This is a genomic window from Aeromicrobium sp. (assembly GCF_037719875.1).
Taxonomy (GTDB): domain Bacteria; phylum Actinomycetota; class Actinomycetes; order Propionibacteriales; family Nocardioidaceae; genus Aeromicrobium.
This window is the reverse complement of the sequence record NZ_JBBJMJ010000021.1, coordinates 1-45861: the sequence shown is the minus strand read 5'-3', so window position 1 is coordinate 45861 and position 45861 is coordinate 1. Positions and strand designations below refer to the sequence as shown.

At 66.3% G+C, this 45861-nt stretch carries 49 protein-coding genes, 1 pseudogene and 1 riboswitch; of the genes and pseudogenes, 17 read left to right on the top strand and 33 right to left on the bottom strand.

Annotation, left to right across the window (positions count from 1 at the left end):
- A pseudogene (locus WKF39_RS15210) lies at positions 1–113 on the bottom strand (sulfate adenylyltransferase small subunit); the annotation flags it as partial.
- Between the two features lie 54 nt (positions 114–167).
- The gene (locus WKF39_RS15205; protein ID WP_340389921.1) at positions 168–965 is read right to left on the bottom strand and encodes a phosphoadenylyl-sulfate reductase; all 798 of its coding nucleotides are present in this window, start codon (positions 963–965) and stop codon (positions 168–170) included.
- 218 nt (positions 966–1183) lie between these two features.
- Between WKF39_RS15205 and WKF39_RS15200 the strand changes: the two genes are divergently transcribed.
- Positions 1184–1330, top strand: a complete 147-nt coding sequence (locus WKF39_RS15200; protein ID WP_340389919.1) for a GPGG-motif small membrane protein — start codon at positions 1184–1186, stop codon at positions 1328–1330.
- Positions 1331–1409: 79 nt separating this feature from the next.
- Positions 1410–2033, top strand: coding sequence for an L-threonylcarbamoyladenylate synthase (locus tag WKF39_RS15195; RefSeq protein WP_340389917.1), 624 nt, complete (start codon positions 1410–1412; stop codon positions 2031–2033).
- Positions 2034–2061: 28 nt separating this feature from the next.
- Here WKF39_RS15195 and WKF39_RS15190 read toward each other — a convergent pair whose 3' ends face one another.
- The 11 genes from WKF39_RS15190 to WKF39_RS15140 all read right to left on the bottom strand — a co-directional run bounded on the left by WKF39_RS15190 (position 2062) and on the right by WKF39_RS15140 (position 11652).
- Complete coding sequence (locus WKF39_RS15190) at positions 2062–3228, bottom strand: MFS transporter (RefSeq protein ID WP_340389915.1); 1167 nt, start codon at positions 3226–3228, stop codon at positions 2062–2064.
- A complete protein-coding gene (locus WKF39_RS15185) occupies positions 3225–3767 on the bottom strand; it encodes a GNAT family N-acetyltransferase (RefSeq protein WP_340389913.1) in 543 nt (180 codons plus the stop codon). Before WKF39_RS15185 ends, WKF39_RS15190 begins: the two co-directional genes overlap by 4 nt.
- Before the next feature lie 43 nt (positions 3768–3810).
- Positions 3811–4746, bottom strand: a complete 936-nt coding sequence (locus WKF39_RS15180) for a DNA-3-methyladenine glycosylase 2 family protein (RefSeq protein WP_340389911.1) — start codon at positions 4744–4746, stop codon at positions 3811–3813.
- Between the two features lie 226 nt (positions 4747–4972).
- Positions 4973–6664, bottom strand: a complete 1692-nt coding sequence (gene thiC, locus WKF39_RS15175) for a phosphomethylpyrimidine synthase ThiC (RefSeq protein ID WP_340389909.1) — start codon at positions 6662–6664, stop codon at positions 4973–4975.
- An 8-nt stretch (positions 6665–6672) separates the two neighbouring features.
- On the bottom strand, positions 6673–7464 hold the full coding sequence (thiD, locus tag WKF39_RS15170; protein WP_340389907.1) for a bifunctional hydroxymethylpyrimidine kinase/phosphomethylpyrimidine kinase: 792 nt from the start codon (positions 7462–7464) through the stop codon (positions 6673–6675).
- Positions 7461–7970, bottom strand: coding sequence for a thiamine phosphate synthase (locus WKF39_RS15165; protein WP_340389905.1), 510 nt, complete (start codon positions 7968–7970; stop codon positions 7461–7463). Before WKF39_RS15165 ends, thiD begins: the two co-directional genes overlap by 4 nt.
- Positions 7924–9123, bottom strand: a complete 1200-nt coding sequence (gene thiO, locus WKF39_RS15160) for a glycine oxidase ThiO (protein ID WP_340389903.1) — start codon at positions 9121–9123, stop codon at positions 7924–7926. The genes WKF39_RS15165 and thiO overlap by 47 nt, the downstream gene beginning before the upstream one ends.
- Positions 9120–9731 carry a thiamine phosphate synthase gene (gene thiE / locus WKF39_RS15155; RefSeq protein WP_340389901.1) on the bottom strand — a complete coding sequence of 204 codons (612 nt, stop codon included), beginning with the start codon at positions 9729–9731 and terminating at the stop codon, positions 9120–9122. The genes thiO and thiE overlap by 4 nt, the downstream gene beginning before the upstream one ends.
- Positions 9726–9835, bottom strand: a riboswitch (TPP riboswitch). It overlaps the preceding gene by 6 nt.
- 282 nt (positions 9836–10117) lie before the next feature.
- Complete coding sequence (locus WKF39_RS15150; protein ID WP_340389900.1) at positions 10118–10726, bottom strand: class I SAM-dependent methyltransferase; 609 nt, start codon at positions 10724–10726, stop codon at positions 10118–10120.
- A gap of 92 nt (positions 10727–10818) precedes the next feature.
- Positions 10819–11205, bottom strand: coding sequence for a VOC family protein (locus WKF39_RS15145; RefSeq protein WP_340389898.1), 387 nt, complete (start codon positions 11203–11205; stop codon positions 10819–10821).
- Between the two features lie 105 nt (positions 11206–11310).
- A complete protein-coding gene (locus tag WKF39_RS15140) occupies positions 11311–11652 on the bottom strand; it encodes a TraR/DksA C4-type zinc finger protein (protein ID WP_340389896.1) in 342 nt (113 codons plus the stop codon).
- Between the two features lie 104 nt (positions 11653–11756).
- On the opposite strand from WKF39_RS15140, the gene WKF39_RS15135 reads away from it, so the two are divergent.
- On the top strand, positions 11757–12413 hold the full coding sequence (locus WKF39_RS15135; RefSeq protein WP_340389894.1) for a TetR/AcrR family transcriptional regulator: 657 nt from the start codon (positions 11757–11759) through the stop codon (positions 12411–12413).
- Positions 12414–12418: 5 nt separating this feature from the next.
- Positions 12419–12817, top strand: coding sequence for a RidA family protein (locus WKF39_RS15130; protein ID WP_340389892.1), 399 nt, complete (start codon positions 12419–12421; stop codon positions 12815–12817).
- Between the two features lie 401 nt (positions 12818–13218).
- Here the strand turns inward: WKF39_RS15130 and WKF39_RS15125 are convergent, their stop codons facing one another.
- Entirely contained in the window at positions 13219–13545 is a 327-nt protein-coding gene (locus WKF39_RS15125; protein WP_340389925.1) for a peptidase inhibitor family I36 protein, read from the bottom strand.
- A 558-nt stretch (positions 13546–14103) separates the two neighbouring features.
- Positions 14104–14307, bottom strand: a complete 204-nt coding sequence (locus WKF39_RS15120) for a hypothetical protein (RefSeq protein ID WP_340389890.1) — start codon at positions 14305–14307, stop codon at positions 14104–14106.
- A gap of 208 nt (positions 14308–14515) precedes the next feature.
- Between WKF39_RS15120 and WKF39_RS15115 the strand changes: the two genes are divergently transcribed.
- Positions 14516–15016: a sigma-70 family RNA polymerase sigma factor gene (locus tag WKF39_RS15115; protein ID WP_340389888.1), complete on the top strand. Its 501-nt coding sequence runs from the start codon at positions 14516–14518 to the stop codon at positions 15014–15016.
- A gap of 32 nt (positions 15017–15048) precedes the next feature.
- On the opposite strand, the gene WKF39_RS15110 is transcribed toward WKF39_RS15115, so the two are convergent.
- Positions 15049–16008 carry a hypothetical protein gene (locus tag WKF39_RS15110; protein WP_340389886.1) on the bottom strand — a complete coding sequence of 320 codons (960 nt, stop codon included), beginning with the start codon at positions 16006–16008 and terminating at the stop codon, positions 15049–15051.
- A gap of 489 nt (positions 16009–16497) precedes the next feature.
- Here WKF39_RS15110 and WKF39_RS15105 point away from each other — a divergent pair, with 489 nt between their 5' ends.
- From WKF39_RS15105 to WKF39_RS15095, 3 genes are all read left to right on the top strand, one after another.
- Positions 16498–17343 carry a lipase gene (locus WKF39_RS15105; RefSeq protein ID WP_340389884.1) on the top strand — a complete coding sequence of 282 codons (846 nt, stop codon included), beginning with the start codon at positions 16498–16500 and terminating at the stop codon, positions 17341–17343.
- A 273-nt stretch (positions 17344–17616) separates the two neighbouring features.
- Entirely contained in the window at positions 17617–18270 is a 654-nt protein-coding gene (locus WKF39_RS15100) for a hypothetical protein (protein WP_340389882.1), read from the top strand.
- A 10-nt stretch (positions 18271–18280) separates the two neighbouring features.
- Entirely contained in the window at positions 18281–18922 is a 642-nt protein-coding gene (locus WKF39_RS15095) for a hypothetical protein (protein ID WP_340389880.1), read from the top strand.
- Between the two features lie 115 nt (positions 18923–19037).
- Here WKF39_RS15095 and WKF39_RS15090 read toward each other — a convergent pair whose 3' ends face one another.
- Positions 19038–19661 carry a TetR/AcrR family transcriptional regulator gene (locus WKF39_RS15090; protein ID WP_340389878.1) on the bottom strand — a complete coding sequence of 208 codons (624 nt, stop codon included), beginning with the start codon at positions 19659–19661 and terminating at the stop codon, positions 19038–19040.
- 44 nt (positions 19662–19705) lie between these two features.
- Here WKF39_RS15090 and WKF39_RS15085 point away from each other — a divergent pair, with 44 nt between their 5' ends.
- Positions 19706–20926, top strand: coding sequence for an oxygenase MpaB family protein (locus WKF39_RS15085; RefSeq protein ID WP_340389876.1), 1221 nt, complete (start codon positions 19706–19708; stop codon positions 20924–20926).
- Between the two features lie 20 nt (positions 20927–20946).
- Here the strand turns inward: WKF39_RS15085 and WKF39_RS15080 are convergent, their stop codons facing one another.
- Positions 20947–21831, bottom strand: a complete 885-nt coding sequence (locus tag WKF39_RS15080; protein ID WP_340389874.1) for an alpha/beta hydrolase — start codon at positions 21829–21831, stop codon at positions 20947–20949.
- 56 nt (positions 21832–21887) lie between these two features.
- Between WKF39_RS15080 and WKF39_RS15075 the strand changes: the two genes are divergently transcribed.
- From WKF39_RS15075 to WKF39_RS15055, 5 genes are all read left to right on the top strand, one after another.
- A complete protein-coding gene (locus WKF39_RS15075) occupies positions 21888–22547 on the top strand; it encodes an MBL fold metallo-hydrolase (protein ID WP_340389872.1) in 660 nt (219 codons plus the stop codon).
- Positions 22548–22561: 14 nt separating this feature from the next.
- Positions 22562–24097: a UDP-N-acetylglucosamine 1-carboxyvinyltransferase gene (locus WKF39_RS15070; RefSeq protein ID WP_340389870.1), complete on the top strand. Its 1536-nt coding sequence runs from the start codon at positions 22562–22564 to the stop codon at positions 24095–24097.
- A 109-nt stretch (positions 24098–24206) separates the two neighbouring features.
- The gene (locus WKF39_RS15065) at positions 24207–24986 is read left to right on the top strand and encodes a glycerophosphodiester phosphodiesterase (protein ID WP_340389868.1); all 780 of its coding nucleotides are present in this window, start codon (positions 24207–24209) and stop codon (positions 24984–24986) included.
- Positions 24983–26347, top strand: coding sequence for an MFS transporter (locus WKF39_RS15060; RefSeq protein WP_340389866.1), 1365 nt, complete (start codon positions 24983–24985; stop codon positions 26345–26347). The genes WKF39_RS15065 and WKF39_RS15060 overlap by 4 nt, the downstream gene beginning before the upstream one ends.
- Positions 26348–26436: 89 nt before the next feature.
- Complete coding sequence (locus tag WKF39_RS15055) at positions 26437–26829, top strand: RNA polymerase-binding protein RbpA (RefSeq protein WP_340389864.1); 393 nt, start codon at positions 26437–26439, stop codon at positions 26827–26829.
- Positions 26830–26906: 77 nt separating this feature from the next.
- On the opposite strand, the gene WKF39_RS15050 is transcribed toward WKF39_RS15055, so the two are convergent.
- Genes WKF39_RS15050 through WKF39_RS15040 form a run of 3 tightly spaced genes read right to left on the bottom strand, consistent with a single transcriptional unit; the run spans position 26907 to position 30216 of the window.
- A complete protein-coding gene (locus tag WKF39_RS15050) occupies positions 26907–27641 on the bottom strand; it encodes a polyprenol monophosphomannose synthase (RefSeq protein ID WP_340389862.1) in 735 nt (244 codons plus the stop codon).
- 5 nt (positions 27642–27646) lie between these two features.
- Positions 27647–29140, bottom strand: coding sequence for an apolipoprotein N-acyltransferase (lnt, locus tag WKF39_RS15045; protein ID WP_340389860.1), 1494 nt, complete (start codon positions 29138–29140; stop codon positions 27647–27649).
- Positions 29137–30216: a Xaa-Pro peptidase family protein gene (locus tag WKF39_RS15040; protein WP_340389858.1), complete on the bottom strand. Its 1080-nt coding sequence runs from the start codon at positions 30214–30216 to the stop codon at positions 29137–29139. Before WKF39_RS15040 ends, lnt begins: the two co-directional genes overlap by 4 nt.
- Positions 30217–30343: 127 nt before the next feature.
- On the opposite strand from WKF39_RS15040, the gene WKF39_RS15035 reads away from it, so the two are divergent.
- The 3 genes from WKF39_RS15035 to WKF39_RS15025 all read left to right on the top strand — a co-directional run bounded on the left by WKF39_RS15035 (position 30344) and on the right by WKF39_RS15025 (position 33325).
- Positions 30344–31885 carry a M20/M25/M40 family metallo-hydrolase gene (locus WKF39_RS15035; protein WP_340389856.1) on the top strand — a complete coding sequence of 514 codons (1542 nt, stop codon included), beginning with the start codon at positions 30344–30346 and terminating at the stop codon, positions 31883–31885.
- Positions 31886–32002: 117 nt separating this feature from the next.
- Positions 32003–32413: a PLD nuclease N-terminal domain-containing protein gene (locus WKF39_RS15030; RefSeq protein WP_340389854.1), complete on the top strand. Its 411-nt coding sequence runs from the start codon at positions 32003–32005 to the stop codon at positions 32411–32413.
- Positions 32414–32422: 9 nt separating this feature from the next.
- Positions 32423–33325: a 5'-3' exonuclease gene (locus tag WKF39_RS15025; RefSeq protein ID WP_340389852.1), complete on the top strand. Its 903-nt coding sequence runs from the start codon at positions 32423–32425 to the stop codon at positions 33323–33325.
- Positions 33326–33328: 3 nt separating this feature from the next.
- Here the strand turns inward: WKF39_RS15025 and WKF39_RS15020 are convergent, their stop codons facing one another.
- The 12 genes from WKF39_RS15020 to WKF39_RS14965 all read right to left on the bottom strand — a co-directional run bounded on the left by WKF39_RS15020 (position 33329) and on the right by WKF39_RS14965 (position 45655).
- A complete protein-coding gene (locus tag WKF39_RS15020; protein WP_340389850.1) occupies positions 33329–36055 on the bottom strand; it encodes a DEAD/DEAH box helicase in 2727 nt (908 codons plus the stop codon).
- Between the two features lie 10 nt (positions 36056–36065).
- Positions 36066–36971 (bottom strand): diacylglycerol kinase, encoded by a 906-nt coding sequence (locus tag WKF39_RS15015; RefSeq protein ID WP_340389848.1) that lies wholly within the window; start codon positions 36969–36971, stop codon positions 36066–36068.
- A gap of 39 nt (positions 36972–37010) precedes the next feature.
- Complete coding sequence (gene tatC / locus WKF39_RS15010) at positions 37011–37829, bottom strand: twin-arginine translocase subunit TatC (RefSeq protein ID WP_340389846.1); 819 nt, start codon at positions 37827–37829, stop codon at positions 37011–37013.
- 3 nt (positions 37830–37832) lie between these two features.
- On the bottom strand, positions 37833–38072 hold the full coding sequence (tatA, locus tag WKF39_RS15005; protein WP_340389844.1) for a twin-arginine translocase TatA/TatE family subunit: 240 nt from the start codon (positions 38070–38072) through the stop codon (positions 37833–37835).
- A 21-nt stretch (positions 38073–38093) separates the two neighbouring features.
- The gene (locus WKF39_RS15000; RefSeq protein WP_340389842.1) at positions 38094–39050 is read right to left on the bottom strand and encodes a WYL domain-containing protein; all 957 of its coding nucleotides are present in this window, start codon (positions 39048–39050) and stop codon (positions 38094–38096) included.
- Positions 39047–40018 carry a WYL domain-containing protein gene (locus WKF39_RS14995; RefSeq protein ID WP_340389840.1) on the bottom strand — a complete coding sequence of 324 codons (972 nt, stop codon included), beginning with the start codon at positions 40016–40018 and terminating at the stop codon, positions 39047–39049. The genes WKF39_RS15000 and WKF39_RS14995 overlap by 4 nt, the downstream gene beginning before the upstream one ends.
- A gap of 12 nt (positions 40019–40030) precedes the next feature.
- Positions 40031–40975, bottom strand: a complete 945-nt coding sequence (locus WKF39_RS14990) for an FKBP-type peptidyl-prolyl cis-trans isomerase (RefSeq protein ID WP_340389838.1) — start codon at positions 40973–40975, stop codon at positions 40031–40033.
- Between the two features lie 43 nt (positions 40976–41018).
- Positions 41019–42380, bottom strand: coding sequence for a Pup--protein ligase (gene pafA / locus WKF39_RS14985; protein WP_340389836.1), 1362 nt, complete (start codon positions 42378–42380; stop codon positions 41019–41021).
- A 200-nt stretch (positions 42381–42580) separates the two neighbouring features.
- On the bottom strand, positions 42581–43276 hold the full coding sequence (gene prcA / locus WKF39_RS14980; protein ID WP_340389834.1) for a proteasome subunit alpha: 696 nt from the start codon (positions 43274–43276) through the stop codon (positions 42581–42583).
- Positions 43277–43289: 13 nt separating this feature from the next.
- Positions 43290–44105 (bottom strand): proteasome subunit beta, encoded by an 816-nt coding sequence (gene prcB / locus WKF39_RS14975; protein ID WP_340389923.1) that lies wholly within the window; start codon positions 44103–44105, stop codon positions 43290–43292.
- A complete protein-coding gene (locus tag WKF39_RS14970; RefSeq protein ID WP_340389832.1) occupies positions 44105–44299 on the bottom strand; it encodes a ubiquitin-like protein Pup in 195 nt (64 codons plus the stop codon). Before WKF39_RS14970 ends, prcB begins: the two co-directional genes overlap by 1 nt.
- A 9-nt stretch (positions 44300–44308) precedes the next feature.
- Complete coding sequence (locus WKF39_RS14965) at positions 44309–45655, bottom strand: HNH endonuclease (RefSeq protein ID WP_340389830.1); 1347 nt, start codon at positions 45653–45655, stop codon at positions 44309–44311.
- Between the last annotated feature and the right edge of the window lie 206 nt (positions 45656–45861).

Here is a 45861-nt window from a genome sequence, read left to right as displayed (position 1 = left end):
GAGAACATCAGCACCGGCTTCTCGAACTCCGCCACGACCTCGCGGATGATGTGGATCGCCTCGGACTCCAGCCATTCGAGCTGGGTGAGGCGGCGTTCGTCAGTCAGGGTCATGTGTGCCTTGTCGGTGCTGTTGTGCGGACTCATGACGACAGCTCATGAGGAGGATCAAGCGTGCAGGCCGCACTCGGTCTTGTCGAGGCCAGCCCACCGCCCGGCGCGGGGGTCCTCGCCGGGTGCGACGCGTCGGGTGCAGGTCGCGCACCCGATGGATGGGTAACCGTCGTTGACGAGCGGATTGACGATGACGTCGTTGTCGCCGGCGTAGGCGAGCAGATCGTCGAAGGTCCAGGCCGCCAGCGGATTGATCTTGACCAGCCCGTTCTTGTCGTCCCACGTGACGAATGGCGTGTTGGCGCGGGTGGGCCCCTCATCGCGGCGTACACCCGTGATCCAGACCTCGTAGCCCTGGAGGGTCTCGTGCAACGGCTCGACCTTGCGCATCGCGCAGCAGAGGGCGGGATCGCGCTCGTAGAGCTTCTCGCCGAACTCGGCGTCCTGTTCGGCGACGCTGCGTCGGGGCTTGACATCGACGATCGAGAGCTGCATCGAGGCCTCGACGGCGTCGCGCGTACCGATCGTCTCGGCGAAGTGGTAGCCGGTCTCGAGGAAGAGTGTGTCGACCCACGGCAGGTGCTGTGCGACGACATGGGGGAGGACCGCGTCGGCCATCGAGCACGCGACCGCCGTCCGATAGCCGAACTCCTCGGCGACCCACGCGAGGACCTCGGCGGTGTCGGAGTCCGCGAACCGCCGTTCGGCGGCCTCGGCGATGGCGCGAAGCTCCTCATTGGTACGCCTCGGGGCGAGAAGCGACTCACGCGACGCGAGGTGCGCAGTGCGCTCGTCGTCGTGGGCGATCTGTTGCTGGCGCCGTTCGGCAAGGGTGAGCACGGATCCGGTCACGCTCCTCACCTCTCTCGCACCTCGTCGACCACCGGGTCGTTCGGCCTCCAGAATAGGTCGGCGCCGCTCACGGTCCCAGCATGTGGAGAACTGTCCGTATTGCGGAATGCAAACAGGTGACGCACGTCACACCCGGTAAATCGAGGCCGATTGAAGCCAGCACAAGGGGGTAATCCGGTTGTGGTGGCCACAGTCACCATCGAAGAGAGGGAAAAACAATGGGCTTCATCCTGTTGATCATTGCGATAGCGATCGCGATCTATGGCGTCCTGCGCATCGTGCGCGGAGACCTTTTGATCGGCATCATCTTGCTGATCGTCGCCGCCCTAGTCGGTCCGGGTGGATACAGCATCTTCCAAAAGTGACTTGAGACGAGGGGCCGCGCACACGCTGCGCGGCCCTTTGTCATGTCCGAGCGGCTCCTGAGGTCGTACTCTCCTCTTTATGGCCCGATTCATCGAGATCCACCCGGACAACCCCCAGCAACGCTCGGTCGATCGGGCGGCAGCGGTCATCCAGGACGGTGGGCTCATCGCCTATCCGACCGACTCCGGCTTCGCCCTCGGGGCGCAGCTCGGCAACAAGGACGCGCTCGACCGGATCCGTACGATCCGGCAGCTTAATGACAAGCACCACTTCACGCTGGTCTGCAAGGACTTCGCCCAGCTCGGGCAGTTCGTGCATGTCGACAACACGATCTTCCGTGCGGTGAAGTCCGCCACGCCCGGGCCCTACACCTTCATCCTGCCGGCGACCCGCGAGGTGCCCCGCAGGCTGCTGCACGACAAGAAGAAGACCGTCGGCGTGCGCATCCCGGACAGCAAGATCGTCACGGCGCTGCTGACTGCTCTCGGCGAGCCCCTGCTCTCGACGACCCTGATCCTGCCCGGCAGCTCCGAGGCCATGACGACAGCGTGGGAGATCGCCGAGGAGCTCGATGGGCAGGTCGATGCGGTTATCGAGTCCGGCGCCGACGTCCTCGCGGAGCCGACCACGGTGGTCGACTTCTCAAACGGTCACGCCGAGGTCGTGCGGGTCGGTGCAGGAGACCCGTCACCGTTCCAGTAGGCCTCTCGATCTTCGGTGTGTGTCGGTCTCAGGCGTTGACCCCGGCTTGCCTCTGGGAGACGAGCACCAACGGCACCGTCAGCGCGATGATGGATACTCCGAGGAGCATCAGACCTTCGGCCGACAACGTCCGCAGCGCCAGGGTGCTGAGCAGGGGAGCGGCGAAGCCGATGTAGGTCAGGCTGTAGAACACCGCGTTGAGGGTGCCGAGGTCCTCAGGGTGGGCGAGACCTTCGATTGTCGTCAGACCTCCTACGAGGATCAGGCCGTAAGCCGCGCCGAGCAGGACCGCCGCTGGGAGGACCAGCCATGCCGTCCCCGATGCCGCCAGCAGCAGCCCGACGAGGAGACCGGCGGCGGCGGCCAGGAGACCAGTGACGACGGTGAGCCGTGGATCGCCGAGTCGGCGGCCTAGGGGCTGGACTGCCACGCCGGTCCACAGCGTGAGTCCGGTCAGGGCGCCGATGACCGCAATTGGCGCCACGCCGATCTCAACGAAACTCGGCACGGTCGCAAAGCTCGTGGCGGCGGCACCGAACACCCAAGGGGCCGTGAGCGTGATCCCGAGCAGGAACCGACGGGATCGCATCGCCTGCCACACCTTGGACCGCCGGCGTCCCTCATCGGTGCTCCGCGGGGCGGACGGCTCCGGAGCGTTCCACGCGATCGCGATGACGACGCCCATGAGCAGGAGGTGGGGGAGGTAGGGCAGGACTGTCGGGCCGGGGAGCCACTGCGCGAAGATGCCCGCGACGAGGGGGCCCGAGCCGAAGCCCGCAGACAGAGCAAGTGTCGCCCGACGAGCGCCGGTGCCCGCCGGGCGATCGGCAGAGAGCTCCTTGACCCATGCCGTGCCGGGAGCGAACGCCGCACCGGAGGCGATGCCAGCGGCAAGGCGGCCGAGAAGCAGCACCGTCAGGTTGTCACCGCCAACGATCAGCACGGCCGTGGCGACGACCGACGCGACGAGCACGGGTCGCATGACCTTGCGACGGCCGATGCGGTCGGAGATCGGCGCGACGATCAGGAGAGCCGGGATGAGCCCCAGCGCGTAGGCACCGAACAGTGCAGTGACGGCTTCGCTCGATGCGCCGTCCTCCTCGCGGTAGACCAGCAGCATCGCGGCGAACTGGTTGGCACCCCAGCCGACGGCGAACAGTGCTGCGGCAACTCGCAGCCAGGGTGGAATGCTCAAGCGGGTCGTCCGCTGAGCTCGAGTCCGAAGAGCGCCTTGGCACCGTCGACCTCCGGCACGAGCACCTGCCATCCCCGACCGCGGTAGAGGCGGGCTGCCGCACCATTGTCGGGGGTGGTGGCGAGCAGAGCGCGGTCCTGCGGAAGGCCGGTCACGAGATGATCGTGCAGCAGCCCCGCGATGCCTTGTCCCCGATGAGTGGGGTCCACGACGATGTCGACCAGCTCGAAGTGATTGCCGACCCACGTCTCGACGATGTCGGGCGGGGCCGCCGAGGAGAGCCAGTCGCTCCAGAACTGCCCGTGCTTGCCGGTGAACCCATAGCCATAGCCAGACACCTGGCCCGCGGTCGTCGACACGACCATGCGAAAGCCAGATCGGCGTGCGTGGCGGGAGAGCGTGGAGCTGACGAAGTTTTCGGCGTCATGGCGGCTCTCGGCGAGGGCCTCGTCGCCATAGGCGGCGAGATAGACCTTGGCGAGAGCCGTGCGCAGGCCGGCGTCGAGCTGTTTAGGAGTCAGGGCGTTCACGGTCGTCATGACAGGTCCAACCCGGCCCGGTGGTGCATTCATTCCGTGCAGTTCAGATACGGCGGTGGTCGACGCGCGGCATGCGCGGGCCGCGCCTCTGGCGAATCGCATGCGGACTGAGCTGGATCAGGCGTATGACCCGGAACCGGTGTGGGCGCCACGGCTCCAGCACCTCCGCCAGCTCGTCATCGCCCAAGGGTCGACCCACGAGAGCGTCTCCCACGTCCTTGCCGACGTGATAGTCCCCGAACGGCACGGCATCGGCGTCGCCGAGCGCACGCGAACCGACCTCGGCGGCAGTCCACGCCCCGACTCCGGGGATGCTCACGAGCCCGCGATAGATGGCCGCATGATCGGTGTCATGCGTCGTGAGCAGGCGCTCGAGCTGGGCCCCGACTCGCGCACAGGCCTGCGCTGTCCTGGCTCGCTGCGGGTCGACGCCGGCCAGGTGCCAGTCCCATGACGGGATGGCAGCCCACTCCTCGGCGGTCGGGAAGACCCTCATGCCCTCGGGCGCCGGCCCGGGGGCTGCCTCGCCGAAGCGCTGGTGGAGTCGGCGCCATGCCGCGAACGCGTCGAGTCCTACGACCTTCTGCTCGATCACCGCAGCGACCAAGGCTTCGAGGACCCTTCCGGTGCGGGGGACGCGGAGGCCGGGGTGTCTGCGAAATGAGTCGGCGAGGATCGGGTGGCCGGGCTCGAATCCGGTGATGTCGTCGTCCGCCCCGACGAGTCCTGACAACCCTTCGAGCAGCTCGGCAGCACCCGGTCCCCAGGCCTCGGAGCGGATGACAGTCGGCTCGACCTGGCGCACGACATAGGTGACCGGTCCGCTCGACATACGGCTGGTGCGCCAGAGGTGGGCACCGTCGCGCCGGGTGGTGGGATCGCCCGGGCCCCGGCGGAGGAGAGCCAGCGTCAACCTAAGATTGACAGGGTGTGCGAGGTGCAGCTCACGGGTCAGCGAGACCTGCGGCGCGGCGCCCATACGGCAATTGTGCACCGCGCCGCTGACAACCTCAGATGAGTCGGCGCGGCCCCAAGGATGAAGGTGATGTCGCGGCCAGCCGGCCCGGCATCTAAGACGTCCTCGCACCAGCGAGGTCGAGGGGCTCGGAACCGTCGACTGCAGGACTGCTGTTTGAACACCCGGTAGCAAACGCCTGTGTGAACTGGCGCCTGTGCTGCTCCCACACGCGCCAGTTCACACATGCTCACGGGGTACGGGCCCGGGCAGATGCTTCGACGTACACCGAGTTTCCCAGCTCCACGAACTGGGCGGACTTCTCTGCCATCCCGGAGGCGACGTAGTCACGGACATCCTGACTGATCCGCATCGAGCAGAACTTGGGTCCGCACATGGAGCAGAAGTGCGCGGTCTTGCTGGCTTCCGCCGGCAGGGTCTCGTCGTGGAACGACTCCGCGGTGTGCGGGTCCAGGGACAGGGCGAACTGGTCGTGCCAACGGAACTCAAAGCGCGCCTTCGACAGCGTGTCGTCCCAGTCACGGGCGCCGGGGTGGCCCTTGGCGATGTCGGCGGAGTGGGCAGCGAGCTTGTAGGTGATCACTCCGGTCTTGACGTCGTCACGGTTCGGCAACCCGAGGTGCTCCTTGGGGGTGACGTAGCAGAGCATCGCCGTGCCGTGCATCGCGATGGCCGCAGCCCCGATCGCCGAGGTGATGTGGTCGTAGCCGGGAGCGATGTCGGTGGCCAGCGGGCCCAGGGTGTAGAACGGCGCTCCGTGGCACCAGTCCTGCTGAAGCACGACGTTCTCCTCGACGAGGTTGAGCGGCACGTGACCGGGGCCCTCGACCATCACCTGCACATCGTGCTCCCAGGCCCTCGCGGTGAGCTCGGCCAAGGTGCGCAGCTCAGAGAGCTGCGCTTCATCGTTGGCGTCTGCTGTGCAACCGGGCCGCAGGCCGTCCCCAAGTGAGAACGACACGTCGTACCGGGCGAAGATCTCGCACAGCTCATCGAAGTGCGTGTACAGGAAGTTCTCCTCATGATGGGCCAGGCACCAGCCGGCCATGATCGCGCCGCCGCGCGAGACGATGCCGGTGATCCGCTTGGCGGTGAGCGGCACGTAGCGCAGCAGCACACCGGCGTGCACGGTCATGTAGTCAACGCCTTGTTCACACTGCTCGATGACGGTGTCGCGGTAGATCTCCCACGTCATCCGTGACGCGTCCCCGTCGACCTTCTCCAAGGCCTGATAGATCGGGACGGTGCCGATCGGGACCGGCGAGTTGCGCACGATCCACTCGCGGGTGGTGTGGATGTCGTCGCCGGTCGACAGGTCCATCACGGTGTCGGCGCCCCAGGTCACCGCCCAGCTCATCTTGTCGACCTCCTCAGCGATAGAGCTCGTCACGGCGGAGTTGCCGATGTTGGCGTTGACCTTCACGAGGAACTGCTTGCCGATGATCATGGGCTCGGCCTCGGGGTGATTGACGTTGGCCGGGATGATGGCGCGTCCGGCGGCGACCTCGGTGCGGACCACCTCGACGTCCATGCCTTCGCGGATCGCGACGTACTCCATCTCGGGAGTGACGACCCCCTGACGGGCGTAGTGCATCTGGGTCACGATGCGGCCCGGCAGCGAGCGGCGGGGACGGGCACGTTGCCCGCGCCACTGCTCGCGTGCCTCGCCGCGGCGCACCGCCGACTTGCCGTTGTCGAGCAGCTGAGCCTCGCGGCCGTCGTACTCGGTGGTGTCGTCGCGCTCTTCTACCCACGCAGCGCGCAGCGGCGGCAGGCCGACCTCGGGCTCGCTGCCGGGGCCTGCGGTGGCGTAACGATCGAAGGTTTCGCCGTTGGTGAGCGCGACGCGGGTGAACGGAACGCAGACGTCGTCGCGTGAGCCGGTTCGGTGGACGGTGCTGTGTGAGGGGTGGATGTGCATCAGTTCTCCTAGTGGGGGTGGTTGAAAACATGGGCGACCGGGCCACGACCGCGGCCGAGCTCCCAGGACGCTGAGATGGTGAGCGCTGCAGCCACGAAGGCCTGGGCGAGCCGGACTGCGGACTGCAGGTCGAGGCCGTGGGCCAGGTGGACAGCGAGGGCTGCGCTGAAGGTGCAGCCGGTGCCGTGGTCATTTCCGCTTGGCACGGTTGGGTGCTCGAGGACCGTGAGGCGCCCGATGGTGTCGATCACCACATCGCGGCATACCTGTGCGCTGGGGTCGCCCCCGGTGAGCACGACGGCAGGGGCGATCTCGTGCAGTGCTCGGGCAATCTCAATCGCTGGTCGCTGGGGATCAAGGCCGGTAAGTCGCGCGGCCTCGTCGAGGTTGGGAGTCACCACGGTGCATTTGGGCAGCAACACATCGCGGTAGGCCGCGACGAGCGCGTCGTCGCCCAGGGTGGCGCCGCTGGTCGCCACCAGCACGGGGTCGATCACGAGGGGGACAGACCCAGCCACCAAGTCGGCTACGACATAGGCCGTCTGTGCCGACCCGAGCATGCCTGCCTTGGCTGCTGCCACCGGGAGGTCTTCCAGGACGGCGACCATTTGGGCCTGCACATCCGTGGCAGCCAGCGGAACGATCGAGTCAACACCGGTCGTGCTCTGCGCCGTGACCGCCGTGACCGCACAACACCCGTGCGCGCCCAACGCCGCGAACGTGGTGAGGTCGGCAGCCAAGCCGGCCGAGCCTCCCGAGTCGGTGCCCGCGATGCTCAGCACCACGGCTGGGCTGGTCATGCTGAACCCTCCAGCAACAGCTCGACCACGGCGGCCGGGTCCGAGGCCCGCATCACGGTGACCATCACGGCTACTCCGTGCGCCCCAGCGACGCGTAGGTCGCGGACGTTGCTGACGTCTACGCCGCCAAGGGCAAACACCGGCACGTCTTCCGCGACGGCGACCGCCCGACGTACGCCGGGCAATCCGATGCCCGGACCGTAGCCCGGCTTGGAAGCGCTCGTGGCGACGGGGGAGATCGTCACGAATTCCGCACCCTGGGCGACGGCTCGCTCGATCTCCTCCTCGTTGTGGCACGAGCGGCTGTGCACCCCACCTGCGGCGGCATCCGCAACCGGCTGGTGGGCCGCGAGGTGCACACCCCAGGTGCCGGGCAGTGGGCGACGGGCGGTGATCACCTGCACGTGCTGGGCGAGGAGCAGGGCGAGCTCGGCGCGCCGGTCCTGCGGCAGGTCGAGCTCACGGAGGACGAGGACGGCGAGCCCGGCTTCCGAGCACTGGGCCACGTTCGTCGCCGATCACCTCGAGCTTCACCCAGTCAGTTCCAAGAGCCTCTCTTTGCGGAAGGTCGAAGCGGTCAGGGAGGAAGGCGCGGGTCTGTGGGGCGTCGCGCCCACCCACGTGCGCACACATGGCCTCCGCGGTGATCGGGGCCAAAAGCACTCCGCCGCGGTAGTGGCCACCGGCGAGGAGACGCCGGGCCGGTCCTTCGACGGGGAGTGGGCCGATCAGGGGGCCGTTGTCGGGGGTTCCTGGGCGGTCCCGAGCCGTGACCTCCAGGATGTGGGCCGTGTCGAGCCCCGGGAGCAGCGTGCGTGCGGTCTCCAGAAGGCGCGCAACGCCGCCCACCGTCGGCATGGGCATCGTCTCTTCGAAGGGGTGCTCCTCCTCGGTCGCACCGATCACCACATCGCCGTCACGGCGGGGCACCACGTAGACCCGCTCACCATGAAGCCGGGCCCGCAGCACACACGTCGGGGCATCTGATGTCCGCACCCGGATGATCTCGCCCCGCACAGGCCGCACGCGTGGCAGGCCTGTGGCCCCGGTGGCCAGCACCACGACATCCGCTCGCAGCCGGCTACCGTCCTCGAGCCGGACACCGTCTGTCCTGGGCGTGGCATTTTGCCGTACGACACGATCGCCGAGGATCGCCAGCAGGGCGGCGACCACCTGTCGGGGGTTGACCTGGTGGTCGTCGGGCAGGAAGGCTCCGCCGAGAATGCGAGCCGACAGCCTGGGCTCCCTGACCCTGAGCTCGTCGCGGCCGAGCTGGTCGACACGAACCCCGGCAGCGTCCAGAAGGCCACACGTCCGGCGGATCTCCTCGAGGTCGTTCCGGTCGCCTGCCACCAGCAGGGCCCCGCTCGTACGCAGGTCGACGTCCACGCCAGAGCGTTCACGGAGGTCAGCAGCGAAAGAAGGCCAGCGTGCCAACGATTCCCGCCCGAGCCGGAGCAGAGGCTCCTCGCCGAACCACGCTTCGCCGCCCGGCGCGAGCATCCCGGCAGCGGCGTACGTCGCGCCCGCGCCCGGCGACGGATCGCAAACGATGACCTCGTGGCCGGCCTGGACCAGTGCGTCGGCGCTAGCGAGCCCCACGATGCCACCGCCGACGACCACCACTGACTGGGCAGTCCTTGCGGCGAGCGCGCTCACGCGGCGTGGACGAGGTCGACGATCTCCTTCGCGGCTCGGGGCGGGTCCAGCGCCTGCCACACGGCCGCCGCCACGGCGACCCCGTGGGCTCCGGCGCGCAAGACGGCCGGGACCCGGTCGGCGGTGATCCCGCCGATAGCGATCGCGGGGATCGACTGGGCAGCTGCACTCAGCGCTCGCAGTCCGATCGGATCGGGCAGACCCATCTTGGTCGAGGAGAGGTGCACCGGACCGACCCCGGCATAGTCCGCACCGTCCGCCCGGGCACGCTCAGCGTCGGCCCGGTGTCGACAGGTCGCCCCGATCAGGAAGCCGGCAGGGACCAGCGCCTTCGCGTCCGCGATCGGCAGGTCGTTCGACCCCAAGTGGACGCCGTCTGCCCCTGCGGCAAGGGCAAGATCTAGGCGATCGTTGACGAGAACGCTCGCGCCCCTAGGGCGAGCGATGGCCACGACTGCACGCGTCCAGGACACCAGCTCGCGGTCGGTGGCCCCCTTGGCGCGGACTTGGACGGCATCGACGCCGGCGTCGACGACCGCGGTAACGAGCTCGAGCGCGAGCGCGTCAAGCTGTGGAAAATGAGTGATGAGGTGAATACGTGGCAACACGTCGCAAGCACTTCCTTCGCCGGCATGATCCGGAGCAGGTTCGACGGTCGGGGCGGCTTCAGCCCCATCTCAGCCCGATGCTTCGGGCTCCCGTGTGGATGGTGAAGAACATAGCACTGCTTCTAGAAGGTGCCACCGTTGCGCTGCCGCTCCCATGGTCCCGATGCGATGGGTGCTCATACGGTGATCGATCGCGCGGCGGGACAGGGCCGAGGATGCAGACAGTTCGACCGGCTACGTTCCACTCTGGGTTGTCAAACCGGATGCCTTCGGCGCCGCGACCAGCAGCCGCGCGGCCTCACCGAACCCTCCTGAGTCAGGGCCGGCACCATCAGGTGCGCCTCGCGCATCAGGCGACCCTGGATGAGTCGCGGGTCGCATGCGGCCTACTGAATGCGTCGGAGGAAAACGACCCCATCGGTCAGGTCGGTGAGCTCGCCGTGGTGCATGGCCGTACGCTCGCGGTCCTCTGCTGTGATGATCTGCCAATCGGGCGGGGAAAACAGGGCCGTGATCTGGTCGACTGTGTGGAGCCGTTCGGGATGTCCGCCACCGACGTGACCGCTGGGACAGTGGCCGACGACCAGCAGGTGTCCGCCGGGGGAGACCGCGGCACCGAAGCCCAGCATCGCCTCCGATCTCGGCGGATCTTCGAGCTGGAAGAATTGGGCGGACACCAGGTCATAGGATCCCGGCGCCGGGGGAGAGGCGACGAGGTCGGCCTGGACGAAGGTGATCTCGTGACCGGCCGACCCGGCATGCATACGAGCGCGCTCAAGGGCGACGTGCGAGATGTCGACCGCAGTGACCTGCCAACCGCGTCGAGCGAGCCACACGGCGTCAGCGCCCTCGCCACAACCGATGTCGAGCGCCGACCCTGGGGTGAGGTGCTCGGCCTCGGCCACGAGCTGGGCATTTGGCTCGCCGCTCCAGATCGCGCTGCGCGCGGCATACATGACGTCCCACTCGGTGGCCCCGGGGTCGGATGACGTCACGCGGAGAACGCTAGCCGAGTGTCAGGGCTGACGCGGGGTCAGCAACCGAAGCCGAGGCGAACAGTTGCACAGTCATGGTCAGCGGTCTCCCGTCATGGGTGGCGGCTCGCGAGGACGCAGAACTCGTTGCCCTCCGGATCGGCAAGCACGACCCAGCTCTGGTCGCCCTGCCCCACATCGGCATGGCGCGCGCCCAGGTCGAGCAGACGCCGGACCTCCTGGCCCTGGTCCCGGTCGCTCGGATTGACATCGATGTGGAGCCGGTTCTTGATGTTCTTGCCTTCGGGCACCCGCGCGAAGGCCAGTGTCGGCGGCACGGGTCCGTAGGGGTCCTCGCCGCCCCGCGTCGAGGGGGAACCGATCGAGAGGAACCCGTCGTTGTCGTCCCGTACCTCGTAGTCGAGCACTGCACACCAGAATCGGGCGAGAGCCCGAGGATCGGCGCAGTCGAACGCGAGCTCGGTGAACGTGCTGGCCATTCTGGGACTCCAACTCAACAGTGTGTCAGGAACTCATACTCTCGCAGAGCCCGACAGTCCGGTCCGAACCCGTGAGGACGATCAGCAGCGCGGGGGAGGGCACCTTCAGCCGGCCGAGGCGCAGCCGATGCACGTGCGGGCGACGGGTCGCGCCTGGAGTCGTGCCTCCGAGATCGGGCGATCGCAACGATCACATATTCCGTATGCGCCAGCGGCAAGGCGCTGCACCGCGGCGTCGATCTCCGCCAGGTGGTGGTGTGCCTGCCTGGCCAGTGCGCTGAGCTGGGACCGCTCGAACGCGATCGTTGCCCCCTCGGGATCGTGCTCGTCGTCCGCGTTGCTGTCGCGCGAGGAGGCCACGATCTGGTCGAAGTCGCCGGTGAGGCTTGACAGGCGGGCGACCGTCTCTTGCCTCTCGCACTCGAGTCGAGCAGCCGGATCGTCCACCGTTGACACCTCACCGCTCGACAACTCACCTGTCAAGTTTGGCGGGCGGAAAGCCAGGTGATCGAATCGCTCATGCTCCTACCGTATGGTGATACGGTAGCAGCATGAGCGAGATGAGTTCCAGGCGTCCGCGTCGCGCGGGCGGTTCAAGGCGCACGCTCGTGCTCGACGAGGTGGTTTCTGTGATCGCTGACCGCGGTTACGCCGGCACTCGGTTCATCGACGTGTCTGAGGCGTCAGGGGTGGCGGTCAGCACCTTGCAGGGCTATTTCGGCTCACGCGAGGACATGTTGATCGAGGCATTGGGGCGCGCCACTTCCGTCGCTGTTGGGGCTATGAACGAGCTCGCAGCACAGTTTGACGACCCGTGGCAGCAACTGGTCGCGATGGTCGATCGAGGCCTGTCGACGCCTGTCGTCACCTGGCGGATGCTGATGGAGTTTTGGACGGCTGCTGCCCACGACGCCGAGTTGCAGGAACATGCCGCCGCACTGGCCCAGCAGTATCGGAAACCTTTCGCCGACGCAATAGGACGAGGCGTCGAGAGCGGTGCGTTCACGCTGCGCGTCGAAACCGCTGCGATCGTCGAGGTCGTCGTCGCGAGCATCGTCGGTCTGCTCTATCCCGTCGTCCTGGACCATCTGGCAGCACAGGACACGGATTATCGCGACGTCGTTCTCGCTCAGCTCTCCTTCGCGCTCGGGACACGCGCAGATGACACTTCCGGCAGTCAGCCGGGATCCTTCACACAAGAAAGTTGACACACATGCCACACACCATCGTCAATCCCGACGGCCTGCACGATCCGGCCCCGTTCGGCTACAGCCACACCGCCTCCGTCCGTGCGGACACGGAGCTGGTGCTCGTGTCGGGTCAGTACGGATCGGGCACGGACGGGGCGGTTGTCTCAACCGACTTCGTCGAGCAGGTGCAGCAAGCGTTTCGCAACCTGAGTGTCGCCCTCGCCGCCCACGGGCTCGACCTCAGTCATGTCGTCCAGCTCAGGACGTACGTCGTGAACATCGACTTCGACAAGCTCGGGGCTATCAGCGAGGCCGTGCTGGGCTGCGGTGACACCCTTCCCACACAAACCGTCATTGGGGTCGCAGGCCTGGCTATGCCCGACATCCTGTTCGAGGTCGAGGCCGTCGCCGCCCGGCCCTAAAGCCGTCATCGGTCGGCGGGAGTGGCTGACCGAGACCGTCAGGCCCCGGCGGACGGACCGCCGGGCGTCTCTCCTGGTGTCCCGGGGCAGGTGCGCCGCCGGTAATAGGACCAGGTGACCGCGCCCAGAAGCGGACCCCAGAGTGCCATCGGAAGGTATGTCAGGCCGACTATCGTGTGGGCCTGCCCAGTGAGGTGGCCGTCTCCGTCGCTCCACCACCACATCACCGCAAACGGGACCCACAGTGCCGTGAGGGCAACCGATCCCGTCGCGGCCGGGATCGTCGCGGCGAGTGGCGCACCAGGGCCTTCGCTCCTGGGGCTGTGTCGGGGATGTCATCGAAGAACCGCTATGCGAAAAAGCCCCGTCCCAGGTGGGACGGGGCTTTTCACTGGGTCGATCTAGCCGAATACGTAGTCACAGCCATTTGGCCGACTCGTGCCCTGCTCCTTGACGCTGGAGATCTCGTCTTCCATGAATCCGGCGTCACCGTTGTTGCCGAGGTCTCCGTCATAGCCACGAGGACGCAGGCACAGGACGTATCCGCCGTAGTTCTTGTCCTGGTACAACTTCCACCAGTTGTCGGTGTCATTGTCGACGCTGGAGATCATGTCTCCGAACGATCTGCCGCACCAGACCCGGCAATCATCGACGTAGTCATTGTGAAAGTTCGAGTCATAGTTGTACCGGTACAAGCAGGTTCCGCTGTGGCCGTCGTTGCCACACATCTGGAGGCGGCCTTCGTGTTGGGCGGATGCGCTGCTCGCCGTGAAACCGACAATGAGCGCGACGATCAGTGGAATCAGCGCCAATAGCGCTGTGTGTGGACGACGGCTCATGCAATCTCCGAACTTCGGCAGTGAATGGGCTGCAATAGTCTCATGCTGTCACCGAGTATCGAGCCAAACCTCCGTAGGTGTTTCTGAAGGTCAGGTGACCTTGTTGCAGACCCCGTAGCGGAGCGCTAGTTGACATAATGTGCATTATCGGCCATCAACCAACTTACGGGAGTTGCATTTAATGCAAGAACTCCCGTCCCTCGACGTGGTGGGCGTCTTCGCAGGTCAGGGCGTTGTTGCGCGCCGCGTCGGTCGTCGAATCCGCGTTCGGGCTCAAGATCCAATAGACCCGCCGTCTGGTTTGACGCTGTCGTGAGTTACGCCGGCCGCGCGAATCCATCGTCATCGCCCTCGTCGCTGGGCGGTGTGGGGAATTCGTCGAGCCGACAGCAGGCAATCGATCTACCTGGTGCAACACGCGGAGTCCCAGTCCCCGCGCTTACTGCGTCAGTTGAGCACTGCGAGTACTTCAAGCGCGACACCCTTGCGGAGGCCAAAGTTGAAGAACGCAGTGGTGTCGCGGTCCTCGGCGTCGACGAGTTCGAGCGCACCGCGCAGGCCGGATCTGTCGAGGGCCGTGACCGCAGACAGAGGTGCTTGGAAGACGATTTCACCAACCCGACTACCGGTACCAGGACGCTCGATCAGCACGAGTCGTGCGTGGCTGTGGGCAGGGGCCTTTCACTTGCCAAGCGCACCGTAGTGAACGGTGGGTCGATATTTTTTTGGGGTTAGAGACCTACCTAGGTCGCGGTCAAGAAGGCTAAGGGCGGAAGTGAACGTGGCAATCGACTGGGACACCCAAACGAACGAGGCGATCCTCCAACGAGTTAGGACCGGTGAGGAAGAGGCGTTCGGGATGTTTTTCCATCGCCACCGCGGGTGGGCGTCGCGTGTCGCACGTCGGTACGTGCTGCGTGACGAAGTTGAGGATGTCGTAAACGAGGCGTTTACCGCGATGCTTTGCCAGCTGCGGGCGGGCGGGGGGCCTCGGGACAATCCGCTCGGTTACCTCGCCGTGTCGGTGCGCCACGAGGCAATCAGGCGTGCGAAGTACAACGCACGGAGGACCCTCACGGACGAAATCGAGTCGTTGTTCGACGTGGTTGCGTACGTCGAGTGCAGCGCGGCGCGGGTCGTGGAACGCGACAGCCTCGCAGCCGCGATGGCGAGCCTCAGTCCCCGGCAACGCGAGATTCTCTGGGCAGTCGAGATCGACGGGCTCCGTCCGCGTGAGCTCGCAGCCGATCTCGGGGTCGACGCAAACGCGGTGGCAGCCCGGATCTATCGCGCACGTCAGGCTCTTGGCCACGCGTACCGGCGACAGAACGACACCGACATCGGGCCTCGCGCAGCGTGACTACACGGACGCACCCGCCTAGTTTGAAGCCGTCACCATTCCCAACGTGCACCGAGCGAGCCCGGTCCAAACGCAGTCTGTCGGTAGTGCAGTCCCGTCGAACCGGCCAGGTCCGCCTGCCAGTCGTGCCGCAGACCGTCCTCGTCAAACCACACCCACGTACGTGCTGGCAAGCAGTCCGGGTGGAAGCGGACCCACACCATTGCTTCTTCGAGTCGTTGCTCCGCAACAAGTCCGTACTCGGTCTCCAGATCGAGCCCGTCCGCGGGCACTGCCTCGTACTCGATCATGACCGATTCCGCCTTCTGCAACGGGCGATCGAACTGAAGCCGCGTCGCCGTGATGCCGCGTGAGGCGTCCCGCGCCTCACCGATTGAGCAGCCGCCGATCGCGCGAAGTGTGATCGTGACGTCCGACGCGTTCTCGTCCGGGCCGACGAAGATTGTCACTCCATCGACACCCGAGCGCTGTGCGACGAAAACCTGGGTGACCCGCGCCCGTACGATCTCGCGCCCCGCGCCGACATCGACAACCAGGTGGAACAAAATCCGATTGACGTCGGTCTCGCCGATCACCTGCTCTTCGCGCGGTTGATGAGCAAGCTCATCGAACAAACGCGGCCCCCTACCTGGAACAAGCTCATCGAACGGACGCGGGCTCCTGCCCGGAGCCGAGGTGTCTAGCAGCTCGGTCAAGCAGCCCGCACCGACCCCGACAAGCCGCTCAAGCTCGGGCAGAGCCTCGAGCGAACGACGACGCATTGGCTCACGGAATCCCGCACGCCAGTAGGACAATGTCGCTAACGACACCGGATGACCAACGTCCGCGAGCCTGTCCCGCAAATTGCTGAGCGACATCTCCCGCACGCGCATCGCTTCGTCAAGGGCAGCCGCGAAGGTCTTACTACCGGACGTGGACACGCCTGCATTCTGTCGCGACAACCTTCTCAACATCAGTGTTTCAACAGATCCGAAATCGACGACGCTCGACAATGAAGCCCTGTGGCGTCTGGAACGGAGCGATGGCCCGGATATCCTTCGCCGCGACTGTTTTTGCCCGGAGGTGGGTTTGTCCCGGCGCGAGGCTGGGCGATGAATCGCCCCGTCCCAGGCTGCCCCTGGTGCGACCCCATCCCTCGTCGGCGGTGTGGGTCGCCTTTGGTGTGGCGGGGTCCGCCATCGCCACGTCGATCAGCTGCCCTGAGCGGCTCGCGCATCATGTCTTCAGGTCAATGTCCCGGCATGACTGTGCTGTAATGGTGAAATGAGTATTTTCACTTGGGGATGTGATCGGCCGAATCTTTCGACAGATCGTGGCCCGCATCGCTGGAGTGGCAGCCGCCTCGTGGACAAGTGATTCATTCGATGCGTAGGCCCCGACCCGCCGCTGTGTTGGTGACCGTTGCTGCACTGTTGACACTGACGACATCCCCGGCGGTTTCAGCACCAGCCGGTCCGGCGCTGACCGTACCCGTCGCCCAGATGAAGAAGGCGCTGAGTTGCAGTGGTCCCCTGAGCGGGTTGACGAAGGACCCCGTGCTGCTGACGCCCGCATTCTCGAGCGGGCCGGAGTCCTACGGCTTCGGCTACCTGCCGCAGCTCAAGGCAGACGGTGTCACTACCTGCGTCCTCACGCTGCCTGACGACGGATATGGCGATCTGCAGACGGCCGCGGAGTATAACGTTCACGCGATTCGATGGATGGCAGCGGAGAGCGGGCGCAAGGTTGCGCTCCTCGGTCATCAGCACGGTGCGCTCAACGGTTTGTGGGCGTTGCGGTTCTGGCCCGACCTGCCTGACAAGGTCTCTGAGTTCGTTGCACTTGCCACGCCATTCGGCGGCACCGCCGGAGCTGCGCAGCTGTGCAACGTCGTGCGGAGGTGCCCGGCATCGTATTGGCAGATCGCGACCGGCTCGCGGTATCTGGCCGCCCTGCTCGCAAAGCCGCTGCCGGCCGGCCCCTCGTACACCTCGATCGCAACTGCCTACGACGAAGTCATCACGCCACAGCCCAAGGCCAGCATGTTGCCCGGAGCCCGGAACATAACCCTGCAGTCGATCTGCCCAGGGCGCCCGATCGAGCACTTTTCCATCTTGGCTGACAACCTGACCTACTTGCTGGTGCGCGATGCGCTTGGCCATCCGGGTCCGGCAGATGCGGCGCGGATCTCCAAATCGGTATGTACCGGAAGTTTGTACATGCCCGCGGCATCCAAGGCTGGTGTAGGGGCGCTCAACGGGCTTCTCGGCTTCGGCACCCGGCTGCTGGTCAACGCACCGAGGTCGGTGGCCCAGGAGCCAGCGACCCGTACCTACGCTGTCGGCTGACCTTGATGGGATCAGGCGGTTCCCAGATACCGGGCTGCCGAGGCGGCCCAGCTGTTGCAGGTCAGACGCCATTTCGTGGTGGCCTCCAAGGGGAGTGCTGGGACTAGGCGGATTGATTCATCCGATAAAAACGCAGACTTCAACCTGACACTACGAACATACGAGTGAGGAAGCTGCGTGATGCAAGAGCTCCCGGATTCCTCGACGAATATGTGCCACGGCGATCCCTCGGGGATGCAATGAGTCGGGGGCGCTAGACACTAACGTGACTGCATGACCGACACACAACTGGCGACCCGTCATCCCACGCCTTCTGTTGTGCGTAGCTTGGACCTGGCAGCCAAGGGCGGGCTCGTGGTGCTGCTGACCATCGCGCTGCTATTTCCGCAGCTCGGTCACATGGAGGGCAAGGCTGCGGGACTCCGGGCAGCCACCTATCCGCTCTTGGCCTTCACTGTGCCAGTCCTCTGGTACGTCTATTGGCGCGAACGCGCCTCGTTCCCGTGGGTCGCGGACCTGCTCATCACGATCACCTGCTTCACCGACACGTTGGGCAATCGTATGGACCTCTACGACTCCATCGCGTGGTTCGACGACTGGATGCACTTCATGAACACGGGATTTCTCGCAGCAGCGGTCATCCTGCTGACGCTTCACCGGAGGTCAACCCGGACTGCAACCCTCGAGCGCGGACTCGCGTTCGGCGTCACCGCTGCAGTCGGCTGGGAGATCGCCGAGTACTTCGCGTTCATCAGCAAGTCCTCCGAGCGACGCGGCGCCTACACAGACACCTTGGGCGATCTCGCCCTCGGCTCGCTCGGGACGGTCGTCGCCGCGTTGGCCGTTCACGGCTTCTGGCAGCGGGGCTGGTTTGCTTCAGCAGCACCCCAACTCGAGCAACCCGGAACACGTCCCACGACGGCGTAGCGTGGGTCGCATGGCTCTCCTACACGACGCAGAAATCAAGCCGACCAAGCTCGAGCTCCTCAGGGGCTGGATGCCCTCGCAGTCCTGGTACGGCGGCGACCCTGCTGCGGGTCTAGAGCGTGTGGGCGCGTTCCGGTTCGACGATCCGCAAGGTGAGGTCGGCGTCGAGACGTTCCTGGTACGCGCGGGAGACACGCCCACGCAACAGGTGCCGCTGACGTATCGTGCCGAACCCTTCGCCGCAGGCGAACCATGGCTCATCGGCACGATGGAGCATTCAGTGCTGGGGCTGCGGTGGGTCTACGACGCCTGTGGCGACCCGGTCTATGCAGCGACCTTGGCCGGGGCGATCCTCAGCGGAAGTACGCAGGCCCAGGAGTACGTCGAGGTCGACGGCGAGCTGAAGGCCCGCCCGGCACTCGCCGACGTCAAAGGCAGCGGCGGAGGTGGAGGTGAGGCAGCCATCGACCCCATTGAGGAGTTGACGGTCGAGACCACCGGCGGATTGACCATCCTCACCGCCGGTCAATATGTGCTGAATGTCGTGCGCACGCCCGGAGCAAGCGAGCTTCCGTCCAATGTCGAGACATTGTCGGGCACGTGGCCTGGCCAGACACATCCGGTCCTGCTTGCCTTTGCCGCATCCGACTGAGCCGCGGGGCGCTGGCGACGGGAGAATCTGGTTTGGTCGGGAAGGGGTCTGACAAAACCAGATTCTCCCGCCCCTCCCCTGCGCTGACTGCTCGCGTTCTGATCGTCTCAGCGATTCAGGCACCGGGGTCGACGTAGGCAACGATCAGCCTGGTCAGCTCCTCGACGAAGCGATCCCTTGGAATAGCAGGGCTTTCAAGGACATACTGGACCGTGAGGTGCTCGACCAACCGCACGAGGATCCACGCCGAGGTCGGTGGCTCCTGCACACGGGCCGGTGGCCGCTGCACCATCAAGTATGTCGACACGAGGTCGCCGATCCGCTGCTCCATCGCCTCGGCCTTGTCCTTGAACTGCGAGCGCGGTAGCTGCTCGCCGACGAGGCGGAGGAACTCGACGTTCTCCGACAACGCATCGAGCAGTCCGTCGAGCGTGGCGCGCACGAGCTCGGGTCCGGGCAGGTCGAGATGGCCTGACAGCACCCCGGTCAGTCGGGCGGACAATTCGTCGGAATAGCGGTCGATCACGGCCGTGAGGATCGACTCCTTGTCAGGGAAGTACTGATAGAGCGAGCCGGGGCTGATCCCAGCCTCCAGTGCCACCCGGTTGGTGGAGGCCTTCTCATATCCGTCACGCAGCAGCACCGCCTGGCCTGCCGAGATGATGCGCTCGACCATCGCTCGCGAGCGGTCCTGCTGGGGTTTGCGCCGCAGATCGGCGGGCGGGCGAGGTCGGGCCATGATGCGAATTGTATGCGAGTAAATGCTCGTGTCACCCTTCCGGGGTGAGCACAGACACAGACATCCGTCCCCCGACCCGATTCCGCTCCGGCGAGGAGCGCGGCGCCAGGATCGGCCGAGTCCTCAAGGCTGTGGGCCGCGTACGCACGGTCGACGAGGAGCTGCTGGACCTGATTGGTCGCCGATTCATGGAGCGTGACGAGATCGGTGCGGCGCTCGTGCAGGCGATGCGGTCCAAGACGCCTGATCGGCCGACGATGCGCCAGTTCCAGCAGGCGCTGGTGGCAGGCATCAACTCGGTCGACGACGCTCCCCCGGCTCTCCGCGACTTCTTCGCGACGGTCGACACCGTGCCCGACTGGGTCGACTTCGACCTGCTCAACCGCGGCGCTCTGGCCTATCGACGATGCGGCAAGAACGCGGCCGACGTGCTGCTCCAGCTCTCACTGCTGGGCGGCTACCGGTTCGGCGGACCGACCGATCTACTCGTCGCCACCGGCGCCCTGACCGGCGACATGACGATGCGGCGCCTCGGCGAGACACAGAAATGGGGCGTGGCTGTCTCCGAGCACGACGCGATGCGACGCGGCGGCGAGGGATTCCAGCTCACGGTCCACGTACGTCTGATGCACGCGATGGTCAATCATCGATTCGAGTCCGGCGATCGCTGGGACACCGCGATGTGGGGCCTGCCGATCAACCGGACGGACCAGGCGGCGACGCTGGGCCTGTTCAACGGGGCGCTGCTGTTGGGCGTCCGGGCCCTCGGGGTCCGTATGACGGCGGCAGACTCTCTGGCGATCATGCACCTGTGGAAATACATCGGGTGGCTGATGGGCGTCGACGAGGACTGGCTGTTCGACACCGAGCGCGAGCAGCACCGCTTCAACTACCACGTGTTGCTCGCGCAGGGCGATGTCACGCCGGCCGGTGCCCAGCTCGCCAACGGCATCATGGATGCGCAGAAGACGCTGCACTTCGCCCGGTTTCCTCGCCTCGGGCGGGCCTACGCGCGGGCCAGGCTGTTGAGCATGTTGCGACCATTCCTCGGCAAGGAGGGCATGCGCGATCTTGGCCTGCCGGTTCGGCGCCCTTGGGCGACGCTGGGGATCATCCCCAACAACCTGCTGCGCTATCACGTGCTCGGCCGGACGGGGTGGGGTGAGCGGAGTCTGCACAGGCGGGCCGAGAAGGCGCGCGACACCGTGATGTTCCGCTACTTCGGGCCGGACCAGCCAGAGATCGGCAAGATCCCACAGGCTTGACCGGTGACCACCGTTGCACCTCAGCTCAGCGCGGTCCGCAGGTGCTCGGCCATCATGCGCATCAGGCCATGAGCCTGGTCCGGATCATTCCCGTCCAGGAAGTAGTGGTCACGGCCGGGCACGACGACGTGCTGCACCAACAACGACTGCTGGCCCAACGCCGCGGCATACGCATCCCCCTCGGCGCGGAGCGTGTCCCTCTCTGCCGTCACCACCACGGCCGGCGCAACGCCGGTCAGGTCCTCGGCCAGCAGCGGTGAGGCATACGGCTCGGTGCGTCGTGAGGCGTCCTTGAAGTATGTCGCCCGGACCAGCTTCAGCAGTCCCGGTCCGATCATCGGGTCCGACACACTCGCCTGCTTCGCCGAGACCTCGCCGGCAACGTCCAGTGATGGGACGCCGAGCAGCTGGAGTCGGGGTGTGGCACCGCCACGGTCACGGATCTGCAGGCAGGCGGAGGCAGCGAGGTTGCCGCCGGCACTGAAGCCGCCGATCGCGATTCGGGTCTGATCAAGGCCCCAGTCCACACCGTGCTCGGACAGCCAGGCGAACACGTCGTGCGCCTGGTCCTGGGCCACTGGATAGCGAGCCTGTGGCGCGACGCCATAGTCGACGTTGACCACCGCGACTCCGGCCTCGGACGCCACGAACCGGCAGAAGAAGTCGTCCATCCTGGGGAATCGCATGATGAACGCACCGCCGTGCAGATGCACATAGACCGGTGGCGAATCGGCGCCCGGTGGGAGATAGAGGTCGACCTTGACCCGGCCGTGACAGGTAGGAACCCGACGGCGAAGCGGCTTGGCCAGGTCCTGACCACCGAATTGCAACGCATCGCCGTGCCGTGCCACCATCCGGGCGCTCGCCTGCATCATGAGTGCGGTGACGTCAGAGCTCAATCCCATGACCTGAGTTCGACACCGATCACCTTGGTGTTGGGTCCGGGTGCAAGATGGTTGCCATGCAGATCACCCGCTTCGGCCACGCTGCCGTCCTCGTCGAGACAGCGCAGACCCGCATCCTGATCGATCCCGGTGCGTTCAGCCTCGACGCGGCCTTCGAGCTCGAGGATCTCGACGCGATGGTCGTGACACACCAACACCCCGATCACCTAGACCAGGAACGGCTCCCCGGTCTCCTCGAACGCAATCCCGACGCGGCGCTGCTGTGCGACCCCGAGACCGCATCGGCCCTCGAGCTCGGCACGTGGACGGCCAACTCCGACGGCCTCGAGACCATCGTCAACGGTGTCACGATCACGGGCGTCGGCGCCCAGCACGCGGTGATCGTTCCCGAGCTGCCGAGGGTCGCCAACGTCGGCGTGATGCTGAGCGCTGAGGGCGAGCCGGCCCTGTTCCATCCCGGCGACACCTACGAGTATGTCCCTGACGCTGTGGATGTCCTGGCACTCCCCCTGTCTGCCCCCTGGGGCAAGGTCAGCGAGACCGTCGAGTTCGTCAGGCGGGTCGCACCGTCGTCAGTCTTCCCCATCCACGACTGCACGATCTCCGAGATCGCCTACGGGCTCTATTGGCAGCAGGTGGTCAATCTCGGCGGGGTCGAGGACTCGCGCAGGCTCGGGCAGGGTGACACGACGACGATTGAGTTATCTCACAACTGAGATAAGGTGGAGGCATGACTGTTCGCGACGATTATCTCTCCCGGATCGGGGCACTCATCCGTGACGCCCGCCAGCACAGCGGGTTGACCCAGGCCGAGCTTGCCACCGAGCTGAAAACGAGCCAGAGTGCCGTCAACCGCATCGAGAAGGGGCAGCAGAACATGACACTCGACATGCTCGCCCGGATCGGCAGCGCCCTGGACTCCGAGCTGGTGACGGTCGGCACCTCAGGCCCCAGCCATCTGCGTGTTGCCGGCGGGACGACCCTCTCCGGCGCGATCGACGTCAAGTCCAGCAAGAATGCCGGTGTCGCCCTGCTCTGCGCCTCCCTGCTCAACGCCGGCACCACGGTGCTGCGCAAGGTCGCCCGCATCGAGGAGGTCAACCGCCTGCTCGAGGTGCTCACCTCGATCGGCGTCAAGGCGACTTGGCGGGGCGATCAGAACGATCTCGAGCTCATCGTGCCGGCGACGCTCAACCTCGCCGCAATGGATGCAGACGCCGCCAGGCGCACGCGTAGCATCATCATGTTCCTCGGGCCGCTGATGCACCGCTACGACGACTTTGAGCTCCCCTACGCCGGCGGCTGCGACCTCGGCACCCGTACGGTCGAGCCCCACATGACGGCGCTGCGGCCGTTCGGGCTCAAGGTCGTCGCGACGGAGGGCAGCTATCACGCGACTGCGGCCGAAGGTGTCGGACCGGAGCGCCCGATCGTGCTGACCGAGCGCGGAGACACCGTGACCGAGAATGCGCTGCTCGCCGCGGCGCGATATGACGGCGTGACCGTGATCCGCAATGCCAGCCCGAACTACATGGTGCAGGACCTGTGCTTCTTCCTGGTCAAGCTGGGAGTCGGCATCGAGGGGATCGGCACCACGACGCTCAAGGTCACGGGCGCCCCCGTCATCAACTGCGATGTGGAATATGCGCCCAGCGAGGACCCCATCGAGGCCATGAGCCTCATCGCGGCAGCGATCGTCACCAAGTCCAGCATCACGGTGCGCCGCGTGCCGATCGAGTTCATGGAGATCGAGCTGGCCCTGCTCGAGGAGATGGGCTTCCACTACGACCGGACGGATGAATATCCCGCCGAGAACGGCGAGACCAGGCTCGTCGACATCACGACGCACCCGTCGACGCTGCACGCGCCGATCGACAAGATCCATCCCATGCCGTTCCCGGGCCTCAACATCGACAACCTGCCGTTCTTCGCGGTCATCGCGGCAACGGCTGAGGGTCAGACGATGCTGCACGACTGGGTCTATGAGAACCGCGCGATCTATCTCACCGAGCTCAACAAGCTCGGCGCGTCGGTCAAGCTGCTCGACCCCCATCGGGTGCTGATCGAGGGGCCGACCCACTGGAGTGGGACCGAGCTGGTGTGCCCGCCGGCCCTACGACCGGCTGTCGTGATCCTGCTCGCGATGCTCGCTGCCAAGGGCACCTCGGTGCTTCGCAGTGTGTATGTCATCAACCGTGGCTATGAGGACCTGGCCGAGCGGCTCAACGCGCTCGGCGCCCAGATCGAGACCTTCCGGGACATCTAGGGCCGGTTCCGGCCCGGTCATCCTCGGCGGATCCTGCCGTCAGGATTGAATCGTCCCGCGCACTGTGAGGTGTGTCGGGTGCCCACGGATGAGCCCGCGAGGGCATAGCGTGATCGATGTGCCCGGATATCTCGACACTCCCCCCTTGGCGTTCGCCCACCGCGGCGGCTCCGGGACTGCGGGCAACGTCGGCATCGAGAACTCGATGGTCGCGTTCGCACATGCGTACGACCTCGGTTATCGCTATTTCGAGACCGATGTGCGTGCCTCATCAGACGGCGTCGTCTATGCGATCCACGACGAGGCACTCGACCGGCTGAGCGGAGCCTCGGACACCGTGATGTCCCTGACCTCTGAGTCGATCGACCTGCAGCGGCTCGACCAGCGTGAGCCGTTTGCCCGCCTCGAGGCGCTCTACGAGGCGTTCCCCGACGCGCGGCTCAACATCGACGTCAAGTCCGACGACGTCGTCGAGCACACCTGCGCGCTCGTTGAGGCCAGCGGCGCGATCGAGCGGACCTGCCTCGCATCGTTCTCCCACACGCGACTGGCCGAGGTCCGACGCCGACTGCCGGCGGTGGCCACCTCGGCCTCGGCCCGCGAGGTGGCCATGGTCAAGCTCCTGCCGCTCAGGTTGTTGCGGGCTCTCGGACACCCCGCCTTCGTGTGCCTGCAGGTGCCCGTCAACCGGGGCCCGATCCGGGTCGTGACCCCACGCTTCATCCGCCGCGCCCACAGCCTCGGCCTGCAGGTCCACGTGTGGACCATCGACGACGCAGCCGAGATGCGCCGGCTCCTCGATCTCGGCGTCGACGGCATCATCACGGACCGCACCGATGTCCTGAAGGACGTGCTCGTTGCCCGCGGCTCCTGGGAGGGACCGGCATGAACCGCCCAGCCAAGGTCAAGGCCAATCCCGAGCAGCGGTCGTGGTTCTTCTACGACTGGGCCAACTCGGCATACATCACGACGATCGGCACAGTGCTCTACGCGCCCTATCTGACGAGCGTCGCCGAGCGAGCGGCCTGCGGCTTCGTCGGCGATGACGACCGCAAGTGCGTCGAGAACCTCTCGGTGCTCGGCCTGTCGGTCTCGGCCGGCTCGTTGGTGTTCTACGTCGTGACCCTGGCGACGGTCATCTCCGCATTCGTCCTGCCGATCGTCGGGGCGATCGCCGATCGGGTCGAGTCCAAGAAGACCTTGATGGCACGGCTGGCCTGGTGCGGCGCCGGGGTCGCTGCGCTGATGTTCTTCGTCACCGGCACCAACTGGCAGCTTGGCGCAGGGCTTCTGGTCGTGGCGAATCTGTTCTACGCGTCATCGATCGTGGTCTACGACGCGATCCTGATCGAGGTGGCCGAGCCAGACGAGCGTGACCGGATCTCCTCCCGCGGCTGGGCGCTGGGCTATCTCGGCGGTGGCCTGCTGCTCGCGGTCAACCTCGCACTCGTGACGATCCTGCCCTTCGGACTGTCCACCGAGATGGCGGTGCGGGTCAGCCTGTTGTCTGCAGCTATCTGGTGGGCCTACTTCACCCTGATCCCCTATCGCGGCATCAAGGACCGCCCACCCCGTGGTGTCGTCCCGGCCGAAGGCGCGACGCTAATGCAGCGCAGCTTCGGCCAGCTCTTCCGAACCCTTCGGGAGATGCGCAACTATCCGCAGACGCTGCTGTTCCTCATCGCGTATCTGTTCTACAACGACGGCATACAGACTGTGATCTACTCGGCGTCGGTCTATGGGGACAAAGAGCTGGGCTTCGAGACCAGCACCCTCATCGCGACGATCCTGATCGTGCAGTTCGTCGGCGTCGTCGGAGCCCTTGTCTTCGGTCGGGTGGCAGCACGGATCGGCAGCCACCGCACGATCCTCTACGGGCTGGGCGTGTGGATCCTGGTGGTGTGCTTCGGATACTTCCTGCCCGCGGAGCAGATCGCACCGTTCTTGGTGCTGGCGGTCGCGATCGGCCTGGTTCTCGGCGGTACGCAGGCCCTCTCCCGGGCGTTTTTCTCCCAGCTCATCCCCCGGGGACGGGAGGCGGAGTACTTCAGCCTCTATCAGGCCTGCGAGCGCGGCACGAGCTGGATGGGAACCTTGGTGTTCGGTGTCGTCCACCAGGTGACCGACTCCTACCGGCCGGCGATCCTCGCACTGATCATCTTCTTCGTCGTGGGCGGCGGACTGCTGTGGAAGCTCGATGCCCGGCAGGGCATCATCGAGGCGGGGAATGAGGCCCCGGCGATCGTGTGAGGTCGCTCGCGAATAGCAATGTGCGTTCAGGGGAATCTCATGTGCGTCATTTACGTTGTCACAGGTAGGTAATACGAGAGGGGACGCACATGGCTGAACGTGCATTGCGAGGTGCTCGGCTCGGAACACAGAGCTTCGAGGACGAGCGCGGCGTGGAAATGGCTCCCCGTCAGCAGGTCGAGTATGTATGCCCGGACGGGCACACGTTCTCGGTGACGATGGCGGACGAGGCCGAGATCCCGTTCGAATGGGAAGACCCCAAGACCGGGCAGACCGGTCAGCTGGCCGACGGCGTCAAGCCCGAGGGCAAGGCAGAGAAGCCGATCCGTACGCACTGGGACATGCTCCTGGAGCGCAGGTCGGTCGACGAGCTCGAGGAGATCCTCACCGAGCGGCTCGAGCTGCTCCGTGGTGGAGAGATCGGTCCGCCGCACCTCCACCGGCCCGCCAAGAAGAGCGCGGCCAAGAAGAAAAGCGCCTGAGGCTCACGCAGCCCAGTCACGATGGAAGGACCCCGGCTTCGGCCGGGGTCTTTTTGTTGTGCTCCGCTGCCCGGTGATCAGCCCGAATGACCCGACGACCGGCGCGGCATGAACCGGGCCGCGCCCCAAACGGTGACCCTCCACAGTGCCTCACGGACGATCGCACCGCTCATCTTGGACTCGCCGCGTTCGCGCTCCACGAACGTGATGGGCACCTCGACGACCGACATGCCCGCGTCGAGGACCCGCCGTGCCATGTCGATCTGGAAGCAGTAACCCTGCGAGGCGACCTCGTCCAGCGGCAGCCGCTCGAGGGTTGCGCGGCGGAACGCGCGGAATCCCCCGGTCGCGTCCTTGATCGGGATGCCCAGCATCAACCTGGCGTAGAGCGTGCCGCCACGTGAGATGAGCCGGCGGTGCCACGGCCAGTTGACCACCCCGCCGCCATGGATCCACCGCGAACCGAGAACCAGATCTGCGCCGGCAGCGCTGGCCTCGAGGATCCTGCCGAGGTCTTCGGGACGATGAGAGCCGTCAGCGTCCATCTCGATGAGTACGTCATAGCCGCGCTCGATGCCCCAGGCGAAGCCGGCCCGGTAGGCCGAGCCGAGCCCCTGCTTGCTGGGGCGATGCAGCACGTGGACCCGCGGATCTGCCTCGGCGAGCTTGTCCGCGATGTCGCCGGTCCCGTCGGGTGAGCCGTCGTCGGCGATTAGGGCGTCGACGTCCGGCTGGTGCAGGTGCAGCTGCTCGAGGATCCAGGCGACGTTGTCGGCTTCGTTGTAGGTCGGAATGATGACCAGTTCCCGCATGCGGTTCAGCTGTCCTTTTGTCGAGTGCCGAACCACCATGCTCCCAGACCCAGGGTCAGCAGGACGTACTCCAGGGGTCCTCCGAGGACGAAGGCCGGGGTCTTGCCCGAGGCCAGCGTGACCTCCGCGTTGAGGGTGGCCGGCTCGTGCAGTGGTGCCCGCTCAACGCTGCGCCCGGTCGGGTCCACGACGCCCGTGATGCCATTCGTCGACGGGACGACGACCCAACGGCCCGTCTCGATCGCCCGGAGCCGGGAGATGTCCCACTGCTGCTCGGGTTGCGAGGTGCCGGTGAAGGCTGCGTTGCTGGTCTGCACGACGATCATCTGGGCCCCGTCGGCCACCGCGCGCCGGGCGACGTCGTCATATGCGATGTCGTAGCAGATCGTGTCGCCGATCACGGTGTTGCCGATCGTCATGGCCCCCGACTCGTCGCCTGGGAGCATGTCGCGGGGTATGTCCCGGCCGAGCCGGTCGATGAAGAAGCCGGCTTGCCTGCGGAAAGGCACGTACTCACCGAATGTCACGGGCTTGAGCTTGACGTAGCGCTCCCCCGGTCCGTCGGCGGTCCAGACGACACCCGCGTTGTATGCCGTCTCGATGGTGGGTCCGTCGAAGATGCCACCCACCAGGATGGGCGCGCCGAGGCGAGCCGAGAGTGCCTCGATGCGCGCCCGGACCGGCTCGTCGAAGGTCGGATCGGTGTCCGTCGCGTTCTCGGGCCACAGCACCATGTCCGGCCGCGGGACCTCGCCGGCCTCGATCCGCTCGGCGAGCTTGTCGGTCTCAGCCGCGTGAAGCTGGAAGATCTCACCGGGCGGCCAGGTCAGGAACACACCCGGGACATCGCCCTGGACGAGCGCCACCTGGCGGGTGCCGTCGGCGCTGGCGATGCCGGTCGGCAGCACCGCGCCCAGCCCGGCCAGCGCCAGGATCGCGGCGATCGCGATCCCGCGGGTACGCCATGCCGTCGAGGTGGCCGCGACGACCACCAGGCACGCTGCGCCGAACAGCACGGCGCTGGTCGCGGGCATCCCGATGAGGCGGGCATATGACGCGAACGGCGTGTCGATCGACGTGTGCGCGAGCCGGCCCCAGGGGAACCCCTGGAACGGGACCTGGCCGCGGACCCACTCACCAAGCACCCAGACCGCGGCACCCCACAGCGGCCACCACTGCAAACGGGCCGAGGCGCGAAGGGCGAGCATGATCGGGACGAACAGCAGGGTCTCGGCCAGTACGAGCCCGATGTAGGCCCCCGTGCTGACGGCGTTCATCCACCAGATCAGTGGGCCCATGAACGCCACGCCGAACAGCGCACCCGTGACCATCACGACCCGTTTGCGCGCCGACGTCAGCCCGCGCGCGAGCCAGATGAGTCCGGCGATCGCCGCGACCATGGCGAACGGCAGGCTGACCGGATCGAACCCCAGCGATGCGAGCAGGCCCAGACCGGCGGCCGCGGGCCAGGCGACCCGCCAGCTGATGCCCGACGTCACAGGACGACGAGCTCGCGAGGGGTGTTGTTGAGCACCTCGAGACCGTCTGCGGTACAGACCGCGATGTCCTCGATGCGGGCACCGAACCGACCTTCGAAATAGATCCCGGGCTCGATCGAGAAGGCCATGCCCTCCTCGAGGACCAGGTCGTTGCCCTCGACGATGTAGGGCTCCTCATGGGTCTCCTGGCCGATGCCGTGGCCCGTGCGGTGGATGAACAGGTCGCCGAAGCCTGCATCGGCGATGAGCGCGCGACCCACCGCGTCGATGGACTCTGCGGTGACGCCGGGGCCCGCATGCTCCCGCTGGGCAGTCTGCGCCGCCTCCAGGACCGCGTACGCCTCGGCATACTCGGTCGGGACCGTGCCGCCCGCGAGGTAGTTGCGGGTCGAGTCGGAGCAGTAGCCGCTCGGGATCGTGCCGCCGATGTCGACGACGACCGGGTCACCCTCCTGGATGATCCGATCCGACAGCTCATGGTGAGGCGACGCGCCGTTGGGACCTGATCCGACAATCACGAAGTCGACGGTGTCGTGCCCCTCGTCGATGATCGCTCGCGCGATGTCCGCGCCGACCTCCCGCTCGGTGCGCCCCGGCCGCAGCCACTCCGCCATGCGGGAGTGCACCCGGTCGATCGCCGATCCCGCCTCGCGCAGGGCATCGATCTCATCGGGTTGCTTGCGGATCCGTAGCTGTTGGACGAGCTCACCCCCGAGCACCTGCCGAGCGTGCGGGAACGCGTCGCGAAAGGCGAACACGCGGGATGCCCACATGTGGTCGTCGACGCCGATCGTTGCGGCGTCGGCCACGAGCGAGGCCACCAGTGCATACGGGTCATCGAGCTCGTCCCACGCCTCGACGCGGACGTCGACACCCGACGCGATGGCGGCAGGCTTTTCCAACGTCGGGACGACGAGCGTCGGGTCGCCGCTTGCGGGAAGGACCAGGCACGTCAACCGCTCCAGCGGGAGCGCGACGTAGCCGGTCAGATAGCGAAGATCTGCTCCCGGGGTCACGAGCAGAGCATCGATGCCCTGCGAAGCGGCCAGTTCCTGTGCCTTGCGCCATCTGCTCACGGAACGACGATACCTGCGGTGGCCTGTGCTGACCGAGCGCGCGTGCGGAGCGCCAGCGAATGACAGACCAGCGCGGGTCGCCTAGTGTGATGAAAATCATCCAAAAGAATCTGATCGGGGGATCAACATGCGCAAAACCCTTGCATCGATCGCCGCCGTGGTCGTCACAACTGGCCTCGTCGTCGCATCACCGGCTGTCGCAAAGAAGCCGGCACCCAAGCCCGTCGACACCTCCGGCCTCACCAAGGCCGTCACCGTCAACGGAATCCTGCAGCACGCACGCCAGCTCCAGACCATCTCTGATCGCAACGGCGGCAACCGTGCATCGGGCCTGCCCGGTCACACCGAGTCGGCCGACTATGTCGCGTCCAAGCTGCGCTCAGCGGGCTACGAGGTCACGCGGCAGAAGTTCACCTTCGCCTTCAGTCGTGAGCTTGAGCCCGCGACCCTGACCCAGCTGACGCCGACACAGCGTGAGATCGAGACGGCGACCATGGACTATTCCGGGTCGGGCGACGTCACCGGGACTGTCGTGCCCACCAACGACATCATGATCCCACCGTCCGCCGAGCCCAGCAGCACCTCGGGTTGCGAGGCGTCGGACTTCCCGGCAGCGCCGGCCGGTCCCGCGATCGCACTCGTGCAACGCGGCACCTGCACCTTCGAGGCCAAGGCCAACAATGCCGTTGCCGCCGGGTATGACGCCGTCATCTTGATGAACGAGGGCCAGCCAGGGCGTGACGAGCTGTTGACCGGCACGCTCGGCAACCCCGCGAGCGTCCCGGTCGTCGGCGTCTCCTATGCCGACGGTGCGTCGCTTGCCACAGGCAGCGTCACGGCACGGGTCACGACCAAGACCGAGAACGACCTCAACCGTGAGACCGAGAACGTCATCGCGGACCTGCCGTCCACCGGCAAGAAGGTGCCGAACGCCGATCAGGTCGTCGTCGTTGGTGGCCACCTCGACAGTGTTGCTGCCGGACCTGGCATCAACGACAACGGCTCGGGTTCGGCCACGATCCTGGAGACCGCGGAGGAGATGTCAGAGCTCAAGCTGACCAAGAGCCTCCAGAGGCCGGTCCGCTTCGCGTTCTGGGGAGCCGAGGAGTCTGGGCTCCTGGGCGCTGAGCACTATGTGGCGGCCTTGTCCGATGCCGACCGCAACAAGATCTACGCCAACCTCAACTTCGACATGTTGGGTTCGCCCAACTACGCGCGCTTCGTCTATGACGGAGACGGATCCGAAGATGGCAACGACGGTCCCGCCGGGTCCGCCGAGATCGAGCAGGTGTTCGTGAACTATTTCGACAGCAAGAACCTCGCCACCGAGCCCACGGCGTTCGACGGTCGGTCCGACTACGGACCGTTCATCGATGCCGGCATCCCGGCTGGCGGACTGTTCAGCGGTGCTGAGGGCGTCAAGACACCTGAGCAGGTCGTCAAGTTCGGTGGTACGGCTGGTGCTCCGTTCGACGCGTGCTATCACCAGGCCTGCGACGACATCCGTAACCTCAGCACCAAGGCCCTGGACGAGCTCGGCGACGCCGCCGCGCACGCCACGGCGGTGCTGACGCTGTCGAAGGCTGGCCTGTTCGGTGACCAGCGCAAGGCGACCAGCCACCAGGCCGCCAAGAAGAAGATCTCGAAGGGCCCGGCGCTCACGCGCTGACCCGTACGATGTCGGCGCCACCACCGTCCCGGTGGTGGCGCCGATCTGTGCGTTTGCCCACCGGCGCTCAACCGGCGATGCCATGATGTGGCGACGTCAACCGGAGGGTGAGATGCGATGCTGCTGCTGGATGGAGTGCTGGGGCTGATCGTCCTTGGCCTGTGGATCTTCTGCCTGCTCGACGTCATCTCGACCGACGAACATGCCTGCCGCAACCTCGGCAAGATCGCCTGGGTGCTCATCGTGCTGTTCTTCCCGCTCATCGGGTCGATCGCCTGGCTCGTCGTGGGACGGCCGCAGGAGTCATCGACGTCCTCGATGCCCTACAAGGGCAACCACGGGCACCCCGCATTTCCCGAGTACGACCGTCCCGGGCGCAGCGTCGCGGCCAACCCCGACGACGACGAGGCATTTCTGCGCGGTGTGCGGGAACGTGCCGAGGAGCAGCGTCGTGCATACCGGGCCAAGCAGCGCGAGCTCGGCGACAACAGGCCGCGTGAGCTCGGCGAGGGGGACAGCACCCTCTAGGCTCGGGTCATGGCACACGGCCGACTGCTTCTCCTCGACAGCGCGAGTCTGTACTTCCGAGCCTTCTTCGGTATCCCCGACTCGCTCAAGGCGCCCGATGGCACCGTCGTCAATGCACTGCGCGGCATCCTGGACTTCACCTCGACGCTGGCGACGCAGTATGAGCCGGAGGCGATCGTGGCCTGCTGGGACGATGACTGGCGACCGCAGTGGCGGGTCGACCTGATCCCCTCCTACAAGACGCAGCGGCTCGACACCGAGGGAGCCGAAGCCGACACGACGGGCGGTCTCCTGGGTCCCCAGGTCCCGCTCATTGCTGAGGCGTTCGGGCTGCTGGGCATACCCGTCGTCGGTGCGGAGGGCGCGGAGGCGGACGACATCATCGGCACGTTCGCCACGACGTGGGACGGACCGGTCGACATCGTGACGGGCGATCGCGACCTCTTCCAGCTCGCTGATGACGCTCGCGGGGTCCGCATCCTCTATGTCGCTCGCGGCGTCTCCAACCACGACGTCGTCGACAATGCCTGGATGCGGGCGAAGTACGCCATCGACGCGGCGAGCTATGTCGACTTCGCGGTGATGCGCGGCGACGCATCCGACGGGCTCCCCGGGGTCGCCGGGATCGGCGACAAGACCGCCGCGGTTCTGCTCGCGGAGTTCGGTGACCTCGACGGCATCCTGCGTGCTGCCGAGGACCCGTCTTCGTCGATCAAGCCACGGGTGCGCCAGTCCCTGCTCGACTCAGGTGACTACATCGCCGCCGCCCGCACGGTCGTCGCGGTCAAGCGGGACGCGTGCGACGTCGAGGTGCACACCGGGCCCGTCCAGGAGGATGCCTTCCGTGCGTTCGGAGACACCTGGGGCCTGGGCGGCGCGACCGACCGAATCCTCAAGGCCCTCGCGACCTGACAATCAGCTGGTGATGCTCGTGTATGCCACGACGCCTCGGCGCAGCTGGTCGAGCGCCTCGCGTGCTGTGTCACGCAGCGGTCCGGGGCCGGCCGAGTCGGCGACCTGGGCCACGACGTCGATGAGCTGCTTCATGGCCCGGACGAAGTCGCCGGCCGCGAGCTCCATCTGACCGAGGACGTCGTCGAGCGAGGCGCCGAGGCTCCACTGCCAGACGGCCTGCGCGAAGCCGAAGTCTGGCTGGTGCAGGAACTTGACCCGGTGCTCACGCTCGAGCCGCTGGAGGTCCGTGCACAGGCTGGTCATCGTGTCGGCGACGTGGTGCACCTGCTTGGTCGGGTAGCGCGGTGCCGGCGCATCGTCGGCGTTGCGCGACTCGAACGTCAGACCGCTCACCACCGCGGCGAGCTCGGCGGCATCGAGACCGTCCCACACTCCCCCTCGCAGACATTCGCTGACGAGCAGATCGAGCTCGCTGTAGAGACGCTGGAGCTTCTTGCCGTCCGCGGTGACCTCGTCGCCGTCGAGATAGCCGAGGACGTCGAGCACCTCGCACACCCGGTCGAACTGCCTGGCCACGGTGTTGGTCCGCGACTCGATGCGTCCGCGCTGGTTGCCGGTGTCTCGTTCGAGCTTGAGGTAGCGCTCCGCCCATCGCGCATGCGATTCGCGATCGGGGCAGCTGTGGCACGGGTGGTCGCGGAGCTTCTCCCGCAGCGCCGCCACACGGGGGTCCTCCCGTGACACATTGTCGCGATAGGGCTTGTCCTGCCGCCACGCCACCCCGTCAGCGCGACTGCGCAGCTGTGAGGCGAGGTCCCGCCGGGACTGCGGATTGCGTGCGTTGAACGACTTGGGGATGCGCATCGTGGTGAGCGGCGATATCGGGGAGTTGAAGTCGACCATCGCGAGGCGCCGGGCATGCCGGTTGGCGGTGAGCACCATGGGGCGCGGACCCTCGTTGTCGGTCACTCGCCCGGGGTCGAGCACCACCGCGATGCCGGACCACCGGCCGACCGGCACGTTGATGACGTCACCGGGCTTGAGGCGTACGAGCGACTCGGCGATGCCCTCACGGTCGGCGGCCCGACGCTGTTTGGATCCTGACGCCTCGATGTCACTGAGCTCGCGACGCAGCGCGGCGTACTCCATGAAGTCGCCCTTGTCGCACTGCGCCGACTCGCGATATCCGTCGAGAGCCTCATCGGCCTTGTGGATCTGGCGGGCGAGCCCGACGACGGCGTGATCGGCCTGGAACTGGGCGAACGACTGCTCGAGCAGCTCTCGGGCGATCGGGCGGCCGACCTGCCCCACGAGGTTGACCGCCATGTTGTAGGACGGCTGGAATGACGAGTTGAGCGGATAGGTCCGCGTGCTGGCGAGACCAGCAACCTGCTTGGGGTCGAGACCGGGCTGCCACAGCACGACGCCGTGACCCTCGATGTCGATGCCGCGGCGGCCTGCGCGGCCGGTGAGCTGGGTGTACTCCCCCGGGGTGATGTTGGCGTGCGTCTCGCCATTCCACTTGGAGAGCTTCTCGATCACGACCGAGCGGGCGGGCATGTTGATGCCGAGCGCCAGCGTCTCGGTCGCGAAGATGATCTTGACGAAGCCCTCGCTGAACAAGACCTCGACACATTCCTTGAACGTCGGAAGCATGCCGGCGTGGTGTGATGCGATGCCGCGCACCAGGGCGTCACGGAACTCGTAGAAGCCCAGGACGTGCAGGTCGTCATCGGGCAGGTGCGAGCAGGTCGCGTCGACGACGGCGCCGATCTCGGCCTGCTCATCTGGGGTCGTCAGGGTGATGCGTGCGTCGAGGCACTGCTTGACCGCGGCGGCGCATCCCGCCCGGCTGAAGACGAAACAGATCGCCGGCAGCAGACCCTCTGCGTCGAGCCGTTCGACCAGCTCGACCCGGCTGGCGGTGCGGTGCCGGCTGCGGGGGCGCTTGCCGCCCTTGCCGGGCCGGCCCTTGTGCATACGCGTGAACTGCCAGTCATCCCGCGCGATCCGGGTCAGGGCCTGGTTGACCTCGACGCCTTCGCCATCGGCGCTGGCCGCGAACAGCGGGAACATCTTGCGACCCACGAGGACGTGCTGGTGAAGCGGCACGGGTCGCCGCTCCTCGACGATCGTGACGGTGTCCCCGCGGACCTCCGTGAGCCAGTCACCGAACTCCTCGGCGTTGGAGACCGTGGCCGACAGCGAGATGACCGACACCGACTCCGGGAGGTGGATGATGACCTCCTCCCACACGGCGCCACGCATGCGGTCGGCAAGGTAGTGGACCTCATCCATCACCACGAAGCCCAGCGTGGCCAGGGTGCGCGAGCCCGCGTAGAGCATGTTGCGCAGCACCTCGGTCGTCATCACGACGATGGGTGCCTCGCCATTGACGGTGTTGTCGCCGGTGAGCAGGCCGACCTTCTCGGGGCCGTAGCGGTCGACCAGGTCGTGGAACTTCTGGTTGGACAACGCCTTGATCGGGGTCGTGTAGAAGCACTTGCGACCGGTCTCGAGGGCGAGGTGCACAGCGAACTCGCCGACCAGGGTCTTGCCGGAACCGGTGGGCGCGGCGACGAGCACTCCATGACCGTCCTCGACCACCCGGCAGGCCTCGACCTGGAAACTGTCGAGCTCGAAGTCGTAGTGACCACGGAACGCAGCGAGGTGGGGATAGGCCCGGTTGGCGCGGGAATGGGCGTACTTCTCGGCCGGGGAGGTCATGCCGTCAAGACTACGCGCGACGCGATGGATCTCCCGGCTGAGCCGCGAGTGGAGCGAAGACCCGCAGCGCGCCGGGCTGGATCCTCGTCGTCATCGGCAACGCACCAAGTCGTTCGCCATCCCCATAGGCCACGATGCCTGGGGAGGACAGCGTCACCTCGCGGACGCGATGGCGCTCGAACTCCGGCATCGTGATGTGCGTTCCCTTGTAGAGCTTGGGGAAGACGCGGACGAGCTTGGCCTTGCTGACCGGGTTGATGACCACGACATCTAGCAGCCCATCGTCCATCGAGGCGCCCTCGCATATGCGGATGCCGCCGCCGAAGGATGGCCCGTTGCCGACGGCGACGAGCATCGCCTCCCGCTCGATCGTCGTCCCGTCGAGCGTCAGGGTGAACTCCAACGGCTCGAACTTGCGAAGCTCGGCGAGGATCGCGATGTTGTAGCGCATGTTGCCGCGTGGCCAGGTCATGTCGTTGGCGCGCTCGTTGACCTTGGAGTCGAACCCCGATGCGATCACGGTCGCGACGTAGGCCTCGTCGGTGCGGGCCAGGTCGACCGTGCGCACGTGCCCGGCGACGATCAGATCCACGGCCGCATCGGTGTCCTTGACCGGAATGCCCAGGGATCGGGCCGTGTCGTTGCCGGTGCCGGCAGGGATGAGGCCGAAGGCCAGATCGGAGTCGGCTACGTGGTCGAGCACTCCGTGGAGCGCACCGTCACCCCCGACGACGAGCACGCCGTCGAGTCCCGTTTCGATGGCTTGCTTGAGCTGGTCCCGGGCCGACGGGGCATCTTCGCCCTGGATCCTCGTGGTGACGTGCCCTGCCCGGCCGAGTCGCTCGGCGGCCTGCGCGGCCACGGCAACCCCGCGCCGCTTGCCGGAGGTGGGGTTGACCACGAGCGCGTAGTGCATGCCAGCAGCCTAGGACATCGAATGCGCTTGGCCGGCCGCTCAGTCGTCGAGCGAGGACACCTCGTCGTCGGCGAGCTCGGCGGTGACGCGCTTGCCCTTGCGGCGATCCGTGAGCTTGGCGATGAGCTCGGCGAACAGGTATAGCACCGTCATGGGGGTGGCGAGGAACAGCATCGTGAGCGGGTCTGTCGTCGGCGTGGCGATTGCCGCGAAGATGAAGATGCCGATCAGCGTCCACGGTCTGGCCCTGGCCAGCTGGGCCGCGCTGACCGCCCCGATGCGGTTGAGCAACACCACCACGAGTGGGATCTCGGCTGCGACGCCGAACACCAGCATCATCCGGATGATGAAGTTGAAGTACTCCGCTCCGGTCACGAGGTTGCCGAATCCGTCCGGGACGAACCCGATCAGGACGTCCATCGCCTTGGGCATGATGACGTATGCCAGCGCGGCACCCGCGAGGAACAACGGAGCCCCGGTGGCGGTCAGCAGCAGGGCCCACCGCTTCTCGTTGCGGTGCATCGCCGGGAGGATGAATCCCCACATCTGCCACAGCCATACCGGGCTGGCGATCAGGATGCCGACGACCAGCGAGATCTTGATCTGAAAGTTGAAGGCTCCACCGATCCCGGTGATGACGATGTCGGAGTCGATGCCGCGCTCGTTGAGGAGCGGCTCGATGTCGTTGTAAGGCTGGGTGAGGAAGTCCAAGATGGGCTCATAGCAGATCCAGGCGATGATCGTCCCGATGAGGATCGCCAAGACCCCACGGACCAACCGACTGCGAAGCTCACGCAGATGTTCGATGAGCGGCATCGTGCCGCCCGGCGTGGGGGGCTTGCCGCGCCGAAGCGCCAATCGTCAGCCCTGTTCGGGCTTCTTGTCCTGCTCCGATGCCTTGACGGTCTCGAGCGAGGCAGGCTTGGCGTTGGCGTCGGCGTCGGTCTCGTCGTCGTCGTGCATGGCCTTGACCTCGGTCTTGAAGATGCGCAAGGCCTTGCCCGAGCCGCGGGCGAGCTCAGGGAGCTTCCTGCCGCCGAACAACAGCAGCACGATGCCGAGGACGATCAGGACCTCAGTGGGGCCGATTCCGTTGAACATGACAACTCCTTGGAAGACGATTCACTGCTCATCGTACGCGCGAAGTGCAACAGCAGCCTGACTGGACACGTCTGCAGCAAGACCGGCAGGTTGCACGACGGTGACAGATCCGGCATTTCGGAGCACGAGGCGCCGCAGCCAGGCCCAGTCGGCGCCATAGAGCTTGGCTCGCCAGATGCCTTCCTCGCTCTGCTCGAGCAGGTCGACCTGGTAGTACTCGGTGAGCCAGTGGGCCCGGGGATGCAGGTCGACCAGCGCATACGGGGTCGCCTCCCCCACCGTGAAGATGCCATCGGACATGTCGCGCACCTTGACGTCATGGTCCTCGGCGTCGATCGCCGTGAGCTGGGCGTCGATGACCCGGTCGAGGCGAAAGAATCGCAGGTCCTCGGCCTTGAGGCACCACGCCTCGAGATAGAGCTTGCCCTGTTCGGTGAAAAGTCGGCGCGGGTCGATCGACCGGTCGGACTGCTCGTCACGAGCCACGGTCGCATAGGTCAGCTCGAGGCGTTTCCCGTTGGCGAGGGCGTGCACGATCGTCGAGTGGATCGTGGGGTCGACCTGGTCGAGCACCACGTCGACCGGAGCAGCTGCGGCGTCACCGACGGCACTCTCGAGCTTGGCCAGGGCGCTGTCGATCACGGTCAGCTCCGAGCCGCTGGCGGACGCGCGCAGGGTGCGCAGCGCCACGATCAGCGCGACACCCTCTCGGGTGCTGATGCGAAAGGGTCGAGTCATGAACTCCGCGTCGTGGATGTGCACGACGCCGTCCTGCTCGAGCGCGGTCAGGTCGAAGTCGATCAGCTCGCCGGCGTACTCCCCCGTCCCGGTGTACATCAGCAGGCGGAGGTCGTCGCGGATGGTCTTGGAGGTCACGCCGAACTCGGCGGCGACCTCGTTGACCGGGACACCCTCGTTGGCCTGCAGATATGGCACCAAGGCGAGCATCCGGACGACCTGCTGCCGGGACCGACTCACGCTGTCACCTCGAGAGTGCCCCGGGCGGCCGCACGAAGGCGCTCGATGACCGCATCGCGCACGTGAGGCGGCGAGATCACGACGACATCTGGCCCGTAGGAGGCAACCTCGGAGGCGAGCTCCCAGTGCGACGAATAGCGGATCTCGACCTCGTCGAGATCGTCATCGAGCGGGGTGACCTTTTCGGCGAGTCGGCGCAGCGACTGCCCCCGCCCGGTCCTGATGTGCAGGACGGCAGCCACGTCGGACTCCGGCGGAAACAAGGATCGGGCGATGTGGGTCATGTCGGTGCCCTCGGGGACCTCGTACGATCCAGGGTCCCCCATCGTCTCGACCTCACCGATGACGCGTGACAACCGGAAGATGCGCGCTTCTCCCCGATCGAGATCGAATCCCCCGACATACCAGCGGTCGCGCCACGAGATGATCCCCCACGGCTGGAGGTGGCGTTCCATCGGCTCGCCACCGGGGCGGGCGTAGACGAAGGAGATCGGGATGCGCCGGGTCGCGGCCTCCCACATGCTGTCGAACGACGGCTCGTTGGTGGACAGCTTGGGTTCGGCCATGCGGAGCACGCTGGTGTCGACATCGACCCCGATGGCCTTGAGCTTGACCAGAGCCGTCGTGGAGTCGTTGGCCAGACCGGCATGCTCCCAGACCTGGGTCGCAAGCCCGATCACGGCGGCCTCTTCGCGGGTCAGCTCGAGATCGGGGAGCTCGGCCTCGTCGCGACGGATCCGATAGCCGGGCTCGTCGTTGAAATACTTGTCGTTCTGCCCCATCTCGACGGTGATGCCGAGTTCACGCAGCTCTTCCTTGTCGCGCTCGAACTTGCGATCGAACGCCTGGGGCGTCGAGTCGCGATAGTCGGCGATCGACTCGCGGATCTGGTCCTTCGTGAGGTACTGGCGACTGACCAGCAAGGCGAAGATGAGGTTCATCAACCTCTCGGTCTTGCGTTCGGCCATGACAGGAGGATGTCAGGAAGCGTCGAGCAAGTCGATTGCGAAGATCAGCGTGTCGTCTTTCTTGATCTTGCCGCCCTCGGGCGGGGTCTTGCCGTATGCCTTGTCGCCGGGGCACACGAGCACGATCCGGCTGCCGAGCTTCTGCCCGACGAGCTGCTCGTCCCAGCACTTGATGAGCTGTCCGGCACCGACCTGGAAGGACCGGGCCGAGCTCGTCCACGACTCGTCGAAGACAGCGCCGTCGGGGTAGACCTGACCGACATACTGGGCGGTCAGCGTCTGACCTTGCTGAATCTCCTCGCCGCTGCCGTGGATCACGACATTGGCACTCTGCTTGGTGATTTTCTTGGCGGTCTTGCTGGTCTTGCTGAAGCCGGAGGGGTGCTTGTCGGCGTCGAAGACGATCTTGGGAACGTCGCCCGGGAGCTTCTTGGCACTCCCGCTGACCTCGGTCGGGACCTTGGAGACGATGTCGAACAGGAACACCATGGTGTCGTTCTTCTTGATGTCGAGCTGGGACTGCGCCTTGCCGAAGCCGTCCTTGGGCGGGATTGCGACCAGGAGGCGGCTGCCGATGTTCTTGCCCTCGAGGCCCTTGACGAAGCCGGGCAGGATTGCCTTCTCGTCCAGGGTCAGGGTCAGTGGCTTGTCACTCTTGAACGAGCTGTCGAACTGCTTGCCGGTGCGGCCGTTGACCGCGACGTAGTTGACCTTGACGGCGTCGCCGCTGGCGAGCGCGTCGCCGCCACCCTCCTTGAGGACCTTGGTCGTGGTCTTGGAGGCCTTGAAACCCTTGTCAACCGTGACCTTGGGGCTCTTGGCCGAGCTGACCTTGACGTCGTCCAGACCTCCTCCGCCGGAGTCGCTGCCGCCGCATCCTGCGAGAACGAGGCTGGTGGCAGCAACAGTTGCCAGGAGAATTCGACGCACGAGAACGACCTTCAGGGTGGGGATCACAGATCGTCGATCATCCTAACGACAGCGGCCAAGGCCGCTGTCGTCACATCCCGTCGATGAGGCGCTGCACTCGCTCGTCGTGGGATCTGAACGGGTCCTTGCACAACACGGTGCGTTGCGCCTGGTCGTTGAGCTTGAGGTGGACCCAGTCGACCGTGAAGTCCCGGCGGCGCTCCTGGGCACGCTTGATGAAGTCGCCGCGGAGTCGGGCGCGTGTCGTTTGGGGCGGTATGGACTTGGCGGCGAACACGTCGAGGTCGTTGGTGACCCGCGCGACGGCGCCCCGATTTTCCAGGAGATAGAAGATGCCGCGGTCGCGCCGGATGTCGTGATAGGCCAGATCCAGCTGCGCGATGCGCGGATCCCCCCAGCTGAGCCCGTTGACGTCGCGATAGCGGTCGAGCAGCTTGTACTTGATGACCCAGTCGATCTCGCGCTCGACGAGCGACAGGTCCTCGGACTCGACGGCCTTGAGCGTCCGCTCCCACAGGTCCAGCGCGCGATTGATCGTCGGCGTGTGCAGCCCGTGCTTGTCGACGAACTCGGCGGCCTTGCCGAAGTATTCGGCCTGGATCTCCAGCGCCGACAGCTCACGGCCGTTGGCGAGCTGCACCTTGCGGCGGCCGGTCATGTCGTGGGCGATCTCTCGGATGGCGCGGATCGGGTTGTCGAGCGTCATGTCGCGCATCGAGACGCCGCCCTCGATCATGCGCAGGACGAGGTCGGTCGTCGCGACCTTGAGCAGGGTCGTCGTCTCGCTCATGTTGGAGTCACCGACGATGACGTGCAGGCGACGGAAACGCTCCGCGTCGGCGTGGGGCTCATCGCGGGTGTTGATGATGGGGCGCGAGCGCGTCGTGGCGCTCGAGACACCCTCCCAGATGTGCTCAGCGCGCTGGCTGACCGAAAAGATCGTGCCGCGCGGCGTCTGCTGGATCTTGCCGGCTCCGCAGATGATCTGCCGGGACACCAGGAAGGGGATTAGGACATCGGCGAGGCGGCTGAACTCGCCCTGGCGGCTGACGAGGTAGTTCTCGTGACATCCGTATGAGTTGCCGGCCGAGTCGGTGTTGTTCTTGAACAGGTAGATGTCGCCCTCGACGCCGTCGTCGGACAGCCGCTTCTGGGCGTCGATCATGAGGCCTTCGAGGATGCGCTCCCCTGCCCTGTCGTGGGTGACCAGGTCGACCAGGTCGTCGCACTCCGGAGTCGCATACTCAGGGTGGCTGCCGACATCGAGATAGAGGCGGGCGCCGTTGCGAAGGAACACGTTGCTGCTGCGTCCCCATGACACGACCCGGCGGAACAGGTAGCGCGCAACCTCATCCGGTGACAGCCGCCGCTGGCCCTTGAACGAGCACGTGACGCCGTATTCGTTCTCGATGCCGAAGATCCGCCGGTCCATGCCGTCAGCCTAGTCTCGCGGGTGCAACCGCGCGGGATGACGCGCAAACGTCGCCGTGTCGTGGGATCAGCACTGACGCCCAGGCAGAACTGCTGATCAGCAGCGAGCACCCAGCCGAGGTCAATGAGCTGGCAGGGGGGTGGCTGACATCAAGGTGATGACACCTACGAGCCCAGTGACACCTACGAGCCCAGTGACACCTACGAACCCAGTGCCGCCGCCACGTCGGCAGAGCTCAGCCGGCGGAACTTGCGCGGTTGGGATCGTGACCGGGTCAAGACGGCGATCTCAAGGGCCGAGGCCTCGACCGTGCGGGCCGGGGTGATGTCCTGGCCGAGAGCCGTGACGGCGATGCTGATGGCCGCAGACAGCTGCAGCCCCTCGGTGAAGTGCTCGCCGAGATAGGTCTCGACCAGCTCACTTTGGCCGCCCATGACGCCATAGCCCTGGACATCGGCGACCGAGCCGTCATACATCAGGCGATAGACCTGATCCTGTGAGGCGTCGTCACCGAGCTCGCCGACGAAGATCTCGACCTCGTAGGGCTTCTCGCCACCCGAGGAGAAGATCGTGCCGAGCGTCTGCGCGTAGGCATTGGCCAACCCGCGGGCCGTGACGTCACGGCGGTCGTAGGAGTAGCCCCGCAGATCGGCGAGGCGTACGCCGGCTATGCGCAGGTTCTCGAACTCGTTGTATCGGCCCACCGCGGCGAAGCCGATGCGGTCATAGATCTCGCTGATCTTGTGGAGGGCACGGGACGGGTTCTCGGCGACGAACACGATGCCGTCGACATACTGCACCACCGCGACACTGCGGCCGCGCGTGATGCCCTTGCGGGCAAAGTCGGCCCGGTCCTTCATCAGCTGCTCGGGCGAGACGTAGAAGGGCTGTGTCATCGGGTCGGTCCTCTCACGTCAGGGGGGCCGAGGGGCCATCGGGGCGACCCATGCGGGCGGAGATGATCTGATCGGCGATCACGGCTGTCTCGTCCTCGGAATACGCTCGATAGCCGTCGGCCGTGATGGCGCCGACCATCGGGAAGATCCGGCGGGCGAGATCGGGCCCACCGGTCGCGGTGTCGTCGTCCGCGGCGTCATAGAGCGCCTGGATCGATGCTGTCACTGCCTCGGTCTCGGTCAGCCCCGGTCGATAGAGCTTCTTGAGCGAACCTCGGGCGAATGTCGAGCCCGAGCCGACCGAGTGGAATGCCCGCTCCTCGTTGCGGTTGCCCGTGACGTCGAAGGCGAAGATGCGCCCGACCTCGGCATCGAGGTCGTATGCGGCGAACAGTGGGACGACGGCGAGACCTTGCATCGCCATGCCGAGGTTGTTGCGGATCAGGGCGGCGAGCCGGTTGGCCTTGCCGTCGGTCGACAGCACCGTGCCCTCGATCTTCTCGTAGTGCTCGAGCTCGACCTGGAACAGCCGAGTCATCTCCACCGCGAGGCCTGCGGTGCCGGCGATGCCGACGCAGGAGAACTCATCGGTCGGGAAGACCTTCTGTATGTCCCGCTGGGCGATGACGTTGCCCATCGTGGCCCGCCGGTCGCCTGCCATGACGACGCCGCCGTCGAATGTCGCAGCCACGATCGTCGTGCCATGCGTGACGCCCGTCAGGCTGCTCCCTTCGGTTGCGCGTGCCGTTGGCAACAGCTCGGGGGCTCGGACGGCGAGGTAGTCGGCGAAGGATGAGGTTCCGGACAGTCGAGTGCCGTCAGGAAGCATCACTGCCCGCCCTTCTGCACGAAGCTGCGGACGAATTCCTCGGCGTTCTCCTCGAGCACGTCGTCGATCTCGTCGAGGATCGAGTCGACGTCGTCATCGAGCTTTTCCTTGCGCTCGGCGTCGACCTCGGTGGTCTCGACCTGAGCCTCGGGCTCGCTCGACTTGCGGGTGCTCTTGTGCTGCTGCTCGGACATACCCCAACCCTATCCCGGTCCGGGCAGACCTGGCGGTGACTTTGGACCGCAGGCAGCTGGAGTGAGGCGCCCCAGGCCTATTGGCGGAGGTGGCCGGGGCTGTCGCGCGGCAGGAGCGGCGGAGGGTTGGAGCGGTAGCTGTGGCCGGTCGGGGTGGTCCAGGTGACGGCCTTGCCGTCGGGCACAACCGTCCAACCAGGCAGGTGCTTGATCGTGTGGGAGCGGGTGCAGAGTCCCTGACCGTTGCCGATCGTGGTGGGACCGCCCACGGCGTAGGCGTGGACATGATCGTTGTGGCGGATCAGCGAGTCTTCCATCGCCGCTACGCGACTTTTGTGCGATGGCTCCATTACCTGGTTGGCGGCAGCGACGGTCGCGGGTGCGGATGTGTGCTCTCGCCAACGGGTCGAAGAGGCGCCTGCGAGGATCGCGAGCGATGAGGGTGCCGTCGACCGGGTCGACCAGGAGCCGGCGGATCGAGGTGCTGGGGGCGAGGGCAATGAGGTCGTCGGCGATGTCGGGACTGATGGGTCCGTAGCCGACGAGGTCGACCGGTTCGCCGTCCTGTGCGAGCAAGGTAGGGGCGTCCATGACGAGCTGCACCTCCACGCCGAGGTCGTCAGCGTGGGCGACGCCGGTGACGCGCTCGACCAAGGTCTGACACATGAGCTGACCTGTCGTGCGGACATTACCGGTCGAGCGCAGGCCGCGGGCCCACCCGTCCAGGGCATTGAACGTCGCGACGATCTGCTCGGCTGGTCCCCTCACCTGAAGGATCGCGGCGCCGTCGGTGTCCGGGAACATTGACACCCGCTGGTCGGCGCGACTGCGTTCGGCGCGCCCGAGGGCGGCGTCCGAATCCAGGCGGATCACCGCCCGGGCTGCGGCATGGCCGGCCTTGATCGTGGTCAAGCCAGGCAGGACCGGTGCGATCTCGGCATCGAAGATCTCCATGTCATCGAAGTGGAGGCAGACCGACTGATTGACGACGGCCCGGGCCACGGACTCGGGTATGTGCCCGGTCTGCAGCAGTCCCCGCACTCGGGGCAGCCGGTCCATGCCCAGCGCGAGCCCCAGCTGGGTGCCGGCCGCGGTGGGTCCGATGTTGCGGGCCATCCCGACCTCGCCGATCACCGACAACGACGGATCGCCTCGACCGATCCCCATCGCCGCGGACCGCTCCCGGTGCAGCTCGGCGATCTGGATCAGCTGCTCGGCCTGTGCCGCCCGGATAGCCCGATCGAGCGCTGTGATCGCATCGATGCGGTTGGCGCCGGCCTCGTGCACAGGATCGGACCCGAAGTCGTGAGCACGGACCTCCCTGAGAAGATCCTTGGCGGCGACTTCGGTGAACATACCTCCAATCTAGAGGTCGCCACTGACACTGCCTTTGGCCTGCGATCCCGGCCGCAATTGACATGAGCCCCCGCAGCGAATGGCGACTCAGCGGCCGGTGATGGCGGCGAAGAGCTCGCTCGCAGTGGTGCTCGTGTCGAACAGTCGGCCGACGTGCTCGGCGGTCCCGCGCAGGGGCTCCATCGTCGGAATGCGCTGCAGCGAGT

What these genes read in the sequence shown, in the direction of transcription:
- WKF39_RS15080 (WP_340389874.1), bottom strand. Translation starts at nt 21,831, where the DNA reads ATGGGATTGAGCTCTGACGTCACCGCACTCATGATGCAGGCGAGCGCC.
- WKF39_RS15050 (WP_340389862.1), bottom strand. Translation starts at nt 27,641, where the DNA reads ATGCGGGAACTGGTCATCATTCCGACCTACAACGAAGCCGACAACGTC.
- pafA (WP_340389836.1), bottom strand. Translation starts at nt 42,380, where the DNA reads ATGGACCGGCGGATCTTCGGCATCGAGAACGAATACGGCGTCACGTGC.
- WKF39_RS15195 (WP_340389917.1), top strand. Translation starts at nt 1,410, where the DNA reads ATGGCCCGATTCATCGAGATCCACCCGGACAACCCCCAGCAACGCTCG.
- WKF39_RS15015 (WP_340389848.1), bottom strand. Translation starts at nt 36,971, where the DNA reads ATGCACTACGCGCTCGTGGTCAACCCCACCTCCGGCAAGCGGCGCGGG.
- WKF39_RS15105 (WP_340389884.1), top strand. Translation starts at nt 16,498, where the DNA reads ATGAAGAAGGCGCTGAGTTGCAGTGGTCCCCTGAGCGGGTTGACGAAG.
- WKF39_RS15025 (WP_340389852.1), top strand. Translation starts at nt 32,423, where the DNA reads ATGGCACACGGCCGACTGCTTCTCCTCGACAGCGCGAGTCTGTACTTC.
- WKF39_RS15075 (WP_340389872.1), top strand. Translation starts at nt 21,888, where the DNA reads ATGCAGATCACCCGCTTCGGCCACGCTGCCGTCCTCGTCGAGACAGCG.
- WKF39_RS15055 (WP_340389864.1), top strand. Translation starts at nt 26,437, where the DNA reads ATGGCTGAACGTGCATTGCGAGGTGCTCGGCTCGGAACACAGAGCTTC.
- WKF39_RS15095 (WP_340389880.1), top strand. Translation starts at nt 18,281, where the DNA reads ATGGCTCTCCTACACGACGCAGAAATCAAGCCGACCAAGCTCGAGCTC.
- WKF39_RS14970 (WP_340389832.1), bottom strand. Translation starts at nt 44,299, where the DNA reads ATGTCCGAGCAGCAGCACAAGAGCACCCGCAAGTCGAGCGAGCCCGAG.
- thiC (WP_340389909.1), bottom strand. Translation starts at nt 6,664, where the DNA reads ATGCACATCCACCCCTCACACAGCACCGTCCACCGAACCGGCTCACGC.
- WKF39_RS15035 (WP_340389856.1), top strand. Translation starts at nt 30,344, where the DNA reads ATGCGCAAAACCCTTGCATCGATCGCCGCCGTGGTCGTCACAACTGGC.
- WKF39_RS15200 (WP_340389919.1), top strand. Translation starts at nt 1,184, where the DNA reads ATGGGCTTCATCCTGTTGATCATTGCGATAGCGATCGCGATCTATGGC.
- tatA (WP_340389844.1), bottom strand. Translation starts at nt 38,072, where the DNA reads ATGTTCAACGGAATCGGCCCCACTGAGGTCCTGATCGTCCTCGGCATC.
- WKF39_RS14965 (WP_340389830.1), bottom strand. Translation starts at nt 45,655, where the DNA reads ATGTTCACCGAAGTCGCCGCCAAGGATCTTCTCAGGGAGGTCCGTGCT.
- WKF39_RS15030 (WP_340389854.1), top strand. Translation starts at nt 32,003, where the DNA reads ATGCTGCTGCTGGATGGAGTGCTGGGGCTGATCGTCCTTGGCCTGTGG.
- WKF39_RS15020 (WP_340389850.1), bottom strand. Translation starts at nt 36,055, where the DNA reads ATGACCTCCCCGGCCGAGAAGTACGCCCATTCCCGCGCCAACCGGGCC.
- WKF39_RS15135 (WP_340389894.1), top strand. Translation starts at nt 11,757, where the DNA reads ATGAGCGAGATGAGTTCCAGGCGTCCGCGTCGCGCGGGCGGTTCAAGG.
- WKF39_RS15145 (WP_340389898.1), bottom strand. Translation starts at nt 11,205, where the DNA reads ATGGCCAGCACGTTCACCGAGCTCGCGTTCGACTGCGCCGATCCTCGG.
- prcB (WP_340389923.1), bottom strand. Translation starts at nt 44,105, where the DNA reads ATGCTTCCTGACGGCACTCGACTGTCCGGAACCTCATCCTTCGCCGAC.
- prcA (WP_340389834.1), bottom strand. Translation starts at nt 43,276, where the DNA reads ATGACACAGCCCTTCTACGTCTCGCCCGAGCAGCTGATGAAGGACCGG.
- WKF39_RS15090 (WP_340389878.1), bottom strand. Translation starts at nt 19,661, where the DNA reads ATGGCCCGACCTCGCCCGCCCGCCGATCTGCGGCGCAAACCCCAGCAG.
- WKF39_RS15125 (WP_340389925.1), bottom strand. Translation starts at nt 13,545, where the DNA reads ATGTGTGGCAACGACGGCCACAGCGGAACCTGCTTGTACCGGTACAAC.
- WKF39_RS14995 (WP_340389840.1), bottom strand. Translation starts at nt 40,018, where the DNA reads ATGGCCGAACGCAAGACCGAGAGGTTGATGAACCTCATCTTCGCCTTG.
- thiD (WP_340389907.1), bottom strand. Translation starts at nt 7,464, where the DNA reads ATGACCAGCCCAGCCGTGGTGCTGAGCATCGCGGGCACCGACTCGGGA.
- WKF39_RS15070 (WP_340389870.1), top strand. Translation starts at nt 22,562, where the DNA reads ATGACTGTTCGCGACGATTATCTCTCCCGGATCGGGGCACTCATCCGT.
- WKF39_RS15100 (WP_340389882.1), top strand. Translation starts at nt 17,617, where the DNA reads ATGACCGACACACAACTGGCGACCCGTCATCCCACGCCTTCTGTTGTG.
- WKF39_RS15180 (WP_340389911.1), bottom strand. Translation starts at nt 4,746, where the DNA reads ATGGGCGCCGCGCCGCAGGTCTCGCTGACCCGTGAGCTGCACCTCGCA.
- WKF39_RS15060 (WP_340389866.1), top strand. Translation starts at nt 24,983, where the DNA reads ATGAACCGCCCAGCCAAGGTCAAGGCCAATCCCGAGCAGCGGTCGTGG.
- WKF39_RS15185 (WP_340389913.1), bottom strand. Translation starts at nt 3,767, where the DNA reads ATGACGACCGTGAACGCCCTGACTCCTAAACAGCTCGACGCCGGCCTG.
- WKF39_RS15115 (WP_340389888.1), top strand. Translation starts at nt 14,516, where the DNA reads ATGTTTTTCCATCGCCACCGCGGGTGGGCGTCGCGTGTCGCACGTCGG.
- WKF39_RS15130 (WP_340389892.1), top strand. Translation starts at nt 12,419, where the DNA reads ATGCCACACACCATCGTCAATCCCGACGGCCTGCACGATCCGGCCCCG.